At 40.9% G+C, this 56,194-nt stretch carries 65 protein-coding genes (2 of these 65 only partly in view); 11 read left to right on the top strand and 54 right to left on the bottom strand.

All coding sequences use genetic code 11. The annotated features are described in order from the left end of the window. The 37 genes from rpmJ to QM469_RS04430 form a co-directional block, all read right to left on the bottom strand. A protein-coding gene (gene rpmJ / locus QM469_RS04610) for a 50S ribosomal protein L36 (protein WP_001808836.1) crosses the window boundary here: on the bottom strand, positions 1-70 show its 5' portion. Its footprint begins 47 nt before the window's first position; 70 of the gene's 117 nt are visible here — the first part of the coding sequence; its start codon is at positions 68-70; its stop codon lies off the left edge, out of view. A 24-nt stretch (positions 71-94) separates the two neighbouring features. Continuing rightward, entirely contained in the window at positions 95-313 is a 219-nt protein-coding gene (gene infA / locus QM469_RS04605) for a translation initiation factor IF-1 (RefSeq protein ID WP_001029883.1), read from the bottom strand. A 117-nt stretch (positions 314-430) separates the two neighbouring features. Continuing rightward, positions 431-1,069, bottom strand: coding sequence for an adenylate kinase (locus tag QM469_RS04600; RefSeq protein WP_153224690.1), 639 nt, complete (start codon positions 1,067-1,069; stop codon positions 431-433). A 155-nt stretch (positions 1,070-1,224) separates the two neighbouring features. Continuing rightward, complete coding sequence (secY, locus tag QM469_RS04595; protein ID WP_075230994.1) at positions 1,225-2,535, bottom strand: preprotein translocase subunit SecY; 1,311 nt, start codon at positions 2,533-2,535, stop codon at positions 1,225-1,227. A gap of 12 nt (positions 2,536-2,547) precedes the next feature. Beyond that, complete coding sequence (gene rplO, locus QM469_RS04590; RefSeq protein WP_000766079.1) at positions 2,548-2,988, bottom strand: 50S ribosomal protein L15; 441 nt, start codon at positions 2,986-2,988, stop codon at positions 2,548-2,550. 146 nt (positions 2,989-3,134) lie between these two features. Further along, positions 3,135-3,317 (bottom strand): 50S ribosomal protein L30, encoded by a 183-nt coding sequence (rpmD, locus tag QM469_RS04585; RefSeq protein WP_000057243.1) that lies wholly within the window; start codon positions 3,315-3,317, stop codon positions 3,135-3,137. A 13-nt stretch (positions 3,318-3,330) separates the two neighbouring features. Continuing rightward, on the bottom strand, positions 3,331-3,825 hold the full coding sequence (gene rpsE / locus QM469_RS04580; protein ID WP_000874203.1) for a 30S ribosomal protein S5: 495 nt from the start codon (positions 3,823-3,825) through the stop codon (positions 3,331-3,333). A gap of 17 nt (positions 3,826-3,842) precedes the next feature. Next, positions 3,843-4,199 (bottom strand): 50S ribosomal protein L18, encoded by a 357-nt coding sequence (rplR, locus tag QM469_RS04575; protein ID WP_000624044.1) that lies wholly within the window; start codon positions 4,197-4,199, stop codon positions 3,843-3,845. A gap of 83 nt (positions 4,200-4,282) precedes the next feature. Then, positions 4,283-4,819 (bottom strand): 50S ribosomal protein L6, encoded by a 537-nt coding sequence (rplF, locus tag QM469_RS04570; RefSeq protein WP_000086625.1) that lies wholly within the window; start codon positions 4,817-4,819, stop codon positions 4,283-4,285. Between the two features lie 186 nt (positions 4,820-5,005). After that, entirely contained in the window at positions 5,006-5,404 is a 399-nt protein-coding gene (gene rpsH / locus QM469_RS04565; RefSeq protein ID WP_000245504.1) for a 30S ribosomal protein S8, read from the bottom strand. Positions 5,405-5,688: 284 nt separating this feature from the next. Next, complete coding sequence (locus QM469_RS04560) at positions 5,689-5,874, bottom strand: type Z 30S ribosomal protein S14 (protein WP_001085699.1); 186 nt, start codon at positions 5,872-5,874, stop codon at positions 5,689-5,691. Between the two features lie 17 nt (positions 5,875-5,891). After that, on the bottom strand, positions 5,892-6,434 hold the full coding sequence (gene rplE / locus QM469_RS04555; protein ID WP_000013542.1) for a 50S ribosomal protein L5: 543 nt from the start codon (positions 6,432-6,434) through the stop codon (positions 5,892-5,894). 23 nt (positions 6,435-6,457) lie between these two features. After that, positions 6,458-6,763, bottom strand: coding sequence for a 50S ribosomal protein L24 (rplX, locus tag QM469_RS04550; protein WP_000497691.1), 306 nt, complete (start codon positions 6,761-6,763; stop codon positions 6,458-6,460). An 83-nt stretch (positions 6,764-6,846) separates the two neighbouring features. Then, positions 6,847-7,215: a 50S ribosomal protein L14 gene (rplN, locus tag QM469_RS04545; RefSeq protein ID WP_000616548.1), complete on the bottom strand. Its 369-nt coding sequence runs from the start codon at positions 7,213-7,215 to the stop codon at positions 6,847-6,849. A 25-nt stretch (positions 7,216-7,240) separates the two neighbouring features. After that, positions 7,241-7,501 (bottom strand): 30S ribosomal protein S17, encoded by a 261-nt coding sequence (rpsQ, locus tag QM469_RS04540; RefSeq protein WP_000440801.1) that lies wholly within the window; start codon positions 7,499-7,501, stop codon positions 7,241-7,243. Positions 7,502-7,525: 24 nt separating this feature from the next. Further along, positions 7,526-7,732: a 50S ribosomal protein L29 gene (gene rpmC / locus QM469_RS04535; RefSeq protein WP_000772918.1), complete on the bottom strand. Its 207-nt coding sequence runs from the start codon at positions 7,730-7,732 to the stop codon at positions 7,526-7,528. A 9-nt stretch (positions 7,733-7,741) separates the two neighbouring features. Then, positions 7,742-8,155, bottom strand: a complete 414-nt coding sequence (rplP, locus tag QM469_RS04530) for a 50S ribosomal protein L16 (protein WP_000960948.1) — start codon at positions 8,153-8,155, stop codon at positions 7,742-7,744. 3 nt (positions 8,156-8,158) lie between these two features. After that, positions 8,159-8,812, bottom strand: a complete 654-nt coding sequence (gene rpsC, locus QM469_RS04525; protein ID WP_000529936.1) for a 30S ribosomal protein S3 — start codon at positions 8,810-8,812, stop codon at positions 8,159-8,161. A 12-nt stretch (positions 8,813-8,824) separates the two neighbouring features. Further along, positions 8,825-9,169 carry a 50S ribosomal protein L22 gene (rplV, locus tag QM469_RS04520; protein ID WP_000818137.1) on the bottom strand — a complete coding sequence of 115 codons (345 nt, stop codon included), beginning with the start codon at positions 9,167-9,169 and terminating at the stop codon, positions 8,825-8,827. Between the two features lie 11 nt (positions 9,170-9,180). Beyond that, the gene (gene rpsS / locus QM469_RS04515; RefSeq protein ID WP_000533766.1) at positions 9,181-9,462 is read right to left on the bottom strand and encodes a 30S ribosomal protein S19; all 282 of its coding nucleotides are present in this window, start codon (positions 9,460-9,462) and stop codon (positions 9,181-9,183) included. A gap of 104 nt (positions 9,463-9,566) precedes the next feature. After that, the gene (gene rplB, locus QM469_RS04510) at positions 9,567-10,400 is read right to left on the bottom strand and encodes a 50S ribosomal protein L2 (RefSeq protein WP_000512914.1); all 834 of its coding nucleotides are present in this window, start codon (positions 10,398-10,400) and stop codon (positions 9,567-9,569) included. Positions 10,401-10,417: 17 nt separating this feature from the next. Further along, on the bottom strand, positions 10,418-10,714 hold the full coding sequence (locus tag QM469_RS04505; protein WP_001055347.1) for a 50S ribosomal protein L23: 297 nt from the start codon (positions 10,712-10,714) through the stop codon (positions 10,418-10,420). After that, complete coding sequence (gene rplD / locus QM469_RS04500) at positions 10,714-11,337, bottom strand: 50S ribosomal protein L4 (protein WP_000024549.1); 624 nt, start codon at positions 11,335-11,337, stop codon at positions 10,714-10,716. Before rplD ends, QM469_RS04505 begins: the two co-directional genes overlap by 1 nt. A 24-nt stretch (positions 11,338-11,361) precedes the next feature. Next, positions 11,362-11,988: a 50S ribosomal protein L3 gene (rplC, locus tag QM469_RS04495; RefSeq protein ID WP_000160197.1), complete on the bottom strand. Its 627-nt coding sequence runs from the start codon at positions 11,986-11,988 to the stop codon at positions 11,362-11,364. An 82-nt stretch (positions 11,989-12,070) separates the two neighbouring features. Further along, the gene (rpsJ, locus tag QM469_RS04490; protein WP_001284513.1) at positions 12,071-12,379 is read right to left on the bottom strand and encodes a 30S ribosomal protein S10; all 309 of its coding nucleotides are present in this window, start codon (positions 12,377-12,379) and stop codon (positions 12,071-12,073) included. 264 nt (positions 12,380-12,643) lie between these two features. Beyond that, complete coding sequence (locus QM469_RS04485; protein ID WP_414276131.1) at positions 12,644-13,267, bottom strand: uridine kinase family protein; 624 nt, start codon at positions 13,265-13,267, stop codon at positions 12,644-12,646. Continuing rightward, complete coding sequence (gene nrdG / locus QM469_RS04480; RefSeq protein WP_075230997.1) at positions 13,264-13,860, bottom strand: anaerobic ribonucleoside-triphosphate reductase activating protein; 597 nt, start codon at positions 13,858-13,860, stop codon at positions 13,264-13,266. Before nrdG ends, QM469_RS04485 begins: the two co-directional genes overlap by 4 nt. A gap of 5 nt (positions 13,861-13,865) precedes the next feature. After that, positions 13,866-14,366, bottom strand: coding sequence for a GNAT family N-acetyltransferase (locus QM469_RS04475; RefSeq protein WP_075230998.1), 501 nt, complete (start codon positions 14,364-14,366; stop codon positions 13,866-13,868). A 37-nt stretch (positions 14,367-14,403) separates the two neighbouring features. After that, on the bottom strand, positions 14,404-14,544 hold the full coding sequence (locus tag QM469_RS04470) for a hypothetical protein (RefSeq protein WP_000521609.1): 141 nt from the start codon (positions 14,542-14,544) through the stop codon (positions 14,404-14,406). Between the two features lie 11 nt (positions 14,545-14,555). Continuing rightward, complete coding sequence (gene nrdD, locus QM469_RS04465; protein ID WP_248035747.1) at positions 14,556-16,763, bottom strand: anaerobic ribonucleoside-triphosphate reductase; 2,208 nt, start codon at positions 16,761-16,763, stop codon at positions 14,556-14,558. 118 nt (positions 16,764-16,881) lie between these two features. Continuing rightward, positions 16,882-18,435, bottom strand: a complete 1,554-nt coding sequence (locus tag QM469_RS04460) for a damage-inducible protein CinA (protein WP_414276130.1) — start codon at positions 18,433-18,435, stop codon at positions 16,882-16,884. 44 nt (positions 18,436-18,479) lie between these two features. After that, positions 18,480-18,614, bottom strand: coding sequence for a hypothetical protein (locus QM469_RS04455; protein WP_265586415.1), 135 nt, complete (start codon positions 18,612-18,614; stop codon positions 18,480-18,482). Positions 18,615-18,703: 89 nt separating this feature from the next. After that, entirely contained in the window at positions 18,704-20,620 is a 1,917-nt protein-coding gene (gene mnmG, locus QM469_RS04450; protein ID WP_414276129.1) for a tRNA uridine-5-carboxymethylaminomethyl(34) synthesis enzyme MnmG, read from the bottom strand. Continuing rightward, positions 20,610-21,041 carry an NUDIX hydrolase gene (locus QM469_RS04445; protein ID WP_049504858.1) on the bottom strand — a complete coding sequence of 144 codons (432 nt, stop codon included), beginning with the start codon at positions 21,039-21,041 and terminating at the stop codon, positions 20,610-20,612. Before QM469_RS04445 ends, mnmG begins: the two co-directional genes overlap by 11 nt. 8 nt (positions 21,042-21,049) lie before the next feature. Further along, positions 21,050-21,505 (bottom strand): NUDIX hydrolase, encoded by a 456-nt coding sequence (locus QM469_RS04440; protein ID WP_414276128.1) that lies wholly within the window; start codon positions 21,503-21,505, stop codon positions 21,050-21,052. Positions 21,506-21,644: 139 nt separating this feature from the next. Next, entirely contained in the window at positions 21,645-22,766 is a 1,122-nt protein-coding gene (gene mnmA, locus QM469_RS04435; protein ID WP_414275566.1) for a tRNA 2-thiouridine(34) synthase MnmA, read from the bottom strand. 164 nt (positions 22,767-22,930) lie between these two features. Beyond that, complete coding sequence (locus tag QM469_RS04430; RefSeq protein ID WP_153224706.1) at positions 22,931-23,137, bottom strand: hypothetical protein; 207 nt, start codon at positions 23,135-23,137, stop codon at positions 22,931-22,933. 888 nt (positions 23,138-24,025) lie between these two features. Here QM469_RS04430 and QM469_RS04425 point away from each other — a divergent pair. Continuing rightward, complete coding sequence (locus QM469_RS04425; RefSeq protein WP_414276127.1) at positions 24,026-24,889, top strand: helix-turn-helix domain-containing protein; 864 nt, start codon at positions 24,026-24,028, stop codon at positions 24,887-24,889. Positions 24,890-24,941: 52 nt separating this feature from the next. Here the strand turns inward: QM469_RS04425 and QM469_RS04420 are convergent, their stop codons facing one another. Beyond that, complete coding sequence (locus tag QM469_RS04420) at positions 24,942-25,568, bottom strand: LysM peptidoglycan-binding domain-containing protein (protein WP_371608066.1); 627 nt, start codon at positions 25,566-25,568, stop codon at positions 24,942-24,944. A 241-nt stretch (positions 25,569-25,809) separates the two neighbouring features. Here QM469_RS04420 and sdaAB point away from each other — a divergent pair, with 241 nt between their 5' ends. Genes sdaAB through QM469_RS04405 form a run of 3 tightly spaced genes read left to right on the top strand, consistent with a single transcriptional unit; the run spans position 25,810 to position 28,027 of the window. Further along, positions 25,810-26,481, top strand: coding sequence for an L-serine ammonia-lyase, iron-sulfur-dependent subunit beta (gene sdaAB, locus QM469_RS04415; RefSeq protein ID WP_001191178.1), 672 nt, complete (start codon positions 25,810-25,812; stop codon positions 26,479-26,481). 8 nt (positions 26,482-26,489) lie between these two features. Next, a complete protein-coding gene (sdaAA, locus tag QM469_RS04410) occupies positions 26,490-27,362 on the top strand; it encodes an L-serine ammonia-lyase, iron-sulfur-dependent, subunit alpha (RefSeq protein ID WP_414276126.1) in 873 nt (290 codons plus the stop codon). Positions 27,363-27,385: 23 nt separating this feature from the next. Next, entirely contained in the window at positions 27,386-28,027 is a 642-nt protein-coding gene (locus QM469_RS04405) for an HAD hydrolase-like protein (RefSeq protein WP_371608067.1), read from the top strand. 86 nt (positions 28,028-28,113) lie between these two features. Here the strand turns inward: QM469_RS04405 and QM469_RS04400 are convergent, their stop codons facing one another. The 4 genes from QM469_RS04400 to QM469_RS04385 form a co-directional block, all read right to left on the bottom strand. Continuing rightward, positions 28,114-28,527 carry a DUF805 domain-containing protein gene (locus tag QM469_RS04400; protein ID WP_371608068.1) on the bottom strand — a complete coding sequence of 138 codons (414 nt, stop codon included), beginning with the start codon at positions 28,525-28,527 and terminating at the stop codon, positions 28,114-28,116. 175 nt (positions 28,528-28,702) lie between these two features. After that, entirely contained in the window at positions 28,703-29,137 is a 435-nt protein-coding gene (locus QM469_RS04395) for a DUF805 domain-containing protein (protein ID WP_371608069.1), read from the bottom strand. A gap of 163 nt (positions 29,138-29,300) precedes the next feature. Then, complete coding sequence (locus QM469_RS04390; protein WP_371608070.1) at positions 29,301-31,151, bottom strand: polysaccharide biosynthesis protein; 1,851 nt, start codon at positions 31,149-31,151, stop codon at positions 29,301-29,303. 70 nt (positions 31,152-31,221) lie between these two features. Further along, on the bottom strand, positions 31,222-32,052 hold the full coding sequence (locus QM469_RS04385) for a glycosyltransferase (protein ID WP_414308235.1): 831 nt from the start codon (positions 32,050-32,052) through the stop codon (positions 31,222-31,224). A gap of 218 nt (positions 32,053-32,270) precedes the next feature. Here QM469_RS04385 and QM469_RS04380 point away from each other — a divergent pair, with 218 nt between their 5' ends. The 5 genes from QM469_RS04380 to QM469_RS04360 all read left to right on the top strand — a co-directional run bounded on the left by QM469_RS04380 (position 32,271) and on the right by QM469_RS04360 (position 36,433). After that, on the top strand, positions 32,271-33,437 hold the full coding sequence (locus QM469_RS04380; protein WP_414276125.1) for a CynX/NimT family MFS transporter: 1,167 nt from the start codon (positions 32,271-32,273) through the stop codon (positions 33,435-33,437). A 138-nt stretch (positions 33,438-33,575) separates the two neighbouring features. Continuing rightward, positions 33,576-33,902: a PadR family transcriptional regulator gene (locus tag QM469_RS04375; protein WP_000273853.1), complete on the top strand. Its 327-nt coding sequence runs from the start codon at positions 33,576-33,578 to the stop codon at positions 33,900-33,902. Then, positions 33,889-34,482, top strand: coding sequence for a DUF1700 domain-containing protein (locus QM469_RS04370; protein WP_269797844.1), 594 nt, complete (start codon positions 33,889-33,891; stop codon positions 34,480-34,482). The genes QM469_RS04375 and QM469_RS04370 overlap by 14 nt, the downstream gene beginning before the upstream one ends. Continuing rightward, on the top strand, positions 34,475-35,422 hold the full coding sequence (locus QM469_RS04365; RefSeq protein WP_414276124.1) for a DUF4097 family beta strand repeat-containing protein: 948 nt from the start codon (positions 34,475-34,477) through the stop codon (positions 35,420-35,422). The genes QM469_RS04370 and QM469_RS04365 overlap by 8 nt, the downstream gene beginning before the upstream one ends. Positions 35,423-35,452: 30 nt before the next feature. Further along, on the top strand, positions 35,453-36,433 hold the full coding sequence (locus QM469_RS04360; RefSeq protein WP_414276123.1) for a DUF6574 domain-containing protein: 981 nt from the start codon (positions 35,453-35,455) through the stop codon (positions 36,431-36,433). Between the two features lie 156 nt (positions 36,434-36,589). Here the strand turns inward: QM469_RS04360 and QM469_RS04355 are convergent, their stop codons facing one another. The 11 genes from QM469_RS04355 to QM469_RS04305 all read right to left on the bottom strand — a co-directional run bounded on the left by QM469_RS04355 (position 36,590) and on the right by QM469_RS04305 (position 51,266). Further along, positions 36,590-37,447 carry a DUF4299 family protein gene (locus QM469_RS04355; RefSeq protein WP_414276122.1) on the bottom strand — a complete coding sequence of 286 codons (858 nt, stop codon included), beginning with the start codon at positions 37,445-37,447 and terminating at the stop codon, positions 36,590-36,592. A gap of 124 nt (positions 37,448-37,571) precedes the next feature. Further along, on the bottom strand, positions 37,572-38,558 hold the full coding sequence (locus tag QM469_RS04350; protein ID WP_414276121.1) for a rhodanese-related sulfurtransferase: 987 nt from the start codon (positions 38,556-38,558) through the stop codon (positions 37,572-37,574). Positions 38,559-38,690: 132 nt separating this feature from the next. After that, positions 38,691-39,380 carry a lysostaphin resistance A-like protein gene (locus QM469_RS04345; RefSeq protein WP_414276120.1) on the bottom strand — a complete coding sequence of 230 codons (690 nt, stop codon included), beginning with the start codon at positions 39,378-39,380 and terminating at the stop codon, positions 38,691-38,693. Between the two features lie 162 nt (positions 39,381-39,542). Then, positions 39,543-41,021 (bottom strand): ABC transporter substrate-binding protein, encoded by a 1,479-nt coding sequence (locus QM469_RS04340; RefSeq protein ID WP_371560760.1) that lies wholly within the window; start codon positions 41,019-41,021, stop codon positions 39,543-39,545. Between the two features lie 109 nt (positions 41,022-41,130). Beyond that, complete coding sequence (locus QM469_RS04335; protein WP_006149055.1) at positions 41,131-42,051, bottom strand: carbohydrate ABC transporter permease; 921 nt, start codon at positions 42,049-42,051, stop codon at positions 41,131-41,133. A 13-nt stretch (positions 42,052-42,064) separates the two neighbouring features. Continuing rightward, the gene (locus QM469_RS04330; RefSeq protein WP_371560758.1) at positions 42,065-42,994 is read right to left on the bottom strand and encodes an ABC transporter permease; all 930 of its coding nucleotides are present in this window, start codon (positions 42,992-42,994) and stop codon (positions 42,065-42,067) included. Positions 42,995-43,207: 213 nt separating this feature from the next. Beyond that, on the bottom strand, positions 43,208-44,323 hold the full coding sequence (locus QM469_RS04325) for a DUF4767 domain-containing protein (RefSeq protein WP_414276118.1): 1,116 nt from the start codon (positions 44,321-44,323) through the stop codon (positions 43,208-43,210). Positions 44,324-44,435: 112 nt separating this feature from the next. Continuing rightward, positions 44,436-46,316 carry a beta-N-acetylhexosaminidase gene (locus QM469_RS04320; protein ID WP_311522889.1) on the bottom strand — a complete coding sequence of 627 codons (1,881 nt, stop codon included), beginning with the start codon at positions 46,314-46,316 and terminating at the stop codon, positions 44,436-44,438. Then, a complete protein-coding gene (locus tag QM469_RS04315; RefSeq protein ID WP_311522891.1) occupies positions 46,310-47,179 on the bottom strand; it encodes an ROK family protein in 870 nt (289 codons plus the stop codon). Before QM469_RS04315 ends, QM469_RS04320 begins: the two co-directional genes overlap by 7 nt. 84 nt (positions 47,180-47,263) lie before the next feature. Continuing rightward, positions 47,264-49,909 carry an alpha-mannosidase gene (locus QM469_RS04310; RefSeq protein ID WP_311522892.1) on the bottom strand — a complete coding sequence of 882 codons (2,646 nt, stop codon included), beginning with the start codon at positions 49,907-49,909 and terminating at the stop codon, positions 47,264-47,266. Positions 49,910-49,985: 76 nt separating this feature from the next. Further along, positions 49,986-51,266, bottom strand: a complete 1,281-nt coding sequence (locus tag QM469_RS04305; RefSeq protein ID WP_311522894.1) for a glycoside hydrolase family 125 protein — start codon at positions 51,264-51,266, stop codon at positions 49,986-49,988. Between the two features lie 171 nt (positions 51,267-51,437). On the opposite strand from QM469_RS04305, the gene QM469_RS04300 reads away from it, so the two are divergent. Continuing rightward, positions 51,438-53,522 carry a GH92 family glycosyl hydrolase gene (locus tag QM469_RS04300; RefSeq protein ID WP_414276117.1) on the top strand — a complete coding sequence of 695 codons (2,085 nt, stop codon included), beginning with the start codon at positions 51,438-51,440 and terminating at the stop codon, positions 53,520-53,522. 423 nt (positions 53,523-53,945) lie between these two features. Then, complete coding sequence (locus QM469_RS04295) at positions 53,946-55,394, top strand: APC family permease (protein ID WP_301559903.1); 1,449 nt, start codon at positions 53,946-53,948, stop codon at positions 55,392-55,394. Positions 55,395-55,512: 118 nt separating this feature from the next. Here the strand turns inward: QM469_RS04295 and polA are convergent, their stop codons facing one another. Continuing rightward, positions 55,513-56,194 carry the end of a DNA polymerase I gene (polA, locus tag QM469_RS04290; protein ID WP_414276116.1) on the bottom strand. The gene runs 1,952 nt beyond the window's last position, so 682 of the gene's 2,634 nt are visible here — the last part of the coding sequence; its start codon lies beyond the right edge, outside the window; it ends in the stop codon at positions 55,513-55,515.

The following is a 56,194-nucleotide window of genomic DNA, read 5'->3' as shown; positions in this document are numbered from 1 at the left end:
TAACACGACCATTACGACGAATTACTTTACAGTATTCGCAAATTGGTTTGACCGATGGTCTTACTTTCATTTCTTATCCCTCCAAGTTTTTCGATTATTTAAAGCGGTAAGTGATACGTCCACGTGTCAAGTCATATGGACTCATTTCGACAGTAACACGATCTCCCGCTAAAATACGAATATAGTTTTTACGAATTTTACCAGAAACTGTTGCTAAAATCTGATGTCCATTTTCAAGTTCAACCGTAAACATTGCATTCGGCATAGTATCAACTACTTTACCTTCAACTTCAATCACATCGTCTTTTGCCACGCAAAAGTACCTCCATAAATTTCGATTTGATGCCTCTAGACACAGAGACAACAATTATAAGTCAGACTAACTCAGTATAACATTTGTAGAGACATTTTGCAAGCATGAAAAACGCTTTTATTTCAATTTTGTCAATACTTTTTCGATATCTGCAAAGACATCATTGATATCTTTGTTACCTTCGATATCATGTACCAAACCTTTTGCACGATAGTGGGCAATAATTGGTTCACCTTGAGCAATATTAACATCCAAACGACGTTTTACTGTTTCAGGTTTGTCATCTTCACGTTGGTAATAGTCTTCTTCTTTGTAGTCAACTGGTGGGTTGAAAACTTTATGGAAAGTTTCGCCAGTTTCACGGTGAATGATACGACCACTCAAACGCTCCAAAAGACAATCTGGATTTACTTCGATGTTAATAACACCTTCAAGCTCAATTCCTAATTCAGCTAAAGTTTTATCCAAGGCATGAGCTTGTTCAATTGTACGTGGGTACCCGTCCAACAAGAAACCAGTTTCTTTAATGTCATCTTGTGAAAGACGCTCTTTCACGATACCATTTGTAACTTCATCTGGAACCAACTCGCCTTTGTCGATATAAGACTTAGCTAAGACACCCATTTCAGTTTGGTTAGCCATTGCCGCACGGAACATATCACCTGTTGAGATATGAGCAACATGGAATTGTTCAACAATTTTTGCTGCTTGTGTACCCTTACCTGCACCAGGTAAGCCCATAATCAAAAGATTCATGATTCAAACTCCTTTTTTGTTTTTAAATAGAAGCAAAAATTCATTTCAACTCCTATTTAAAAACAAAATAGAAGAGAGGAGATAAAAATCTGACAAGGTCTTTGATTTTTAAACTCCACTCTCTGAGCAATAGTGAATTTTCTTTTCTATTACAATTATTCTGTTGTATTCATGAAACCAACATACTTACGTTTCAATAAATAACCTTCCAATTGTTTAATTCCTTCAATACCTGTTGAGATAATGATCAAAAGACTTGTTCCCCCAAAAGCAACGACTTCTGAAAGACCGAATAAATCCTTAGCTACAATAGGTAAAATAGAAATGACACCTAGGAAGAGGGAACCGACTGTTGCGAGACGACGAAGAAGTTTTGACATATACTCTTCTGTCCCTTTACCAGGACGGACACCGTGGATATAAGCACCGCTCTTTTGCAAATTTTCTGCTGCCTTCTCTGGATTAATCTGTACAAATGTATAGAAGAATGTAAAGAGGATAATCAACAGAGCGTACAAAGCGATACCTGTAGGGGCTGTTGTAGATAGCAACTCCTGAGCACTACGTACCCAGGCCCAATCAAGACCAGATGCACTTACAAATTGTAAAATTGCCGCTGGTGCTGCAGTAATCGAGCTAGCAAAGATAACTGGAATAACTCCTGCAGGGTTAATCTTCAATGGAAGATAGGAACTTGACGGTGCTCCTTGTGCTACCTTAGTATACTGAATTGGTATCTTATATTCAGCTTGTTGAACATAAGTTGTAAAGTAAACAATCAATAAGACTGCTACAATTAAGATAGCAACAAAAATGAGGGATGAAGTCAAGCGACTGCTTGGTACATTGACAAAGTAGTCAACATAGATACCCTTGATCATATCAGGAATTGAAGCAACAATCCCCGCAAAGATAATCATAGAAACACCATTTCCATAACCCTTATCAGTAATTTGCTCTCCCAACCAAGTTACAATCATACTACCCGCTGTTAGGATTGCTCCAATCACAAGGAAAACTTGTGGTGTTAGAGGAACAGTCAAAAGTTTGGCTCCAGATAAAGCATTAAAACCAGCAGTAATTCCGACAGATTGCACGAATGCAAGAACAAGGGCAATATATCGAGTTGCCTGGTTCAACTTTCTACGACCAACTTCCCCTTGTTTGCCCCACTCTACAAACTTCGGTAATAAATCCATTTGTAAGAGTTGGACAACGATAGAAGCAGTAATGTATGGACTAACACCAAGTGCAAAAACTGAAAAGTTTTTCATGGCATTACCAGACACCAAACTTAACATATTTAGAAAAGATAGACCACTCAAAGCATTCAAGCTATTGGCATTCACCCATGGAACCGTAATGCTAGTCCCGATACGGAAGACAAAGACGATAAAAATTGTAAAAAGAATTTTTGATCGAACTTGCTTGACTTTGAAGGCTTCTCTCAATAATTTAAAAAACATAGGTCACCTCTCTTAGATGACTTCTACTGAACCACCTTTAGCAGTGATAGCTTCTTCAGCTGATTTAGAGAATTTAGCTGCTTTTACAGACAATTTCTTAGTCAACTCACCGTTACCAAGAATTTTGATACCTGATTTTTCAGCTTTAACAATTCCTGATTCGATAAGAACAACTGGAGTTACTTCTGCACCATCTTCAAAGACGTTCAATTGGTCAAGGTTAACAATTGCGTATTCTTTAGCGTTGATGTTAGTGAATCCACGTTTTGGAAGACGACGGAACAATGGAGTTTGTCCACCTTCAAAACCAAGGCGTACTCCACCACCGCTACGAGCTTTTTGACCTTTTTGACCACGACCAGATGTTTTACCGTTACCTGATGAAGTACCACGACCAACACGGTTACGAGTTTTACGAGAACCTTCTGCAGGTTTCAATTCATGAAGTTTCATTATATATTTTCTCCTCTTTTGTAAAATGCTAGCGCCGATAAGAGAGAAAAGGTTGTCTCTCCTATCAACTCGCCTATACGTTTGTCATCAAAGATGACTATATCTAGTTTTAGGGGATGGTATACTGCACATCCCCTAAAATTTAATTAGTTTACTTCTTCAACTGTTACCAAGTGAGATACTGCAGTGATCATACCACGTACTGCTGGGTTATCTTCTTTAATAACAGAGCTGTTCAATTTGCCAAGTCCAAGTGCTACAACAGTTTTACGTTGTGATGGAATGCGTCCGATTGGAGACTTAGTCAAAGTAATTTTAATTTGAGCCATTTTATCCCCTTTCTTATGCCAAATCAGAAACTGAAATACCACGAAGGGCAGCAACTTCTTCAGCGCGTTTCAATTGTTTCAAACCTTCAACAGTTGCACGAACAATGTTGATTGGAGTATTTGAGCCAAGAGATTTAGATGTAACATCAGCTACACCTGCCAACTCGATAACGGCACGAACAGCACCACCAGCGGCAACTCCAGAACCTTCTACAGCTGGTTTCAACAATACTTTAGCTCCACCGAATTCTGAAATAACTTCGTGTGGGATTGTTGTTCCAACCATAGGAACTTCGATCAAGTTTTTCTTAGCATCTTCTACTGCTTTGCGGATTGCTTCTGGAACTTCTTGAGCTTTACCAGTACCAAATCCTACGCGACCGTTGTGGTCACCAACGACTACAAGAGCTGCAAAACGAAGACGACGTCCACCTTTAACAACTTTAGTAACACGGTTAACAGCAACTACGCGTTCTTCTAATTCAACTGCATTGTCTTTAAATGCCATTTTCTAGTGTCCTCCTATTAGAATTTCAATCCGTTTTCACGAGCTGCATCAGCCAAAGCTTTCACACGTCCGTGATATAGATATCCACCGCGGTCGAACACCACTTCTGAAATACCTTTAGCGTTTGCACGTTCTGCAACGAGTTTACCGACAGCAACGGCTTGTTCAGTTTTTGTTCCTTTTGAAACTTCTTTGTCAAGAGTTGAAGCACTTGCGAGCGTTACACCCGCTACGTCATCAATAACTTGAGCGTAGATGCCTGTATTAGAACGGAATACGTTCAAACGTGGGCGATCAGCAGTTCCAGAGAGTTTTCCGCGAACGCGACGGTGGCGTTTTTGGCGGAGTTTGTTTTTATCTGGTTTAGAAATCACAGTTTTCACCTCTTTAGTTTTAAATCGTGTGCTATGCACAAAGTTGGAAATGATATTGGTGGCTGAAAATCAACCACTCAATATTATTTACCTGTTTTACCTTCTTTAAGACGAACATATTCGCCAACGTAACGGATACCTTTACCTTTGTAAGGTTCTGGTGAACGAAGGCTACGTACGTAAGCAGCTGTTTGACCAACTACTTCTTTTGAAATTCCGCTAACAACGATTGTTGTTGGGTTTGGAAGTTCAAAAGTAATTCCTTCTGGAGCTTCAACTTCGTCTGGATGTGATTTACCAACAGCCAAAACAAGTTTTGATCCTTGAAGTTGTGCACGGTAACCAACCCCACGCATTTCAAGTTGTTTCTTGAATCCTTCTGATACACCAATAACCATGTTGTTCAAAAGAGCACGAGTAGTTCCGTGGATAGTTTTCATTTCTTTTGAATCGTTTGGACGGTGAAGAGTTACTTCAGTACCTTCCACACGAATTTCAATATCTTTTGAGAACTCACGAGTAAGTTCTCCTTTAGGTCCTTTTACAGTTACAACGTTGTCATTGTTAGTGATTTCAACACCAGCAGGCAACACGATAACTTTATTACCAATACGTGACATGTTTTTATTCTCCTGTTAAATTGTCAGGCCTTGTTGGCCAGTTTTCACGGGGTTAAATCGATTTCTCGATTTGAAGGAACATTTAGGTTCCTATTTCAAGGTGAATCTAGGCATCGTCTCGCAGTCATAACTTTGGGTTAGCAAGAGACGATAACGAAGAGTCACAAAGAAATTGGGGACTAAATATTACCAAACGTAAGCGATAACTTCTCCACCAACATTCTTTTGGCGTGCTTCTTTATCAGTAAGCAAACCTTCAGAAGTTGAAAGGATAGCAATTCCAAGACCGTTAAGTACTTTTGGAAGGTCTTCACGTTTTTTGTAGACACGAAGTCCTGGTTTAGAAACACGTTTCAAGTTTGTGATAACTTTTTCACCGTTTGGTCCGTATTTAAGGAATACACGGATGATGCCTTGTTTGTCATCTTCGATGATTTCTACGTTCTTAACAAAACCTTCGCGTTTAAGGATTTCAGCAATCCCTTTTTTGATGTTTGATGCAGGTACTTCAAGTACTTCGTGTTTTGCTTGGTTAGCGTTACGAATACGAGTTAGGAAGTCTGCGATTGGGTCAGTCATAACCATTTTATTTTTCTCCTCTTACTAGTAGTTTGCAAGTTGCACTTGCTAGTTAATACATGATACAAAGAGCGTAACAGCAAGAGCAAAAATAGACAATTTGATGCAGGAGCGATGCTCCAAAGCAAATTGATCTTTTTTGCCAAAGCTGTAGCTCGTGTTCAAATTGGCAAGCCCAACTGAACCCGGGCTAAACTCTGTGTGAAAAAGATAAACTTTTCTAGAAACTAAAGTTTCTTCGTCAAGTTTCCTATTTTCACTTGGAGTTTTGACGCCCTTGATATCTTAAATTACCAAGATGCTTTTGTTACACCAGGGATTTGACCTTTATATGCCAATTCACGGAAGCAAACACGGCAAAGTTTAAACTTGCGGTAAACTGAGTGTGGACGTCCACAACGTTCACAGCGAGTGTATGCTTGAGTAGAGAACTTCGCTGGGCGTTTGTTCTTAGCAATCATAGATTTTTTAGCCATTAGTTATACCTCCTATATTATTTTGCAAAAGGCATTCCAAGGCCTGTAAGCAATGCACGTGACTCTTCGTCAGTGTTAGCAGTAGTTACGATAACGATGTCAAGACCACGAGTTTTGTCAACGTCATCAAAGTTGATTTCTGGGAAGATCAATTGTTCTTTCACACCAAGAGTGTAGTTTCCGCGTCCATCAAATGATTTTGTAGGAACACCGTGGAAGTCACGTACACGTGGAAGTGAAACTGAAACCAATTTGTCCAAGAATTCGTACATACGTTCACCACGAAGGGTAACTTTTGCACCGATCGCAACACCTTCACGAAGACGGAAGCCGGCGATTGATTTTTTAGCTTTAGTGATAAGTGGTTTTTGACCTGAGATAAGCGCCAATTCTTCAGCAGCTTTTTCAAGGCTTTTAGCGTTTGATACAGCTTCACCAACACCCATGTTCAAAACGATCTTATCTACTTTAGGCACAGCCATCACTGATGAGTAGTTGAATTGTTCTGTCAAAGCAGGAACTACTTCATTAAGATATTTTTCTTTTAAACGATTTGCCATTATACTTCTCCTTTCCTTCGTGATTAATCAAGCACTTCGCCTGATTTTTTGTTGTAGCGAACTTTTTTACCGTCTACAAATTTGTAACCAACACGACCAGCTACACCGTTTTTGTCCAAAACTTGAACGTTTGATACGTGGATAGCTGCTTCCTTCTCGATGATACCACCTTGAGGAAGTTCGTTAGTTGGACGTTGGTGTTTCTTAACGATATTAACACCTTCAACGATAACTTTGTTTACTTTTGGAAGGGCAGTAAGGACAACAGCTTCTGTTCCCTTATCTTTACCAGCGATTACGCGAACTTTGTCGCCTTTTTTTACAAACATTTTTTTCTCCTTTTATTCTTACGCCCAATGGGCACCCTGGCTAAGCCAGGGGACTGTGTTTGTTTGTTTTTGCTCTGTGAAAATTAAAGTACTTCTGGAGCAAGTGACACGATCTTCATGAAGCCACCTTCACGCAATTCACGTGCAACTGGGCCAAAGATACGTGTTCCGCGAGGAGTTTTGTCTTCACGGATGATAACTGCTGCGTTTTCGTCAAATTTGATGTATGAACCATCAGCACGACGAGCACCTGATTTAGTACGAACGATAACTGCTTTAACAACGTCACCTTTTTTAACCGCACCACCAGGAGTAGCTTGTTTTACAGATGCCACAATAACATCACCGATGTTCGCAAATTTACGTTTAGAACCACCAAGAACTTTGATAGTCAAGATTTCGCGTGCACCGCTGTTGTCTGCGACTTTCAAACGAGTTTCTGTTTGAATCATTTCAGTTTTCTCCTTTCAGGTTTGATTAGATGATAACCGCTTCTTCAACGACTTCTACAAGACGGAAACGTTTTGTAGCTGAAAGCGGACGAGTTTCCATGATACGTACGATATCGCCTTCTTTGGCAACATTGTTTTCATCATGTGCTTTGTATTTTTTAGAGTAGTTAATACGTTTACCATAGACTGGGTGGTTACGTTTTGTTTCAACTACAACTGTGATTGTCTTGTCCATTTTGTCAGATACAACACGTCCAACAAGAACTTTACGATTATTGCGTTCCATTGAAATTTCTCCTTCCCTAGTCTATTATTTCGCTTCAGATTGAACTGTTTTGATACGAGCGATTTGTTTTTTAACTTCTTTCAAGCGAGCTGTTTGTTCTAATTGACCAGTAGCAGCTTGGAAACGAAGTTCAAACAATTCTTTTTTCAATTCGTTTTCGCGCTTCGCGAGTTCTTCTTGAGAAAGACCACGAAGTTCTTTAACAAATTCTTTTACTTCATTAAGTTTCATGCCTTCTCCTTATTCTGCTTCACGTTTTACGAATTTACATTTAACTGGCAATTTGTGGCTTGCAAGACGAAGCGCTTCGCGAGCGATCTCTTCAGAAACACCAGCAACTTCAAACATTACTTTACCACGTTTAACTGGTGCTACCCAACCTTCAGGTGCCCCTTTACCAGATCCCATACGAACCCCGATAGCTTTAGCTGTGTATGATTTGTGTGGGAAGATTTTAATCCAAACTTTACCACCACGTTTCATGTAACGAGTCATGGCGATACGAGCAGCTTCGATTTGGCGGTTAGTGATCCAGTGGCTAGTTGTAGCTTGAAGACCGTATTCACCGAATGCTACTTCTTTTCCACCTTTAGCTTCACCACGCATTTTACCACGGAATTCACGACGGTGTTTAACACGTTTAGGTACTAACATTGGTTATTTACCTCCTTTAGTGTTTTTACGAGCTGGAAGAACTTCACCACGGTAGATCCATACTTTAACACCAAGTTTACCGTATGTAGTGTCTGCTTCTTCCCAAGCGTAATCGATATCTGCACGAAGTGTGTGAAGTGGAACAGTTCCTTCAGAGTATCCTTCAGCACGGGCGATATCTGCACCGTTCAAACGACCTGATACTTGAGTTTTGATTCCTTTAGCTCCAGCACGCATAGCACGTTGGATTGCTTGTTTTTGTGCACGACGGAAAGCAACACGTTGCTCCAATTGACGAGCAATTCCTTCACCAACAAGGTGAGCATCCAAATCAGGTTGTTTGATTTCGATGATGTTGATGTGTACTTGTTTTCCAGTCAATTTGTTAAGTTTAGCACGGAGTGCATCAACGTTAGCACCACCTTTACCGATAACCATACCTGGTTTAGCAGTGTGAAGTGAAACGTTAACTTTGTTTACTGCGCGTTCAATTTCAATAGTTGAAACAGCTGCGTCAGCAAGTTCTTTTTGAACGAATTTACGGATTGCAAGATCTTCATGAAGGTAATCCGCGTATTCTTTTTCAGCATACCATTTGGCATCCCAATCACGGATGATGCCGACACGCATACCAATTGGATGTACTTTTTGACCCACGATTTTACCTCCTTATTTTTCTGCAACAGCTACAGTGATGTGAGCTGTACGTTTGTTGATTGGTGAAGCTGAACCTTTCGCACGTGGACGGAAACGTTTCATAGTTGGTCCTTCGTTTGCGAATGCTTCAGATACTACCAAGTTAGCTTTATCCAAACCAAAGTTGTTTTCAGCGTTAGCTACAGCTGAGTTCAAAACTTTCAAGATGATTTCAGCAGCTTTGTTTGGAGTGAATGTCAAAATTGCGATTGCATCGGCTACGCTTTTACCACGGATGTTGTCAAGAACAAGACGTGATTTACGAGGTGAAACACGTACTGTGCGAGCCATTGCTTTAGCTGAAGTAATTTCTGCCATTTATGTTCTCCTTATTTTCTACGTGTCTTCTTGTCGTCTGCGGCGTGACCTTTGTAAGTACGAGTTGGTGCAAATTCACCAAGTTTGTGACCTACCATGTCTTCTTGGATGTAAACAGGTACGTGTTTACGTCCATCATAAACTGCGATTGTGTAACCAATGAAACTTGGGAAGATCGTTGAACGACGTGACCAAGTTTTGATAACTTTTTTCTTTTCGTCGTTAGCTTGAGCTTCAACTTTTTTCATCAAATGCTCATCGACGAAAGGTCCTTTTTTAAGACTGCGTCCCATTTTTATATTTTCTCCTTTAAATTTTGTACCACAGCGGCTTGCGCTCACAAGGAGCGCTACCGAGCTGGCGGAATTTCCTAGTTGCTTAAGCGACTAGTTTTAAATTATTTCTCGTTGCGACGACGAACGATAAGTTTGTCAGATTTCGCTTTCTTGTTACGAGTTTTAAGACCAAGAGCAGGTTTGCCCCATGGAGTAGATGGTGCTTTACGACCAACTGGTGCTTTACCTTCACCACCACCGTGTGGGTGATCGTTAGGGTTCATTACAGAACCACGAACTGTTGGGCGGATACCTTTCCAGCGGCTACGTCCTGCTTTACCAAGGTTTACAAGTCCATGTTGTTCGTTTCCGACAACACCAACTGTAGCACGACAAGTTCCAAGAATCATACGAACTTCGCCTGATTGAAGACGAACAAGAACGTATTTACCTTCTTGTCCCAATACTTGAGCAGAAGCTCCAGCAGCACGAACCAATTCACCACCACGACCTGGTTTCAACTCAATGTTGTGGACCAAAGTACCAACTGGGATATTAGCAAGTGGAAGAGCGTTACCTACTTTGATATCTGCTTCAGGACCTGAAACGATACGTTGACCAACTTCAAGACCTTTTGGAGCGATGATGTATGCTTTCACACCGTCAGTGTAGTGTACAAGAGCGATGTTTGCAGAACGGTTTGGATCGTACTCGATAGTTTTAACAACTGCTTCAACGTTATCTTTGTTACGTTTAAAGTCAACCAAACGGTAGAAACGTTTGTGTCCACCACCTTGGTGACGAACTGTGATACGACCGTTGTTGTTACGACCAGCCTTGTTCTTCAAAGCAACAAGCAAAGTTTTTTCAGGTGTGCTTGTTGTGATTTCAGCGAAATCCAAAGAAGTCATATTACGGCGACCGTTTGTTGTTGGTTTATAAACACGAATTCCCACGATATTTCCTCCTTAGATTATTCAGCTTCAGCAGCAAACAACTCGATTGCTTTTGAATCAGCTGTAAGAGTGATGATAGCTTTTTTAGTTTTGTTAGTAAAACCAGTGTAACGTCCAACACGTTTAGCTTTAGGTTTTACGTTAATTGTGTTAACATTTGCAACTTTAACACCTTCGAAAGCAGCTTCAACAGCTTGCTTGATCAAAAGTTTGTGCGCACGAGTGTCAACTTCAAATACATATTTGCCTGCTTCAAGTTGAGCCATTGAGCTTTCAGTGATAACAGGTTTTTTGATAACATCATACAAATTCATTATGCAAGAACCTCCTCGATTTTAGAGATAGCTGCTTGAGTAACAAGAAGTTTGTCACTATTTGCGATGTCAAGAACACTTGCAGTTGTAGCAGTCGCAACTTTCACGTTTGGAAGGTTACGAGCTGAAAGAGCTGCGAATTCGTTTCCTTCTTCAAGAATAACAAGGACTTTAGAATCGATGCTCAAAGCTGCAAGAACTTTTGCAAATTCAGCAGTTTTTGGAGCTGTAAATTCAAGAGAATCAACGGCTACAAATTTGTTTTCAGCAACTTTTTCTGAGTAAACAGATTTTAGTGCAAGGCGACGAACTTTTTGAGGAAGTTTGTACGCATAGCTACGTGGAGTTGGTCCGAAGACAATTCCACCACCACGCCATTGTGGAGAGCGGATAGAACCTTGACGAGCACGTCCAGTTCCTTTTTGACGCCATGGTTTGCGTCCGCCACCTGAAACGGCTGAACGGTTTTTAACAGCGTGAGTTCCTTGACGAAGGCTAGCACGTTGGCTGATGATGACATCAAACACAACAGATTGGTTTGGTTCGATACCAAAGATTGCATCGTTAAGAACAACTTCGCCCGCTTGTTTACCAGTTTGGTCGAATAATGTTACATTTGCCATTTTGACTGTATTCCCCTTTCCTTATTATTTACCAGCTTTAACTGCTGATTTGATAGTGATAAGAGATTTCTTAGCACCTGGTACGTTACCTTTGATAAGGATAACGTTCTTTTCTGGAACAACTTGTACAACTTCAAGGTTTTGAATTGTTACACGGTCGCCACCCATACGTCCTGCAAGGTTTTTACCTTTGAATACGCGGTTAGGTGCAACAGGTCCCATAGAACCTGGACGACGGTGGTAACGAGAACCGTGAGCCATAGGTCCACGTGATTGTCCGTGGCGTTTGATAACACCTTGGAAACCTTTACCTTTAGAAGTACCAGTTACGTCAACAACATCTCCAGCTGCGAAAGTTTCAACTGTGATTTCAGCACCAACTTCCAAGCCTTCAACGTTTTTGAATTCACGAATGAAGCGCTTAGGAGCCGTGTTAGCTTTTGCTACATGTCCTTTAGCAGGTTTGTTGCTCAATACTTCGCGTTTGTCATCGAAACCAACTTGGATAGCGTTGTATCCGTCTGTTTCAACAGTTTTAACTTGAAGAACAACGTTTGGAGTTGCTTCAATAACTGTTACAGGGATCAATTCGCCAGCTTCAGTGAAGATTTGAGTCATTCCCACTTTTTTCCCTAAGATTCCTTTTGTCATGAGAAAATAGTTCCTTTTCTATATTTTTTATTCAAAAAGTTTTTAACGAGCGTTTTTTATGCTCAAGTTATCAAGCTTTAAATTAAAGTTTGATTTCTACGTTTACACCACTTGGAAGATCCAATTTCATCAAAGCGTCAACTGTTTTTTGAGTTGGGTTAACGATATCGATCAAACGTTTGTGTGTACGCATTTCAAATTGTTCGCGAGAGTCTTTGTATTTGTGAGTCGCACGAATGATTGTGTAGAGGCTACGCTCAGTTGGAAGTGGGATTGGACCCGCAACTTGTGCACCTGTACGAGTAGCTGATTCTACGATTTTTGCAGCCGCTGTGTCAAGCGTACGGTGTTCGTAAGCTTTCAAACGGATACGGATTTTTTTGTTTGCCATCTTTTTCTCCTTTTCGTCTATTTAAGATAATAGGCTAGCTCCACAAGAAAACCGACGCGCGTTGCGTGGCAATGCAACCGAGCGTGTCGCAACCTCTTGCATCAAAGCTAAAGCTGTAATTTACAGCACCATAATAGAATAACACAAAGCCCCTGCGATTGCAAGGGATTTGACAGGTTTTTTTAAATTTTTTAGATGAAACTGTTTTCTTATTCCATTTTAATAAATTTTCATATTTAATTGCTAGATTATCTGTCTTTTCTTCTATATAATGTTAGTTTTAATTTGAAATTTATCATCTGATTGATCTACCAAGATATCAGCTCTTGACTCGGTTTCTTTATAGTATTGTAGATACTGCTCTCGTCTCATCTGCTGACTAGCCAATATAATGGATGCATCGCCATTTCTCACAGTCGTATCTCGAGCTAGACGTCTCTTTAATTCGGTCTCCTCATCTGTGTAGAAACAAATGGTTTTGTCAAAGAGTTCCTTGGGTAGAAAACCCACAGACATCCCTTCGACTATCAGAATTGGTTTTGCTCCAGATAAGATCTCGCTAGCCTTCCAAGGTTCCTCAATTGTCAAGATGTCCATACCCGCTTGCAGAGCAAGAATATCTCTTTGTAAACTTGCCAGCTCATGCGCTACCGGTAAACATGCTGTCACCTTTTGGTCTGGTATCTCTTTAGGTACTACTAAATGTCGTCCCGAAGTAATATAGGGATCTGTCTCTAGTAAATTTACCTTTTCAGCATCCAATATTTGGTACAATTCTTGAGCAAAAGTTGATTTTCCTGAAGCGCCGTGACCGTAGATACCCAGCGTTTTTACTTTTCCCGACTCTATTTCTGATACTAGTCTTTCTATTAATTCTTTTTTCTTCATTCTCTCTTCACCTGTTCATAGCTTTCTTTTCCATCGTTAAGCTTGTCCCAAATGACTACCTTTCCACTTTGGAGAGACTTTTGTACATCGATAATTCGTTGATTGGAAGAGCCGCGGAATTGAAGCATAAGATTTCTCTTGCTCCGATCATAGCGACCATCGACCAGGATATCAATCATAGATAAAAGCTCTAGCTTATCTGGAGTTTCCAGCATCATTTCTTCCCAAGTGTAGCCTGTCCAAGACCAGATGTCTTTTTCTGGCAATTCCTTTCGAATGCGTTTTACAAGGGGCAAAAGAATACCTGTATTGAGGAATGGCTCTCCTCCTAGCAAAGTCAATCCTTGAACATAGGGCTGGGCTAAGTCTGCCATGATTTGTTCTTCCAATTCTGGCGTATAAGGAATTCCTGCATTGAAAGACCAGGTCGCTACATTGTAACAGCCCTCACAGTGAAACATGCAGCCGGCTACATAGAGAGAATTGCGCACCCCTTCTCCATCCACAAAGTTAAAAGCCTTATAGTCAATGATACGCCCTTGACTAAGCTCCTCACTCTTCCACTCGCCTGGTTTTGGTGTATTCCATGTCATGCTTTCTACTCCAACTCTATCCAATAGCGCTCCGTTCCATTTCGAACATCCTCCAACTCTCCACCATTAGCTAAGATAACAGCTCGGCTTGCTGGATTTTCCGCGCTACAATTCACCAGAGCACGATGGATGTTCTTTTCTTTAGCCACTTGTAGACCTTGACGGAGAGCTTCCTTGGCATATCCTTTGCCTCTTTCGGAAGGGCGGATAGAATAGCCAATATGGCCAGCATAATTCAGTAAACCCTCATTCAGTCTCAACCGTAAATTTAAAAAACCTAAAGCATGGCCTGATTCATCAAACAATACGAACTGAATTGATGGAACGCGATTTTCCAGCAATCCTATTCCCATTTCTTTATTATGGCTAGTTTCCAACCACTTTTCATAGTCAAAGTTCTCAGTATCCCAAAATCCTCCATTGTGGGCTGATTGAGTCTGCTCAAACTCTGACATCATCTCTAAAATTGTTTCTTTATCTGCCAATCTTGGTCTGCGTAATATCATCTTTACCTCCAACTAAGAGAAAAGCGAGAGCGGACTCTCACTTTTTCTTATTCTTATTTAAAAATTGCTCTCTTAGGCTAGCCACTCGGTCTTTTTTATTGCCTCCACCTTTTGAATGTTTCTCGTGGAACCGTTGAACCAAGGCCTTGCCCTTATCATCTAATTGATATTTTCCCATGCTATCTCTTTCTAACTTCTTACTTCATGTCCTGCTGTTTTGATAGTAGAACCGTTCATGTGTTTGACACGCGCAGCAATTTCCTTGTGACGACCATTAACCATCGGACGAGCTTGTGGATTCCCAAGATAACCACAGGTTCGTTTAACCACGTCTACTGTTTTAGGATCGTTGTTCCCACAGTTAGGACAAGCAAATCCTCTCTCTGTCGGCTCAAAATCTCCTTCAAAATCACACTTGTAACAGCGGTCAATTGGAGTATTGGTTCCGAGATAACCTACACGGTCATAAGCATAATCCCAAACAGCTTCCAAGGCCTTTGGATTTTGTTGAAGAACTGGATACTCGCAGTAGTGGATAAAGCCGCCTGATGCACCCGCTTCTGGGTAGACTTTCTCAAAGTCCAATTTTTCAAATGGTGTTGGATTTTTGCGAACATCATAATGGAAGGAATTTGTGTAGTATTCTTTATCTGTAATATCTGGAATAGAACCAAATTTCTCAGCATCTAAACGGCAGAATCGGTCCGTCAGACTTTCAGACGGTGTTGAATAAATAGAGAAGTGATAGCCATATTGGTCTGACCACTCTTCTACTCGATGTTTCATGTCTCGAATGATATCAAGGGTGAATTCTTTAGCTTCTGGATTGGTTTCCCAATTGTTACCAAAGAATACTGTCGCTACTTCATAAAGTCCAATGTAGCCAAGCGAAACTGTGGCACGTCTATTCTTAAAGAGCTCGTCGACACTTTCTTCTTTACCAAGACGACGGCCAAAAGCTCCGTATTGATAAAGGATAGGCGCATTAGCTGGAGTGGCTTCCTTGGTTCGCTCCACACGGTAAACCAGTGCATCTTCAGCGATATTCATACGCTCATTGAAGATTTCCCAGAACTTGTTCAGGTCGCCTTCAGACTCGAGGGCGATACGAGGAAGATTGACTGTTACCACACCTAGGTTCATACGACCAGAATTGACTTCTACTCCATTTTCATCCTTCCATCCTTGAAGGAATGAACGACACCCCATCGGAACCTTGAAAGAACCTGTCAACTCAATAATCTTATCATAAGACAAGACATCTGGATACATGCGCTTAGTTGCACACTCAAGGGCCAACTGCTTGATATCGTAGTTAGGAGAACCTTCCTCCAGATTAAGTCCTCTTTTAAGAGTGAAGATCAATTTAGGGAAGATAGCTGTACGGTGTTCTGAACCAAGCCCCTTGATACGAATGTTTAAAATTGCCTTTTGAATTTCGCGTTCAAAACGATTGGTTCCTAGACCGAAACCAAGGGAAGTAAAGGGTGTTTGTCCATTTGATGTAAAGAGGGTATTAATCTCGTACTCTAGAGATTGCATGGCATCATAGATGTCTTTTTGGGTTTTCTTCCAAGCATATTCTTCGCGCTTATCAGGTAGCACCCATTCTTCCGCATCCTTGAGGTGTTTTTGGTAATTTTTTTCTGCATAAGGAGCCAAGACTTCATCAATACGGTCTGCTGAACAGCCTCCATACTGACTTGATGCAACGTTGGCGATGATTTGCGATATCTGAGCAGTCGCAGTCTGAATAGACTTAGGACTCTCTACCTCAGCATTCCCAATCTTAAAACCATTTTCCAACATACCCTTAAAATCAATCAGACAGCAGTTGGTCATCGGAGTGTAAGGGCTATAGTCCAAATCGTGATAGTGGATATCCCCTTTTTGGTGGGCATTAGCCACATGCTTAGGAAGCATTTGAAGACCGATTGATTTCCCAACAATTCCTGCCGTCAAATCACGCTGGGTATTAAAAACATCACTATCTTTATTAGCATTCTCATTGACAACTGCCTGGTCTTTGTTGAGAAGTTTATGGATACTGAAGTTGATATCTGTTGCTTTTGAGCGCTCAAAATCCCTTTGAGTTCGATAAGTGATATATTCCTCTGCCAAGGCATATTCTTTAGCTTCCAATAACTCATGTTCTACGATATTTTGGATTTCATAGATTTTTACACCTTGAGGAAAGCGACTATGAATCTCTTCTACAATACGTTCAACTAGAGTATTAAGACGCTTTTCGACCAAGGGGGTTATATCCATGACTTTTTCCGCAGCCTTATGCAAGGCTTTGTCAATCTTATCTACATCAAAAATGACGCGTCTACCGTCACGCTTTTCGACGAATAAGGTTAGATCAGGGTTTGTTTTCTCTTCCAATACAATCATATCCAGGCTCTTTTCTAAAAGTAGTATCTAAAAAATATTATATCACTAAAAAAATAAAAATCAATATCTAGTATTAAAATTCCTATTTTCATAAAAATTATACTAGATATTGATTATTTTATTTTAATTTGTAAAGTTTAAAGTCTTTGAATTCACTTTGAACTGGTTGATAACTTTCTGCTAGAAGCTGTTCTACTTCCGTCCAGAGAGCTATTTTAGTATTGACCACAATCACTTTAGGCTGATTATCACGTAAATCATTGACAAGCTTGCTTCGATTTGCATCAAGGCCAGTATATAATTTTGGTGATAGGAACTGACTGGCTGCTAAACGTTCACTAGTCTTATAACCATTAGTAAAATCATCCCATATATAAATACGATCTGTTGCCTGCGTTTGCCCTTTAACCGTAGTTTCTATGCGAGTTCGTTCTTGATATTGTTCTGGGTGAAGGACATAGCGCGCTACTAAAGGGGCCAAGAATAGGTAAGCAAGGGCCAGGATAGGCAAGTAGGCATTTCCTTTGAGGAAGATTGCCCATATTGAAGGAACTTCTCGATGTCTTCTACGGCGATTGGCTCCTTCTAATTCCCCAGTTCGAATGTGAGTCAATAGAAAAATGGACAAGAAAGGAAGAAAAGTAGCTAGACGACTACCGTGAATCGGTTCTGTAGAGAAAATTTCCAATCCTAGTAACGATAAGATAGCTACTGAAGCAAAAATAGATAAGACGTATTGCTTGCTTGGTTTAGACTGGAAAAGCCCTGTAAATACGAATCTTAATCCTCCAAGACCAATTGTTAACAATCCATAAAAAAGGAGGTTGTCTAGCAAGGCTGGATTGGACATAAACTTCAAACTATCTACTGGATAGAGAATTTGACTAATAGCATTCCCGAAACTCCCATTATAAGCCGTATAGTAACCAATTGGATAAAAGAAAAGTGAGAACCCAAGACCAGCTGCAAAAAATTGATAGAGCCCATGAACTAAGCGACCACGCCCAATATTAAAGGCTAACAATGCAAAGAATAAGACTAGAGCATATAGAGCTGTAACTAGAGGGGCAAAAAAGAATGCTAGAGCCAAGCTAATCCCAACACGCACGAAACCTTTGTCATGATTATACTCTACCAAATACCTTGTTACTAAACTAAGAGCGTAAAACAGGAATGGAAGGGCCAAAATGGTGGCATAACCACCGCCAAAGCTAAGTCCTCCAACAAGAAGATAAAAGATGGTCAACACTTGTTGCGACTGCTTGTTCTCCTCCGTCAAGGTATAAGTTGAACGGAAAAGAAAAATCCCAGCACCCACTAGAGCAAGCCAAGTAAAGGCTGCAAACAAAATACTACCCTTGCTTAGATACTGTAAAAAGTAATAGAGAAGACCACTCGTTCCAAAATAGTCTGTGTAGATATCTCCCCCCTGGTGCATCGCCCATCCCATATAAAAATCTTGTGCCTGTTCTGGGCTAGTTAGTCCTAGCAAGAAAGGAAGAACTACAGATACAAGTACAACTAAAGTGCTCCAGATTAGGATCTTAAATAATGGTAAGGGAGCAAATGAACTTGGTTCATCCTCGAAGCGCTCCTCTCTCCCAACTAAATCATCCTGAATTCCCGTCCAAGATGGAGTTGGTTCCTCTTCTAATCTGCCATATACGTTCATTCATTCTCTCCTATGTTTTAATTTGTTCTAGTATATCAAAAAGTCTAAAGCTTGTCAGCCTGTGGTGGCCATTTGTCTAACTTTTGACAGAGACTAGTGAAGCGCTCAATCTCATAAAAACGATGATAGGAAGCATTTTTATAGTGATCTAAAAAATTTTTTTCTTCTACCGTCAGCATAATCATTCCTCCTTTTCTCTTTATTCGAAAATAGAGGACGATTCTATCAAAAAAGCTGAATTCCTAAAAGAGAATTCAGCACTTTGTCTTTAGTCAGCCTTTTTTTCTAGATTTTTTGAAATACTTCGATTTTTACCTTCTAGATACACCATGAGAATGGAAATATCTGCTGGGTTAACTCCAGAAATACGGCTGGCTTGACCGATGGTTTCTGGATTAATGAGTTTGAACTTCTGGCGAGCCTCAGTCGCGATAGAGTCAATGTCATCCCAGTCGATGTTGGCTGGAATGCGTTTTTCTTCCATGCGTTTCATCTTGGCAACCTGATCCATGGCTTTTGAGATGTATCCTTCGTACTTGATTTCCGTTTCAATCAATTCGATAATTTTGTCATCCAATTCTTCAGCAGCAGGTCCGATGAAGGCAACCACATCTTGGTAAGAGACTTCTGGACGACGGAGGAACTCCTTGGCAGTGACTGCATCAGTCAATGGTTTGAATCCCATCGCTTCGACCTTGGCATTGGTTTCCTTGACTGGCTTGAGTTTGATACTGTCTAGGCGTTTCATCTCATTGTCAAATTGATTTTTCTTGATCTCAAAGCGTGCCCAACGTTCATCATCCACAAGACCAATCTCGCGTCCCATCTCTGTCAATCGCATATCGGCATTGTCATGACGGAGGATGAGACGGTACTCAGCACGACTGGTCAAGAGACGGTAGGGTTCAATGGTTCCTTTTGTCACCAAGTCATCAATCATCACCCCGATATAACCGTCACTTCGTTTCAAAATCAACTCAGGCTTACCTTGGATTTTCAGAGCCGCATTGATACCAGCGATAATCCCTTGGCCAGCTGCTTCTTCGTAACCTGACGTTCCATTTGTCTGACCAGCTGTGAAAAGTCCTGAGATTTTCTTGGTTTCAAGCGTTGCACGCAATTGATGCGGCAAGACCATATCATACTCGATGGCATAACCAGTACGCATCATCTCTGCATTTTCCAACCCTTTGATGGAATGAACTAGCTCACGTTGGACATCCTCAGGCAGGCTGGTTGAAAGCCCTTGAACATAAACTTCCTCTGTATTGCGCCCTTCTGGCTCAAGGAAGAGTTGGTGGCGTTCCTTGTCCGCAAAGCGTACAATCTTATCCTCAATCGACGGACAGTAACGAGGTCCCACTCCCTTGACCACACCTGTAAACATAGGCGCACGGTGGAGGTTGTTTTGGATAATCTCATGACTAGTACCATTGGTATAAGTCAACCAGCACGGTACTTGGTCTTTAACATAGTCCTCATCACGTGAAGTGTATGAGAAGTGATTAGGCGCTTCGTCTCCTGGCTGGATTTCTGTCACATCGTAGTTGATAGAGGAAGCCTTGACACGTGGAGGCGTCCCTGTCTTGAAACGACCGATTTCGAGACCAAGTTCCTTGAGATTGTCAGCAAGGTTAATCGAAGCTAGGCTGTGGTTTGGACCTGATGAGTACTTGAGGTCTCCGATGATGATTTCCCCACGGAGGGCAGTCCCTGTGGTCACAATAACAGCCTTGGCAGCATATTCTTGATGGGTCGCTGTACGCACACCGACAACCTTGCCATCTTCCACCAAAATCTCATCAATCATAGTTTGACGTAGGGTTAGATTTTCTTGGTTTTCAACTGTCTTGCGCATTTCCTTAGAGTAAAGCTCCTTGTCAGCTTGCGCACGAAGGGCACGAACAGCTGGCCCCTTCCCTGTGTTGAGCATCTTCATCTGGATGTAAGTCTTGTCAATGGTCTTGGCCATTTCACCACCGAGAGCGTCGACTTCACGCACGACAATCCCCTTGGCAGAACCACCGATAGAGGGATTACATGGCATGAAAGCCAACATTTCAATGTTAATAGTCGCAAGCAAAACCTTGCAACCCATGCGGCTTGCAGCTAGGGATGCTTCCACCCCTGCATGCCCCGCTCCGATTACAATAATATCGTATTCTTCTATAAAATTATAAGTCATTTCTTAACCTTTCAAAAATTTCTCGCAAATAAGGAACTAACTTCTCCTCCTCTAGAGCTTGATCCATAGTAACCCATTTAAAGTGCGTATGCTCTTCAGGATCTAATCTGATAATTGGCTTCTCCCCAACCCACTCTGCTTTATAAACTAAGCGAGTAAAGACAGTATCCTTAGAGGTATCCAGTTGACTATCTTCGTGAAGAAGTTTGAGCGAACTGCTATCTAGCCTAACTCCCGCTTCTTCAATACATTCTCTAAGAGCTCCATCTCGCGGAAGTTCACCCTTTTCAACCCCACCACCAGGAATATCCCAGTAAGTTGGATAAACGTTGGGTTGTCCTCTTTTAATTTCCGAACGCTGAATGAGCAAATAATCACCACCACTATGAACAAGCACATGGGCAATAAGCTTAACCATCATTTTCTCTCCTATTCGTTAAGATGGATGTGTCGTAATTGTCCGTCCCAATTTGGCAGGGCTGTTTTCAAAAAGGCTGGAACTAGCTGGAAATCCTCAAGCTTATCCAAGTCAATCCATTCACAGGCCTGTGTTTTCTCATCTTCCTGCATGGTCAATGGGGCATCCTCAAGCAAGTCTACCAGATAATGAAACTCGATGTTGTGATAGGAAACACCGTCTTGTTCAAAACGATTTTCAACCACAAAAGCTAGCTGCCCAGCTTGAGCTTTGACACCCAGTTCTTCTCTCACTTCACGGACTACCGCGTCTTCCGTTCTTTCATTGACTTGAATAGCACCGCCAATAGTGTAATACTTGCCCTTGTCTTTGGTAACTAGGAGCTTACCATTTTGAAGAATCAAAGCTGTCGCCCGAACGCCAAAAACTGTGTTCCCCACCTTTGTCCGAAAGTCTTGTTGAGTCATTTTTACCCTTTCCCTTAAACGACACAAAAACAGTCAAAACTCCAAAGAAGTGCAGGACAAAAAGCCTGCAACATCCATGAGCTTTGACCATCATTTCTATTGCTTTTATTATTGTAGCAAATTGAGAAAATTTGTCAATCTAAATGTACTGACAAACCTTGCCATCACGGTAGGCATTGTCAATCAAACCACCACCGAGACATTCTTCACCATCGTAAAAGACAACTGCCTGTCCTGGTGTAATGGCGCGTTGCGGCTCCGCAAAGATGACCTCTGCCTTGTCTCCTTTGACATGTACAGTCACCTTAGAGTCAGGCTGACGGTAGCGGAATTTAGCCGTACATTCGAGCGTAAATTCCTCTGGCATGTCACGAGTAAAGTGGACTTGACTGGCTTCTAGGCTGGTTGACATGAGCGAATCATGGTAGAAACCTTGGCCTACATAGAGAATATTCTTGCTTAAGTCTTTTCCAACAACGAACCAAGGTGCATTGTCACCACCGTGTTGACCACCGATACCGAGTCCCCCACGCTGACCAATCGTATAGTACATAAGGCCTGCATGTTCGCCCATATCGCGACCATCCACTGTCATCATGCGACCAGGTTGAGCTGGCAGGTAGTTGCTGAGAAATTCTTTAAAGTTCTTTTCTCCGATAAAGCAAATCCCTGTCGAATCTTTTTTCTTAGCAGTCGCAAGTCCTGCTTCTTCTGCTATTTTTCGTACTTCAGGTTTTTCCAAATGTCCCAGTGGGAACATGGTTTTTTGAAGTTGTTCTTGCGAAAGTTGGCTGAGGAAATAGGTCTGATCCTTGCCATTGTCCACGCCACGAAGCATGTGAACGATGCCATCCTCATCACGCGCCACACGGGCATAGTGCCCAGTCGCTACATAGTCTGCTCCCAAGGTCATAGCATAGTCCAAAAAGGCCTTAAACTTGATTTCCTTGTTACACATCACATCTGGATTTGGCGTGCGCCCTGCACGGTATTCCGCTAGGAAATACTCAAAAACGCGGTCCCAGTACTCTTTTTCAAAGTTGACAGAGTAGTAAGGAATACCGATTTGATCTGCCACTGCAGCCACATCCTTGTAATCTTCGGTCGCCGTACAGACGCCGTTTTCATCTGTGTCATCCCAGTTCTTCATGAAGATACCGATCACATCGTAGCCCTGCTCTTTGAGCAAGAGAGCCGTCACCGACGAATCGACACCACCACTCATCCCCACGACAACACGTGTTTTAGAGTTATCACTCATGGTAGTTCTCCCATCTATTCGTTTATTCACGATTGAAGGTCGTGTTTGCTACTACGATTGAAGGTCGTTTGAGCAGTTTTCATTATAACATGCTTGCTTAGAGAAGACAAGAAAGAGGCTGATAATCTACCAAGCTCTGGTTTTAAATACATTTCAAGTCCAAACTATTCTTTATAGAAAAAAGTCCTATAAATTCGAGCAATAGTTAAAATACAAACAAATATAATTCCCAAAATAGATAATACTATTTTCACAAAACTCATTTCAGAACCTATAACATATATATGAAAAAGAGGGGCTAGTCCTACACATAGAGACAATAGATAACTAATAAATCTTATCTCACCAATTCCTGCAAAAAAATGTTTCATTTTAAATATCCCAATTTTACCTTTCATCTTTATAATCCACTAACAAATCTATTGACTTCTCTTTTTTTGAAAAATCTTGATAGCAAATTTACTCCACTTAAAGACATTAAAATTTCAATGGACAGAATTTCTCCAAGAAAAAATGCAAACTGACAAAGTTCCTGCTAAAACACTATACTCCCAGCAAATAAAGAGTCAGCAAAAATAAAACAACCGAAATTGGCAGAAAAGCAGCTCGATTTGTTTTACAAAAAATGGAATAACAAAGACTACCTATCGAAAATGACAGAATAACTTCAATAGTTATCTTTAGAGCAGGGTAATATATATTTTTAATAAAAAGAATTAAAAGGATAAACAATACCAATGAACAAAGAACGGATTTGATATAAAATTTTAAATGAGTCATAATTTATTTTTTAGATTCTACCTACTATAGATAAAATCACCTTTCTTATTTTCTTCTCATGATATCCACTTTAATGTCTTGATTAGAACTTCTGTGAATATAAATATGGTAAATGAAAAATCAGGATTCTAACTAAAAGCAATTGATGAAATAAGCAAATCTTACAGCAAATTAAATTTATCCAGAAGCTCTCATGTAATGATTTTAAATCCTAATGAATCTAATCAATGCAGATTTTATTTTGACAGTAGTTCTATAACAACTCTAAATAACACTGGTGTTGCTAGAATCAAAATAACCCCTGCCACAAAGACAATGATTACCCGAAATAGATCTTTATTTTTACGCATTGAAACAACCTCCAATCTATTATTTTCTAGCTACATGATACCTCTTATTTACTTTCTATATTCTTATGATACAATATGTTTAATAAAATTCAATTTATTGTTAACTTTTTTCACGAAAAGGAGAACATCATGCGCTATGATTTCGGGAAAGTATATAAAGACATACGTGAGTCAAAAGGATTGACCCAAGAAGAGGTCTGTGGAAATGGCCTTTCAAGAACCAATCTTTCCAAGTTTGAAAGTGGCAAGGCAACTCCAAAATATGAAAACATGGAGTTTCTTCTCCATCAAGTCAATATGAGTTTTGAAGAGTTTGAATACATCTGCCATCTCTATCAGCCAAGCCAGCGAACAGAAATCATGCAAACCTATCTCAATACGAGTTCCATCTTTGGTACCAGTAGTCTAGTCAACTTATTTGAAACATGCCAAGACTATCTCAAGGTCCATCACGATCTCCCTATAGAGGAAATCAGAGATATGCTGGAAGTTGTTATTTATATCCGTCAACATGGAACAGGACAGCTTTCAATCCAAGTGGAACAAACGGTCAAAAAGCTTTGGGAAAAAATTGAAAAACAAGATACATGGTATGAAAGCGACCTAAAAATCCTCAACACCATACTTTTTAGCTTTCCCATCGAACACCTCCACCTCATCACTGAACAAATCTTGCAGCGCTTGGAAGAATATAAAAACTATCGACATTTATATGAATTACGAATGGCAATCCTACTCAATCTGTCCACCATTTACTTGTACAACCAAGATAAAAATACCTGTCAACAAATCTGCTACACCTTACTAGAGGACGCTAAGAAAAAGAAAAGATACGATATTTTAGCAATCACTTATGCTCGAATAGGTATTTGTACTAGTAATGAACATCTTATTCAAAAGGGCTTCTCCCTTCTGGAGTTAACTGATGAAACAACCATGCTATCTCACCTCAAAAATGAAGTAGAGACCTGTTATCAAGCAAAGGAAATATAAAAAAAGTCGAGGAAATCCCTCGACTTTTGCATCTTATTTTGTTCGTCAGTTCTTAGTACCAACCGTTGTTAAGCCAGAAGTTCTTAGCAGCTGTCCATGAACCGTAACGTCCTGCTACATAAGCATCTGCTACACGTTCTTGGTTTTCTGCTGAGTAGTCACCGTTCAAGTATGAATCTGTCAATTGGTAACGTCCGATGTAACGTCCGTTTGTAGCTGTGTAGCTACCGCCTGATTCTTTTTGAGCGATCCATTCTTTAGCTTCTGCTTCAGATCCGCTTACAGTTGAAGTTGATGCTGAAGTTTCTGTTGTAGCAACAGTTTCTTCTGCTACAATTACGCTTGCTGCTGGCGCTTCATAAGTTGTTGTTTCAGTAGCTGCAGGTGCTGTTACTGGAGCTTCTGCTGTCGCAGTTGAAGTAGTTGAAGTTGCTGGTGCTTCACCATCAATAACCAATACTTGGTCTACATAGATCAAATGAATATCTTTAATCTTATTTTTTTCTGCCAATTTTTCAACAGTTGTATTGTATTTTTCAGCGATTCCTGATAGAGTGTCACCTGATTTTACTGTGTAAGTTGTTGTTTCTTGTGCAAAAGTAAGTGATGGTGCAAGGAAAGCAAGCGCTGCTGCTACTCCTACAAGTCCTGTTTTAATTTTGTTAGTTGTTGATTTCATATTAAAAGATTCTCCTTCTTTGTTATATTTCCATCATACCCTACTATTATTACTGTTTCTTGACGGTTTTATGTAGAAATGTTACAAGACTATGTTTTATTTCGCTTAAACAGCCTCTTTTTGTTACAAAAGGCCTGATTTTATAGGCTTTATGGGGATTTTAGATATTTTACCATGGAATTGAGCGCTTGCATCTAATCTTTGATATAATAGAGTTAAGAATCTTTTTAAGGGGAAACAGATGCAATCACTTCGTTTTCAATCTGTCTTTGATATCATTGGGCCAGTCATGATTGGCCCATCTAGTAGTCACACGGCAGGAGCTGTTCGTATCGGTAAAATCGTCTCTTCTATCTTTGACGATACTCCAACCGAGGTCGAGTTCCAGCTTTTTAATTCTTTTGCAAAAACCTATCGCGGGCACGGAACTGACCTAGCCCTTGTCGCTGGAATCCTGGGAATGGACACAGATGATCCAGAAATTCCAAATAGTTTAGAAATTGCCCACAAGCGTGGCATCAAAATTGTCTGGACTATCCAGAAAGATAGTAACGCCCCTCACCCAAATACTACGAAAATCACTGTTAAGAATGAGCACAAGACCATCAGTGTGACAGGAATTTCAATCGGCGGTGGTAACATCCAGGTGACAGAGCTCAATGGCTTTGCCGTATCCCTCAACATGAACACCCCTACCATTATCATCGTTCATCAGGATGTTCCTGGTATGATCGCTCACGTAACAGAGGCCCTCTCTCGCTTTGACATTAACATCGCCCAAATGAATGTAACCCGAGAAAAAGCTGGTGAGAAAGCCATTATGATTATCGAAGTTGATAGTCGCAACTGTGATGAATCTATCGAAGAGATTCGTAAAATTCCTCATTTGCATAATGTCAATTTCTTTCAATAGGAGAAAATATGTTTTACTCTATCAAAGAATTAGTCGAACAAGCCGAACTTGATTTTAAAGGTAATGTTGCTGAGCTCATGATTACGACCGAGTTTGAGCTAACAGGTCGTGAACGTGAAGAAGTTCTCCTTCTCATGGAGCGCAACCTTGAAGTCATGAAAGCTTCAGTTGAGCTTGGTCTTAGTGAAAAGAAATCTCGTAGCGGTTTGACAGGTGGAGATGCTGCCAAGCTTGACCACTACATCAAAAAAGGAAAGACCCTATCAGACTTCACTGTCTTGTCTGCAGCTCGTAATGCTATCGCCGTTAATGAACACAATGCCAAGATGGGACTGGTCTGTGCAACACCTACTGCTGGTAGTGCAGGCTGCCTTCCAGCCGTTCTCACTGCTGCTATCCAAAAGTTGGATTTAACTCATGAACAACAACTAGACTTCTTATTCGCTGCAGGTGCTTTTGGACTCGTGATTGCTAACAACGCTTCTATCTCGGGAGCCGAAGGTGGCTGCCAGGCCGAAGTCGGTTCAGCTTCAGCCATGAGTGCCGCTGCCCTAACTCTAGCTGCAGGCGGAACGCCTTATCAAGCGAGCCAGGCTATCGCCTTCGTTATCAAAAACATGCTCGGTCTCATTTGCGACCCCGTTGCAGGTTTGGTTGAAGTTCCTTGCGTCAAGCGTAACGCTATGGGAGCAAGTTTTGCCTTCATCGCAGCCGATATGGCTCTGGCTGGTATCGAATCAAAAATTCCAGTTGATGAGGTCATTGACGCCATGTATCAAGTAGGATCTAGCTTACCAACTGCCTTTCGTGAAACTGCTGAAGGGGGGCTCGCTGCCACACCTACAGGTCGTCGCCTTCAAAAAGAAATCTTCGGCGAATAATTTCATCATTTTGAGGAGAATCAATGTCATCTATATCTGCTATCTTTTTTGACTTAGATGGAACGCTAGTTGATAGTTCTATCGGTATCCATAATGGTTTCACCTATACCTTTGACCAACTTGGAGTTTCTAGTCCTGGTGCCAAAACCATTCGAGGTTTTATGGGACCTCCACTAGAAACCAGCTTTGCTAGTTGTTTACCAGCTGAGCAGATAGAGGAAGCCATCCAGCTCTATCGTTCTTATTATAAGGAAAAGGGTGTTTACGAAGCCCAACTCTTTCCACATATCAAAGATTTACTTGTAGAACTAGCTGAGCATTATCCTCTTTATATCACTACTACGAAGAATACACCAACCGCAGTTGATATGACTAGCAATTTTGGGATTGACCACTTCTTTGATGGCATTTATGGTTCAAGCCCTCAAGCCCTACACAAGGCTGATGTCATTCGTCAGGCTCTGGAAACTCATCATCTAGCGCCCGAAACAGTCATTATTATCGGAGATACCAAGTTTGATATGATTGGTGCCCAAGAAACTGGCATTAAAAAACTAGCGGTAACCTGGGGATTCGGTGAGGAGAAAGACCTCATGGGCTATAATCCTGACTGGATTGCTCACCACCCGGCAGACATTTTACAGCATCTACAATTAAAACGTTAAACAAAAGACTCCCAGCCTAAAAGTTAGGTTTGGGAGCTTTTTGTCTGATCATAATGAGGAGAATGACATTCCCCGTACTCGTCCAATTATTCAAAAGGGGAAACTTCTTCGCTTTCAACTTCTTTAGATCTATTGATTGTTACTATTTCTACTTCCTTACTTGGCATGGCTAGCAGAACTAAAAGAGCAATACCACCCATTGGAACGAAGTAAAGGAAGATGAAAGCCCAGTGAAGGCCTGCATCTCTTAGCCGACGAACTTTTACAGCAAGACTTGGTGTAAAGAACACTATACCTAAAATCATATAAATACTTATGATTGCTACTCCTAAAATAGGATCTGTTTCTCCAGCATCATTCCAGGCCATTTGAAAATAGAATATATACAGGGGTAGGAACAAAATATTATTCATCAGCCAAACCCACCAATATTCTGGACGTGTTGAACGGCCTGTAAAATCTACATAACCTTTAAAGAAATTTTTATATGCTTGAATCATAAGTTACTCCTAATTGTTTAGTTGTATATTTTAGTCTATCAGATACTGCTAGAAATCACAAATATTTACAAAATAAAACACTCCTCAATCCACAAATGGATATGGGAGTGTTAGTGATTTACCTACTAGTAGGAAGAAGGCTAGTCAGCTAAATAGATGGTAAAGTTTGACTATCCTATTTGTTGTCTGGTTCTTCGAAAGGTGAAACTTCCACAACTTCTTCAACTTCTTCAGCTTTATTAAGGATTACTACCTCTACTTCCTTGCTTGGCATAGCTAACAAGACTAGTAAAGCAATTCCTCCAACCACGGGAATAAAATGTACAAAAATCAGAGCCCAGTGAAAACCAGCATCACGGAGACGGCGAACTGTCAAAGCTAACATAGGTAAGATTAGGGCAAGACCGAAAATCATATAGACAATAGCGAGTCCACCCAAGGCAAGAAAAGCACCCTCTTCTCCTTCGCTAAATATAGCATTAAAGTATGCTGAATAAAGAGGGATAAGAAGTAGTATGTTTGTTAGCCAAATCCACCAATACTCTGAACGTGTTGAACGGCCTGTGAAATCTACATAACCTTTAAAAAAACTTTTATATGCGTTAATCATAAGTTACTCCCTAATTTTTTTATTTACTATAGTTTATCATATCTGTTCACTAATAACAAGTTTGTTCAAAAAACTCTGAAAATCTCTCCAAATCTAGAAAAAAAGATACTATCCCTTCCCTCCTGTCAAAAAGAGTTCCAGGGATAATACCTTAGTTTTGTTTTTAATCAGTGTGAGTTGTTTCGTTAGCAAAACCGATAATAGCTTGCTTCAACTCTGAACCTTGCAAAGCACGGAATTCTTCAATTTTTTGATTGATGACTTCAAGTGGCATGACATTAACCTTACCAACAAAAATCTTATCCATGACTTGATTATCAACTAATTCAGTAGATACCAACAACTCCTCATAGAGTTTCTCACCTGGACGAATCCCCACTTCTACAATCGGAATTTCATTTTCAGTACGTCCGCTGAGAAGAACCATTTTCTTGGCCAAATCATAAATCTTAACTGGTTTGCCCATATCAAGGATAAAGACTTCTCCATCTTTGGCATAAGCTCCTGCATGGATCACCAAACGACTAGCTTCTGGAATGGTCATAAAGTAACGAGTCATACGGAAGTCCGTCACAGTCACTGGACCACCCTCTGCAATCTGACGCTCAAAGACTGGAATCACACTACCACGGCTACCAAGAACATTCCCAAAACGAACCGCACAATAGGTAGACTGACTACGTTGATTGAATCCTGTAACAATCAACTCTGCCACACGTTTAGTAGCTCCCATTACGTTTGGTGGATTAACGGCCTTATCGGTCGAAATCATAACCATCTTCGGTACCTTAGCAGCATCAACTGCCTTGGCAACATTATAAGTTCCGAGGATATTATTTTTAAAGGCTTCTTTTGGATTACGTTCCATCATTGGCACGTGCTTATGGGCAGCAGCGTGGTAAACAATGGCTGGTTGGTACTGCTCAAATACTTGAAGCAAGCGATCGTAGTCTTGGATGTCTGCAATCACAGGAACATAGTCAATTCCTTGGAAGCTACGAATCAATTCATGATAGATCAGATAAATGGAGTTTTCCCCATGACCCAAGAGAACCACGCGCTCTGGATTAAAGCGACTAACCTGACGGCAAATCTCAGACCCGATAGAACCTCCTGCACCTGTCACTAAGATAGTTTTTCCAGTAATTTCTGAGCCTAGGCGTGACTCATCTAGTTGAATTTCTTTACGTCCCAAAAGGTCCGTAATATCGATTTTTTGGAAACCACCTACCTGAGGATGCAATCCTTGTACAACTGACTCAATCTTGGGCATCTTATAACACTTCAAGCCAAGTTGGTTACACATTTTTAGGATACGCTCATACTCTGATGGATCGAGAGAAGGAATCGCAACGATAACTTTTTCAATCTGATGACGTTTTGAGAGTTCTGGTAACTGTTCATAAGATCCTAAGACTGGGATTCCACCTAGTTTTTGGCCTTTTTTCTTTTCATCATTGTCCAAAATACCCACTAACTCAAGATCACTCGTAGGATGTTGGTAGCTGTTCATAAAGAGAGCTCCACCGTCTCCTGCACCAATCAAGAAGGTACGACGGTGTTCCCCTTCTCCATCACTCTTTTTACGTCTTGAATAGATCAACTGCCAAGTAATACGTGGGAGCAAGATCAAGAAGGTGCTGAGCAAGATAAAGAGAACGATGAAACGCACTGAGAAAAGTGGCAAGAAGGCATAGCAAAGAAGATAAGACAAGACACTGCTGACAGTTACTCCGATGAATATCTTCATAAAGTCTGTGATTTTGCTATAGCGACTAATGCTAGCATTGAGCCCCCAGAATCCAATCATGATTTGATAGAAAAGGAAGGTCAAGCTTGTATAGATGACATAGTCCACAGGAGCTGGATTGATCAATCCATAAAACAAGATATAAGAAACAATGATTGAGGAAATCATGCTGGCAGCATCAAAAATCCCCCAAAAGACTTGTTTCTGTTGTTTATTTAATACTTCAACCAGATCAATTACATAATCTGTCATTTTTTTATTCATGTGAATGGTATCCTCCTACACAAAATCACATTTTCTAGTAATTACAAGACGTTTTTTTCAAACTGATTAGCTATTTACTTTTTCTCAATAGTTTTAAAAATATAAACTGTCGGACAAATCCTGGGCAGAGGGCAACAACAACTTGGATTAAGACACTTTTCAGATATTCACCGTAAGAAATCTGTCCACGCTCGTGCATTCTCTTTCGTGCCTGGCGATAGAGTTTGAGATAGCGAAGGCCACCACGGCGTTCAAACATCCCCGCTCCCACGCGCACCTTACAAAGAATCTGATCCACATTCCCAGTTCGAGCTCCAGCGCTAATCATATTAAGCCAGAGCAAATCGTCTTCCATATAGAGCCCATCTTCGTAGTTACCTGCCTTGAGAACCATCTCTTTTTTAAACATAACCGTCATATGATTAAAGGCACTTCTCATACGTTGGTAGGCGATAATCTCTTCGTGCTTAGTCGGCACACGACGGTAAGAAACAATTTCATCAGGTTGATCGATGAATTCTGCGATATGGCCGCCTAGTAGAGCCAAGTTTTCCTTTTCCATCAAGTCAAACTGCTGTTCAAAACGATCTTCAACAGCAATATCATCCGTATCCATACGGGCAATGATGTCATACTGGCACTGCAAAACACCATACTGTAGTGCCAGGCCTAGGCCACGGTTTTGCTCCAGTGGACAACGTTTGATTGGAATACTTGACTGTGCTGCCAATTTTTCCAACACTTGATATAGTTCAGGTGTCAGTGGACCGTCTTCAACGATAACCACTTCACTAGGTTTGAGCGTTTGATGTAAGATACTTTTTACAGCCTCTTCTAAAAAGACAGGATTTTCTTTGATGTAGACTGACATCAAGACGCTAAATTTCCTATTTTCAGACACAGTTTTTCTCCAATGTATATATTTTCTTTCACTATTTTATCACAAATTTCCTGACTTTCCTATTTTTATTTGAATCCCAGAAAAAAACTAGTAAATCTCTCCTTCTTTTTACCCATGATTTCGCTCAACTAAGGAGCGGAGTTTCTCACACCATCTTGACATCTATGGGAAAAAGCCTTAAAATAAGCTGTTATCAAAATCAGTTTATTGAGGTGCACATGAACAAACGATCACTCTTTTTTATTCTAGGAATTATCTTAATCGGAGCGGTCTTAAGAGCTCCTTTTACGGCCTTACCGACTATTTTAGGAGATATTGCTCAAGGTTTAGGAGTTGAGGTCAGCTCACTTGGAGTTTTGACCAGCCTTCCTCTCTTGATGTTTGCTCTTTTCTCCTCTTTTGCGACGCGTTTGGCTCAAAAGATTGGACTTGAGCATCTTTTTACCTACAGCCTCCTCGTCTTAACCATCGGTTCAGTGATTCGTATCTTCAATCTTCCCCTTCTCTATCTGGGAACCTTACTCATCGGAGCAAGTGTCGCTATTTTTAACGTACTTCTTCCTAGCATGATTCAGGCAAACTACCCACAAAAGATTAGCTTCCTGACAACGGTTTATGTTACGACTATGGGAATCGCGACAGCACTAGCTTCCTACCTCTCTGTACCCATTACTCAGGCAACATCTTGGAAGGGGCTGATTCTCTGCCTGTCCATGGTCTGCCTGCTAACCTTATTGGTCTGGTTTCCTAACCATGGCCACAATCATTTCCTAGAAGGGCATGAAGAGAAAAAAGAAAAAGAGAATATCCTAAAAAGCAAGCAAGTTTGGGCTATTATTGTCTTCGGTGGACTTCAGTCCTTACTCTTCTATACCAGTATGACCTGGCTACCAACCATGGCCATCAGTGCAGGGCTAGCTCATACGGATGCCGGACTTCTGGCTTCTATCTTTTCACTGATTAGTATCCCCTTCTCGATGACCATTCCAAGTCTCACAACTCGTTTGTCCAATCGTCACCGTCAAATCATGTTAACAGTCATCTCTCTGGCTGGTATGGTAGGAATTGCCATGCTTTTATACCCAAGCAATAGTTTCCTTTACTGGTTAGTAGCGCATCTCTTGATTGGTACTGCTTGTAGCGCTCTTTTCCCTTACCTCATGGTTTGTTTCTCTATTAAAACAAGCTCGCCTGAAAAAACGGCTCAATTATCTGGACTTGCCCAGACCGGTGGTTACATTCTAGCTGCCTTTGGACCAACTCTCTTTGGTTACAGTTTTAACATGTTCCAGTCTTGGGTTCCAGCGGTACTGATTCTTCTAGTAATTGATATCATCATGACAATCGCCCTCTTTATGGTGGATCGAGCAGAGAAAATCCTCTAATCTTCTAGTTTTTACTAGGAGATTTTTTATATATAAAAATTTTACACATATTGCTTGACAAGGCTTACATTTAGATGTATGATGTATGTGTAGAATAATTATATATAAAATTTTTACATACTAAAAAGGAGGTGCCCCATGTATTTTCCAACATCATCGGCCTTGATTGAATTTCTCATCTTGGCCATCCTAGAACAAGGGGATTCCTATGGTTATGAGATTAGCCAAACCATTAAACTCATTGCCAAAATAAAGGAATCCACCCTCTACCCCATCTTGAAAAAACTGGATACCAACCGCTATCTGACTACATACTCTCGCGAATACCAAGGTCGGATGCGGAAGTACTACTCCTTGACAGAAATCGGAGAGGAGCAACTCTTTGTCCTTCGAGAAGAATGGACACTCTATACTGACACTATCAACGGCATCATAGAAGGGAGCATTCGCCATGACAAGAACTGAATATTTGAATCAGCTTGAAGCCTATCTGATGAAGCTTCCTCAATCTGATCGCATTGAAGCCATGGATTACTTCAAAGAACTCTTTGATGATGCGGGTCCAGAAGGTGAGGAGGAGCTTATCGCTAGCCTGGGAAGTCCAAAAGAAGCTGCCCATGATGTCCTGACTACACTTCTTGATAAGAAAATCAACGAAGAAAATTCCAGCAAGAACGACCGCCATATTTTACGCATCGCTCTACTAGCCCTTCTTGCAGCTCCTATCGGAATTCCAGTCGGAATTGCTCTTCTCATGGCTATCATCGGGATTTTTATCGCTGCTGTCAGCGTACTTATAGCCTTCTTTGCTGTATCAGTAGCTGGACTAATCCTAGGAGGCGTTCTCCTATTTGAAAGCTTCTACGTTCTAGCTGAATCGACATCTGCTTTTATACTGATTTTTGGTGGAGGTTTACTAGCGATCGGAGCTTCGTCTCTAGTCTTACTAGCGACTTCCTATGTAGCACGTTTCTTTGGATTACTAGTCCTTCGACTTATCCAATGGATTCTTAATAGAGGAAAGAGAGGTGAAAGACATGCGTAAATGGACAAAAGGATTTCTTATCTTTGGTGTTGTTACCAGTATCATCGGTTTTTCAATGATTATCATCGGCATCCAAACAGATGGTGTCAGAAGCCTCCTTGCAATGTCTCAAAATCCAGTATTTGAAAGTCGAACGGAAGAACTCGTTTTTAATCAAGATATTGAAAATCTAAACATCTCACTAACAGAACATTCACTCGTCATTACGGAGTCAAACGATGATAAGATTCACCTTCAGTATCATCCAACCATCTCTGAAAAAGAAAATCTTCAACACTCTATCAAAGAGAAAAGCCTTGAAATAACTGACACCAAGTCAACTACACGTCGCTCTATAGGTTCTAGTATCGAGGGTATTCTCTTTATCGCAAGCGGAATTTCTAGCCGCAATGATGAAGTTGTTCTCTCATTACCAAGAGGAAAAGACTTAAAAAATCTAACTGCCCAGGTAAACCATCGTATCCTTTCAATTGCTAATGCAAAACTCAGCAATGCCAAGATTCTGTCAAATGGATATCTCCTTCGTATCACTGATAGCGAGATTAAAAATAGCCAACTGATCACAACTGGAATTGTCAATGTATTTGAAACCAGTCTAACAGATAGCCGCATCCAAGCAGACCATGAACATATCTCTGCAGACGATATTCAAGTGCACGGTAAGGTAGAGCTAGAGTCAAAAAAAGATATGGTCATCAAGCTAGCTAAAAAAGAACTTGAGAGAATTAATGTAGAACTTTCTTCTGACCATGGTTCCATCTATCATCGTAGTCGGGAAGGATATAATCCAAACGAGGAAAACAAGGAAGATGAAGAGTTCTCTAATCCTTACAAATCAGAGAAAAAAGATACACAAGATTTACTTGTCGCAAAAGCTGGTCAAGACATCAATCTACCAAAAGAGGATGTTCGCTCGCCTTCTTATAGACATCATGAATAAAAAGTTACTAATCAAAAAGGAGGTCTCATCATGACTCAAGAATGGTTCGAAAGTGCTGATTTCGAGAAAACAGCCAACAATGAAAAAAAAGAAAGTCCATCTGACCCAGTCATTCCCCAAGAAGAGTTAAAAGAAAAAGAAGAGTTGCCAGTAGTTGAGGAAAACCCTCAAGTTATTAAAGAAGATAAGGATGCTGATCTAGAAAAAATAGAGACTGGAGAACAAGAAGCTGAAGAAGAACTGGCAACAAAAACAGACAAGTCAGAAGAACCTGTTAAAGAAGTTTCTCAGACAAGCAAACCTTTAACCAGCAAATCTTTGGAAAGCCCGTTTTTACCAGATTCTGTATCTGCCAAAACAGCACTATTCGCAGTATTCAAAGAAGAACTGGCTGATCTTTGGTTTTGGCTACAAGGTGCCCTTAAAGAACCGACAGCAAGCATTGATACAGATAAAAAACATAGTTATAATGCCTTTGCCCTGCTGACTATCTTTTCTTCTCTTAGTTTCTTCTGTGCGATTTATCATATCAAGCATAACTACTACGGCCATATGGCGGCTATCAACTCTCATGCCTTCGAGCAGTTCCCTTCACTGAATCTCTTTTCTATCTTCTCCATCTTGGTAGCGACAAGTTTATTCTTCTTTTCTATCCTTATGGGTGGATTTGTAGTTAAACGTTTTGTCAATCAGGACAATGACTGGACACTGGAAAAATCCTTGCAAGAGTACAGCAGACTCTTCGCCCTTCCTCTCCTGCTCACAGGTATTGCCAGTTTCTTTGCCTTCTTTAATAGTCTACGCTTTGCGGCTCTTCTCTGCCTCATTAGCACTGGTCTGGTACTTCTTGCCAACCTCTATACAATCTCAAGACCTAGCAAGGATAGCTCAACTGATCCCTTCTATCGCCTGCTCTTGGCTGTCCTCGTCAACGGAAGCGTCCTATTTCTCTTCTTCCTAGCAGAAATGGCACTGGTTTTTGATTATCTCCGAATCCTAGCTTTTATGTAAGATAAAGGTAGCGAGATAGAAAGATATTAGCTTTAGAGGATCATTACTATAAAATTTTAGAAACAAAAAAAGCGAACAAGACAGAATTCTGATAATCAGAAAACTAATCTTGTTCGCTTTTTAACTCTATAGAAACTTTTGTCACAGATTCCTTATTTATCTATTTGCTAAGACTTCAAAATCCTCTCCTAAAACAGGTCCTACCTCTACTTGGTTGGCGTCCAAATCCTGACAAAGGTCCTTTGGAAGAGCTTCTAAAAAGGCTTGGTAATCCAATCTTGCTACGGCTTCATAGTCTTCTGGTTTTGAGCCATCTCCAGATATTTTCACCAAGTCAATCTCCCAGACAAGGTCCTTACCAGCCAACTGCTCAACATAAGGCACAGGAACAACAGGACCTTTCGGCAAAATTGTCTTAACCCCTTGAGCCAGGTGATAGATGCCGTGGATCTTACCTTCACTATCTGGGTAGAATTTTGCACTTGCAGGGTAGGCATCTGATTCTTGAACCTTTTTGACTAATGCTTCAAAACGTGCCACTCCATCTTCTTCCAAGAAGCTTTCTAAGTCCTTCTTATCAAAGTAAATAGTTGATAGAATTCCTTGGCAGAAGGCCAAATGAGCATCCTTATCCGCTAGATAGTTTTTAACAGTTTCTTGGAAATAGTTTTCCAAGTCAAAGTCTGCCAAGCCTTCAACTGCTTCACCAACCTTGCTAGACAAGGCTTGTAAGAGAGCTTCGACAATCTCCCAGTCAGCTCTTGTAATCAAGTCAGGAATGATTACTTGGTAGCCTTTTTGAGCATCTGCATAACGAACTTTAAAGAGAAATTGAGACTTGCCTACGATTCCACATTCGATATACTCGAGGCGATTGAGGGGTTGACGGAGATAGACTGCGTCATAACTATGTGACTCTAAGCCATCTACTAGGGCCAAGACTGACTTAGCTGTAAGAATCTCCTGTTGTCCTAAAATACTTTGTTTATTTGGAATAAAAAATGTTTTCACCATAAATGGTCTCCTTTGAAATCGTTTACATATAGTATACACCATTTTCCTGAAAGATACAGAAACAAATTTAAGATTTTTTGGTCAAAAGCATAGAAAAAAACAGCCCCTCAGGACTGTCCTACTTTTATACAACTTCAGAATGATCCAAGTTCTCACCAATCGCTGCTAAACGCTCGATGACTTGATCTTGTGTTAATTCATGTTCCAAAACATATCGATTACGTGGGTGAACACGGCACTCGTGCGAGCAGCCACGGAGATATTTATCTTCGTTGTCTTCTGATGTCAAGATACGACGGTTACAGAAAGGATTACCACAGTTGACATAACGTTCACACGGTGTTCCATCAAACCAATCTTTCCCTACAATGGTCGGATTGACATGGTTGACATCGACTGCAATACGTTCATCAAATACGTACATTTTCCCATCCCAAAGTTCTCCTTGAATCTCTGGATCTTTCCCATAAGTCGCGATTCCTCCGTGTAATTGACCCACGTCTTTGTAGCCTTCACGGACCATCCAGCCTGAGAATTTCTCACAACGGACTCCACCAGTACAGTAAACTACGACACGTTTGTCCATGAATTTTTCCTTGTTATCACGAACCCATTGTGGCAACTCGCGGAAATTGCGGATGTCTGGGCGGATAGCACCACGGAAATGACCTAGGTCATACTCGTAGTCGTTACGAGTATCAAGGACAACTGTATCTTCGTCTAGAAGAGCTTCTTTGAATTCTTTTGGAGACAAGTAAGCACCTGTTGTTTCAAGTGGGTCGATGTCGTTGTCAAAGTTATCATCCTCTAAGCCAAGGTGGACAATCTCTTTCTTGTAGCGAACAAACATCTTCTTGAAGGCTTGCTCACTTTCCTCGTCAATCTTGAACCAGAGGTCTTCCATACCTGGAAGGCTATGAACATAGTCCATGTATTTTTGGGTTGTTTCGTAGTCACCAGAAACAGTTCCGTTAATCCCTTCGTCAGCGACTAGGATACGACCTTTGAGGCCGATTGACTTACAGAAAGCCAAGTGGTCTGCAGCAAATTGTTCCGCGTTTTCGATTGGAACATATTTATAGTAAAGTAAAACTCGAATATCTTTTGACATAAGATTGATTCTCTTTTCTAAGATTAAATTATCAGAATTTTTCATTCAACTACACCAGTATACTCCCTCAAGAAAGCGAATGCAATTTATTTGACTGAAAATTGAAAACAAGACCCATTTTCAGATCTTGTTTCAGCTAAATATTCGATGAAGAAAGGTTACCAAAAACGGCAATGTAGCTACGATATTATTGATAACATGAACGATATAACCGGGATAGATACTCTTGGTATAGCGAGTTAGACCCGCATAAAAGATTCCAAATGTCGCAAAAACAAGAATATCTAGTACACTGGGAAAACTTGTAAAGTGAGGAAGAGCAAATAAAACCGAAGGAAGAATCAGGTCAAGCCCAAATTTCGAATCTTTAAAGAAGGCATGTTGGAACAAGCCCCTATATATCAACTCTTCCATCAGAGGACCTAGAAAAAATAAGGATAGGTAGAGACCCAACTCAGCAAAATTTGTCTCACTGTAGCCGATCAACACAGCCCACCCTTCAGAAGTTGATTGTACATGTCTAGCTGTTTGGAAATTAAAAGATATGGAAAGTACAGTTACGAGAATCGTCAAAACTGTATACCACAACCATTTTTTCTTAGGAATGACAAAAAGATAACCATGGCCTGTCTTGATTAAAATCCCTATCATGATGCCAATAAAGACAAGACTGATAAGGTTTCGGATCCAGAAAAAATTGCCAATCTGAGAAGAAAATTGCCAGTAATTTTGGATCATAAGCGTCAACTGAGAAAGGTCATATACGAAAAATAGGTAGGATAAGATTGCACTTATTTTAAAGAATGGATGATATTTTTTCATATGACTATAACCTATGTTAAATGTAAGAGCAAAACTCTGAACAAAATGCAGATAATTATATGCAAATGCTAAAAAAAGAATCACCACCTCATCTGGAAAAACCAGACAAGGCAGTGATTGCAATTTTTAGGAATGAATACACGAAATCAATTGTTCTTGCGATTATTTGCTTTTCAAGAATTCGTCGTATTGTTTTTGCATTTCATCCAATACTTTTTGGTAAGCACCTTCAGATTTCAATTTTTCCATCAATTCTGGAATAGCTTTTTCTGGGTCTACAGTACCAGTGTTGATAGCTGTATCGAATTGTTGCATAGTGTTAGTGATAGCTGAAATTTCAGATTTCACGCTGTCAGTGTTAAAGATGAATCCAAGAGCTGGAGATTCTTTTGCAGTTTCCAAGTCTTTCTTAGATTGTGCGATTTGCTCATCTGTAACGTTTTCGTTGATGTAAAGGATCCAGTTGTTACCAGTGTTCCATCCTGACATGTGAGTGTTTCCTTTGTATCCATCAAGGACACGAACACGGTTTTCTTTACCTTCAACTTTTTCCCAGTTCTTGCCTTCTGGTCCATAAACAAGTCCGTTCAAGAGTTCTGGGTTAGTGTTCAAGAGGTTCAACACTTCCATTGCTTTTTCTTTGTTCTTAGAGTTGTTTGAGATTACAAAGTTTGCAACTTGAGTTGTTTGGTTTTTCTTGATGAAGTTAGTAAATGGTTTGATTTGGATGTCTCTGTTAGCAACACGAGAAAGCAAGCTGCTACCGTAGTCAGCTGGTCCTACTGTCTCTTCGCGAACAAACCAAGTATCTTGAGTAAGGTCATATGAAGTATCGCTAGTTGCTACGTCTTTTGGAATGTATCCTGCTTCATAGAATTTGTGAAGAGTCTTCAAGTGTTCTACGAAACGAGGAACTTCGTAACGGTTTACGATCTTAGTAGTGTCGCCTTCAAGGTCGATGACGAATGGAAGTCCGTTTGCAACTGGGTAGTCAAAGTTTTCTGATGGGATAAAGTTTTTACCAACAGCAAATGGCATTACATCTGGAGCTTTTTCTTTGATTTGTTTCAATACTGGTTCAAGTGTTTCGTATGAAGTTACACCTGAGATATCGATTCCATATTTTTCAAGAAGTGGGCCGTTGAAGGCAAAGTTTTGTGAAGATGCAACGTTGGCTGCAACTGGAACAGAATAAATCTTACCGTTTACAGTGTTACCTTTGATGTAAGCTGGGTCAAGCGCTTTGTAAAGATCAGCTCCTTCTTTCTTGTACAATTCTGTCAAGTCAGCATAAGCACCCTTTTGAGCGTTTACTACGTAGTTATCTGCAAATGCGATATCATAGTTTTCACCTGATGAAGTGATAACTGACATTTTCTTACCGTAGTCACCCCAACCAAGGTATTGGATATCCAATTTAGCACCAACTTTTTCTCCGATGATTTTGTTTGCATTTTCTAGCAATTCATCCAAGTTATCTGGTTTGTCACCGATTTGGTACATTTTGATAACAGTTTTATCACCTGAAGCTGAGTCAGCAGCTTTTTGGTTGTTTCCTTTAAGGTTTCCACAAGCTGCAAGGCTAGCAGCTAAAGCGACAAGGCTAGCAGATGCAAAAGCATATTTTTTCCAGTTTTTCATTATAAAAACTCCTTTTTTTATTTTTAAAGTTATTAACAAATTGAGATTGTTGATTTTCCTTTGCCAGAAAAATCAGCGTTAGGGAAGAAACATTATTTCTTAGACTTCCTTATTCTTTAACACCACCGATAGTCAAACCTTTTACAAAGTAGCGTTGGAAGAATGGGTAGAGGATCGCAATCGGAACAGTCGCAACTACAACCATGGCCATACGACCTGTTTCTTTTGGTAGGGCAACTGCAAGTTGTCCTGACATACCAACTGACTTAGCAATGTAATCCATGTTGTTTTGGATTTGCATGAGCAAATATTGCAATGGATACAAGTTATCACTCTTGATGTAAAGAAGGGCGTTAAACCAGTCATTCCAGAATCCAAGCGCTGTCAATAGTGTAATCGTTGCGATACCTGGTAGTGAGAGCGGTAAACAGATTTGGAAGAAGATTCGAGCTTCACTAGCTCCATCGATACGAGCTGATTCGAGGATTGCTTCTGGGATAGTCTTCTTGAAGAAGGAACGCATCAACATGATGTTGAATGGTGATAGAAGCATTGGAACAATCAAGGCCCAAATGGTATCACCAAGGTGAAGCAACTGAGTTACCACGATATAACCTGGTACCAAACCAGCATTGAACAACATACTAAGCAAAGCGAAGATTGTAAAGAATTTACGATACTTAAATGTTGAACGTGAGATGGCATAAGCGTAAGTTGTAGTGATAAAGACGTTTGTCAATGTACCGACAACTGTCACAAACACTGAGATAAAGAGCGCTTGTAAAATCTTATCTTTGAACTGAGCCAAAAACTCAAAACCATCTAATCCAAATTGTGATGGGAAGAAGCTATATCCATATTGAACAATACTCTTCTCATCTGTAACTGAGATAATGATGACAAAGATAAAAGGCAAGATACAAGAGAAGGCCAGCAAACCAGATATGATACTAAAGAAGATATCTGCTTTCTTGCTGAAGGAGTGTATGCCAACATTATCAATTTTTTCTTTTTGAATTTTTTTTGCCATATGCTCCTACTTTCTAGAATAGGGCTGAGTTAGGATCTACACGTCGTGCTAGTAAGTTTGATAGGATAACCAAAATCAAACCAACGACTGACTGGTAGAGACCTGCCGCTGAAGCCATACCGATATCTGCTGTCTGAGTCAAACCGTTAAAGACATAGACGTCCAATACGTTTGTTACGCTATAGAGCTGACCAGCGTTGTGAGGGATTTGATAGAAGAGACCGAAGTCTGCACGGAAGATGTTTCCGACTGCAAGGATGGTCAATACTGTCACAAGTGGTGTCAACTGAGGAATCGTTACGTTGCGGATACGTTGCCATTTGCTAGCACCGTCCACTGTCGCTGCTTCGTAGTAAGTTGGATCAATCCCCATGATGGTTGCGTAATACATAACACTACTATATCCAAACCCTTTCCAGATACCTAGGAAGAGGAGAAGATAAGGCCAGATACTGATGTCAGCGTAGAAGTTAATCCCCTTTATGCCAAGAGCTTCCAAGGTGTGGTTAATAAGCCCTTTATCGATATTTAGGAAAGCATCTGTAAAGAAACTGATGATAACCCAAGATAAGAAGTAAGGGAATAACATAGATGTTTGGTAGATTTTAACCATTTGCTTAGAGCGAAGTTCACTAAGGATTATGGCGATACCAACTGACACAACCAAACCGATAAAAATAAATCCAAGGTTGTAAAGCACAGTGTTTCGAGTGATGACAAAGGCATCTTTCGAACTAAACAAGAATTTAAAGTTATCTAGTCCAACCCATTTACTATTTATAATACTGTGGATGAATCCTTCACCAGTCATATGGTAGTCTTTGAAGGCAACCACATTTCCAAATACTGGGATGTAGAAGAATAGAATCAACCAAAGTGTCCCTGGTAAAACCATTAAGAGAAAAATCCAGTTATCTCTCAAGGTTTTTGAAAACTTGTTCATAATTTCCTCCCTTTTTATTTTTCTAAAACTTAATAATCTCACAATTTTTAGTTTTGATAACGTTTACAAAAATAGTATACTCTTATTTTTAGGATAGTTTAAACTACTAATTATAGAAAAAACTCCACAAATTATTTTATGTGGAGAATTTTTTATATAAGAAGGATGTTTCACGAGAAACGTCTTGCTTGCAAGAGGTGTTGCCCATATTTATTACTTGAAAACTTGTTCTAAAATCGGTTGGTGAAATTCAACAAAATGAACCTGAGCATCTATAATAGCACCTGCTTCACTTTTATCAATCTCCGGTTGCCCCTCAGTATGTAAAATAGTAGGGCGACCATCCATGTAGCCAAAAAGAATCACTTCTGTCCCCGCTTCATTCACATAACAGGCCAAGATTTCAAAGCGTTTTTCTCCAACACCAGCAGTATAACCATGCCATTTAAAAGTATATTTGACTCCATCGACTTGTCCAAATTGCATCATCTGATCCGGAACTGCAAGCCCATAATAACGACCGTATGTTGCTAGGCTAGTCGACTTAAATCTTTCACCTCTACTATCCGAGTAGGATTCCATGGCTATTTTTATATTGTCTGTTAGAGAACTATTGTCTATATCGGGCTCATTCTCTGTAGTGACACTCGTTTTTAATAGAAACTCCTTAAAGCCTTGTGCTAAATCTGTGTTTTCAGTCTCTTCAAAGTTTGCAGTATTGATAGTTTCTAGCGTCTTATCGGTATGCAAGACCTGTGCTTGCCCATCTTTCAGTGTAAATAAGTAGAAATGTTTGTCCTGATTGTCATAGTAGGCATCCAAAACCAAGTAATCATAGGCGTTGTCACTGGATATCCCGAAAATATTCCATCTGACTCTTTTCTGAGAAACCGTTGTTGTTTCTAGTTTTTTGATGAGTTCATTTTTTTCGTCAAAGTTTCTATGCTCTAGTCTATAATAGGACTTCCCCATAGAAGAAGCCCAACTTGCAAACTCTTCCTGCCACTTTTCGATCTTGTATTGGATTAGCTTTTGAAAATCCGAGTAGTTCTTCATAATCAAGGCCGGATCAGTCGGATTAGATAGCTGGAGCTCTTCCATGGCTACAGCCGTAGCAGCCATAGGTGATTGAACAGCTGTATCCTTGGCTTCTTTTTCGTGGGAAAGAGCCTTTTGATAGGAGGCCGCTAGGTAATGAAAATAGTTGGTTACTTCCTTGGTTTCTTGCTCCCTCGGTGTTGATGGATTAGTTACGCTATCTTCAGTCGCCTTGTGGCAAGCAGATAAAACTAGCACACTCACACCTAGGACTAGTAGTAGTTTTCTCATGGTCAAACCTCCACACTATCCTTATACCTTCATTATACTCCTTCCCTATCTCCAAATCAAAAAACATCTCCATGTATTAAAAAGGAGATGTTTAACTATTTGTGATAAATTTCTAGGTTGTATAAATAGTGGATGCTGTCGCAATAGTATGCCATTGGTTGGCTGTTGTGGCTGCGAAGTCCTTATCTGCGTAGAAGTCGTTAAATGGCAGAATCTCTACTTCTAGTTCTTCGATGCGGTCAATTTGACCAGCAAGATAAGCCTCGATACGACTTTCTGCTCGCTTGATCCGCTGCAAGAGTCCTCCCATACGGATGTCTACGGTATCCAAGCCAAAGACCTTGTTTTCTTTCAACCATTGGTGGCTAAAGAGAGCATGGAAATATTCAATCTGGCTTCTGAGTTTTGGCAATTCTTCTCTGGAAATCTGTTGCAAGCTTTCTTTATCACCTGCTTGATAGGCTTGACGAATGCGTCGGCCCACATCCACTTTACTGCTTAAAATCTGGTTCAACTGAGCCTGAGTTTCAAAGAGATAAGCATAGTTTCCAGCTCTTTCTTTGATTTCAGCAAGAGTCTCAGCTGCTTGGGCAAAGTGTGGTTTGTCCTGCTCAGGAGTCATGTGCTTGTCAAGGATTGGGCAGAGAACATCCTGATAAAAGACATAACGGTTAGGATTGATACCACTGAGATTGTCTGGTAGATCAGGCAAGAGGTTGGCAAGATCCAGCTGCATAAAGTCCTCAACAGATAAACCTGTATTGGTCTTGAAGTGATCTGACAAACGCTCTAAATCATTGCGATAGCTGAGTTCTGCCCAGATTTGCAAGCTTGGTAGAATTGATAACTGGGCTGTTTCACCACCATTATCTCCCCAACCAGTCACAATGACTTCTTTGATCTGATTGGCACGGCAGGCTTTGTTTGCTTCAAGAGCAATGAGACGGCTGAAATGGTTATGAGGTGTAAAGCCAATCCACTTCCAAGCACCACCTGCAAAGGCGATATCCTGGCTAATCTTGTGATGGTTACTGAAGTTACGATTGTATTTTTCTTCGCTATCCTGATAATAATCCCAGTAAACCAAGGTCACACGGTCTTTGAGACGGTCTAGATAAACTCGTGTTTCCTCTGGAATTTCCACATCACGGTCGTACTGGCCGTCTGCTGACATGAGTTTGAAGAACATATCGCTCCACATCTGGCAGTGGAAACCATACTTGTCTGCAATATCCAGCACGCGCTCCAAGTGTTGGCACATGAGGAGACTACGATCAACCACACCGTTCAGGATAAGATAACGTCCCAAACCAACCAAGTGGGCTTCGTCCATTCCGATATTGACCTTGCGAGTTTGTAGTTTAGATAACGTCGCAAACATACCGTCAATCAGGTCATAGACTTTTTCCTCACCGATGAGGAGAATGTCCTCTACATCACGAAGTTGCTGCACTTCCTTGACACCCCATTTGACAAAGGCTGATAAGTGGGCCAAGGTCTGGATACATGGAACAAAGGTCATATCAAACTGATGAGCGTAGGCTTCAATTTCCTGTAACTCTTCAGCTGAGTATGCTCCACGGAAATAGCCAAAGTATGGTTGCCCTTCAATCTGATAGGTGTCTTCCATGTAGAGCTCAAAGCTTGAGTAGCCCATGAGAGCCAAGACCTCAATCATCTGCTTTGCAGATGCGACATTGATCACGGCATTGCGCGAACAGTCCGCCATGTAGGCCAAATCTTCGTAAGCAGCTTTTTCCTCAATCTCTACCTTGTCCCCTTCTGCTAAAGCTGTTGCGAGCACAGACAAAGCGCGGTAAAGTTGGTGAGGTTTGCGGTATGTCAATTGATAGTGGCCACCCTCACCCTTGATAGAAATAGAAGCTTGGTCAGACTGAGCGACTGCCACTTCTACATCTGGTAGAGAAATGTGATTTTTTAATACTTCGATAGTTTGGACTTGTTTGGGACTAAGTCCTGTAAATCTTACCATTGGTTTTCCTCCTGTAACCAGTTGACAAGGGCACCGTAGAGATTGGCATCTGCGTGATAGGTGCAAGCTTGAATGACTGGAGCGATTGTATATTCTTCATATCTTTCCACAAAGGCGTCTACTGCTTTTTGCACACCCTTGATAAAATCTGGGTTCTGGCTGATAGAGCCTCCCAGACTAATGACATCTGGATCGATGAGATACTGGATATTGAGTAGCCCTTGAGCTAGATTACGATTCATCCGCTCAATGGCTTCCTGGCAAAGAGCATTGCCGGCTGCCGCTTCTTGGTAAACCTTGCGGCCATCCCAGTCTGACTGATCTGATTTTTCAATCACATAACGAACCATGTTTCCTGTTGATGCTAGTTGCGACCAATTGTTGAGTTTTTCTGCTGGTTCGATGGTTGTCATGTAACCAAACTCACCACCCAAACCATGGCGACCACGGTGAAGCTTGCCATTGATAATCATAGCTCCACCGATTCCTGTACCAATCACGACACAGGCTGCATTTTCAATCTCAGGATGAGCCAACAATTCACTGAGTCCAACGCAGTTGGCATCATTTTCTAGATGGACAGGTAGCTTATAATGAGCAAGGGCCTCATACCATGAAAAACCATGGATGTAAGGAATGGCGCTAATCCCCTCAATCACTCCTGTTTCTTGATTAACTGCACCTGGCACACTCATAGCAATCCCACGATAGTCTTGTTCTGACAAACGTTGGTCCAACCAAGCTAGCAACTCTTCCAGAGTCTCTGGAGTTGGTGTGCTGGTCTTATCTAAAATCTTTCCATCAGGAGTTAGACTGGCAAACTTAATTCCAGTCCCTCCAATATCAATGGTTGCAAGTGTCATTTCTTTCACCTGTAAAAAGGAGCGAATTAGCAATTGGTTCTTACTTTTTCGCTCCTCCTTTCTGTTTATGTTTTCTTTTTGAAATTAAATTTCTTCTTTTTTAATCAATTCTGTACGAATTTCTTGCGGTGCCAATAGTCCTGAGTGAACTGGATATGGGCGTTCTAGCAAGTCAAGAATGGTTTGTTGTTTGTCAGACACACGAACATTTTCTTGGCTCATGTTGTAGTAACGAAGGACATAACCTTCTTCATTTTCAGCTACCTTAAAGGCTGTTGGACAAACTTGTGGCAAGCTAAGTGCTGGATGGTTGAAGAGACTACCTGTTGCAGCAACACTACCTTCTTGTTTTGCAACTTGAAGAGCTGTAAATGGAACCTGGAAGGCTTTGGCACGACGGAAGGCTGAGAAGCGTTCCCCTGCTTGGTGGCATTCTACTGCAAACTCAACTTCGATATCGCGCAAGCACTGGGCTTCTGGTGTTGGGAAATAGCCCCAGTCACCTAGCTCACCTGAAGCACGGAGAAGGGTTACAGCCATGATGTCGTCTCCAAGGATTTCGTATTCGTTCAATCCTTTATTGGCTACAGTCACCCCTTTTACATCATCATACAAGCTAACAAAGGCTTGTTGGTGTTGTGGATTTTCAGGATTTTCCCAAGAAGCTGCTGGTTTATTTGGTCTTGTCACAACTTCATAGATGCTTTCAGAATCGTTACTTGGGCGTGTGTTATGAGTTTTGACCAAGAGACGAATGCGGTGGTCTTTGGCTGTATTAGTAAAGCGAGTCTTGAAGCGAATCTGTGGATTGTCCACAAAGACAGTCATTTCTGTTTCAAGAGGAATGGTTGTCAACTCTTCTGAACGACCTGCGTCTCGTTTCATGAACTCGATGATTCCTCTTTGTTCAGCATCCAATTTTTCATCTGCACTGACTGGAATAGTCAAGTCGTGTTTGAGCAAGACCTTAGCATAGCGAGCATTGTTTTCTAGAACTTCATAACCTTTCAGTTGAGCAAAGATCGGCTCTGTCCCTTTTGGTTGGAAGTAAATGTACTCGTTACCGATATCACCACGATCCTCGAATTGGATGAAATCTTCGTAAGCTTCGTTTGTAGTCTTATCATAGACTGTGATTCCTTGGTCTACACTCACAGTTACGAATGGTGTATCAATGACTCCATTTTGGTAAATACCATCACGGTATTCTACTTGACCTTCGACCAATTGGAAGCTTGCCCAAGAAAGCGGAGCAAGGTGGACTGGGATTGTCACGCGCACTTGACGTGCAATATAAGGTTGGCGGAATTTATCCTTAGGCAAGGTGTAGCCAAAACTTGCTCCCAAGTCTTCAATCTTGGCTTCAAGGACATGACCATCCAAATCTTCAACGTGATAATCTGGCAAGGTCACAGCTGCCATCTTCTTGTAACCTTCAGTTGGATGCAATTCTTTGAAATCACAAGTAACAACATCCACTACAACACTAACTGTATCAACCTTGTCATGTAATCCAGTGTTGATAACCGTAAAGAGGTGGTCACTTTGTGCTTCCTGAGTTGCTATTTTGTGTTTCCATTCATTGAGAAGGTTTGTTTTGACGAAGTTTCCAACTTGGTTGACCTTGGCGAAGCGAGTTTCCATTTCACGGTGAACCTCGTCAATACTACAACCACAGATACTATCATGTGGTGCATTTTGCAAAAGCACTTTCCAAGCATAGGTTAATTGATCCTTGTGGTTGTGTCCACCCGTGATGATGGTCAATGGTTCCACGACCTGCTCTAACAGGTTGCTGTTTTCTTGGAAGGCTTGTTTGAGATAAACGCGTGAAGAAGAGGTGTTAGCAAGGGTGTACCAACCATCCGTTTCCTGGCTAGTCAACTCACCTGTAACTGTTGATAGGTGTTCAGGAAGTGCACTTTCCACTGCTTGAACGTATTCATCAAAGGAGCTGTGAACAAAGGTCACATCAGGGAAAAGTTCGTTTGCCACACGAATGGCTTCACTCAAGTTTCGTTGAACTGGTTGGTGGTCACAACCGTTCATCATCAACCATTGGTTGGTCGATGCATAATCACGGACGTCTGCCAATTTTTGTTTCCAGAAGGTCAAGGCTTCATCTTTATCAACTGGAATTTCATTCCCGTTACTGTACCAGTTAGCAAAGAGAATCCCAAGCACACGGCTACCATCAGCTCCCTGCCAGTACATCTCAGAGAATTGAGAGGTGAATTGCTCGTCTTCGAGGACTTGGTTGTCAAAGCCGATCGGTTTGACACCACGACCAAAGGCTGCTACGTGAATACCTGATTTTTGAAGGATTTGAGGAGCTTGCCCCATATTCCCAAAGGTATCTGGGAAGTAACCAATCTGCGTAGATTTGCCCCATTTTGCACATTCAGCTTGACCAATCAAGGTATTGCGGACATTGGCTTCACTGGAGATCAAGTAATCATCCTGCAAGATGTAGAAAGGTCCAATCTTGAGTTTCCCTTCATCGATATAACGCTGAACCTTGTCACGGTTTTCGGGACGAATTTCTAAATAGTCATCGAGGACGATGGTTTGTCCATCCAGGTGGAAACTCTTGAACTCAGGGTCATTTTCAAAAAGATCAAACAGATTGTCAAAAAGTTCCACCAATTGCATACGGTGACTTTCAAACGGTAAATACCACTCACGATCCCAATGGCTGTGAGAGATGATATGTACAACAACATTTTCCATGAGTAAAACCTCATTCTAACTTAAATTTAAAAATATATTTGTGATTCTTGATAATAATCTGTCGAACGACAGCTCATTAGCGGATATCCAAGTAATCCAAGACCAATTCGCAGAACATCATGTTGGCCCATGAGAACCATTCACGAGAGTAGAGAGTCGGATCGTCTACGTGGAAGCTTTCGTGCATGACACCTGTTCCACCATCGCAGGCAACTAGTTGGTCTAGCAAGTATTTTTTCTCTGCTTTATCTGTAGCAGTTAAGCCTTGGATAGATAGAGCAATCGGCCAGATATAGCGGTAGAAGGTATGAGAACTTCCGAGCCCACTAGCGTATTCTCCTTGGTAGAAGTAAGGATTTTCAGGGCTCAGAATAGTGCGACGAGTTGCTTGATACACTTCGTCATTGACATCACAGTAACCAAGATATGGAGCAGCCAACAAACTTGGCACGTTAGGATCGTCCATGATACTAGCATTTCCTAAACCATCTACCTCAAAGGCATAAATCTTCTCACCCTTGCTGTTAGTGGTGTAGGCGTAGTTTTCGATCCCTTCTTGAATCTCAGTTTGGAGGCGTTTGGCATCAGCAATAATACTTTCACTATAAGCTAGATTCAATGTTGCAAAGATTTCCTGGACATAACCTAAGACAACCACTGCAAACATATTTGATGGAATCAAGTAGCTATACTGACAGCAGTCATCACTTGGACGAAAGGATGACCAGGTCATCCCTGTCACAGCAAAGTCTGGCCCAAAGCCGTCATTTACCAAGGTATCCTCCTTGCGATCAGTATCACGGACAAAGCGATAAGGAGAGTTCTTGTGGTCTTGTTCTACCGTCCACAGATGAAGAATTTCCTTAGTAGCTGTGACAAAGGTTTCATCAAATTGGCTAGTCTCACCAGTTTCTTTCCACAGAAGATATGCTAACTGCAAGGGGTAGCAAAGCGAATCCACTTCATATTTGCGCTCCCAAATCCAGCCATTGAGGTCTGTATGATCTGTCTCGTGGTGACCCTTCCAGTTCTCTTCAATGTTGAAGGAGTTGGCATAGGGATCTTTGAGAATCAAAGTCATCTGACGTTTGACCAACCCAGCAATGGTTTGACGTAAACGAGGATCTCTTTTAGCCACATGGAGGTAAGGTCTCAGCTGAGCAGTTGAGTCACGAAGCCACATGGCTGGAATATCTCCTGTCAGTACAAAAGTTGAGCCGTCTTCTAAGATCTCAACTGTATTGTCTAAAGTGTCTGTGTAGCAACGTTCAAAGACATCTACCCATTCAGGATGATCTTTAGCACGCTCTGCCACCTCATCTAGCCACTCTCTGACAATTTCTTTTGAATATACCATAAACTATTTTGCCTCTTTCAAACAAATTTTCATTTTCAGTATATAGCTTTTAGTCCAGAAAATATATACACAAATGTTAGTCATTATTCTACAAAATTGTTATATTTTGAAGTCGCTTTCTAAAAGTCTCCTTTTTCTGATATAATGTAGAAAACTACTGAAGGAACTGCTATGAAACCTATACTTGAAACTATCGACACCCGATTTGGAACAGCCAGTAAACATGCTTTTTCGCGAGGCAATACACTACCCTACACAGGTATTCCTTTTGGCATGAATTACTTTGTCCCCCAAACTAGTGACCAGGAAGGATCATGGTTTTTTGACCCCCATCTTCCTATCTTTCAGGGTATTCGACTAACCCACCAACCTAGCCCTTGGATTGGCGATTACTCCTGGCTCTTGCTGACACCAATTACAGGAGAAATCAGCGGTGATACTCTCTTTCATCGTCAATCTTCTTATAATCTTGAACGTGCTATTTTTAATCCTCATTTTTTAAAGATTTTTTCTGAGCGTTATCAGATTGAAACGCAGCTAAGTCCTACTTGCTACGGGGCTTCTATTCAACTAAGACAGACACAGGGAAAAGAACTCTCCCTCTATCTTCACGCAGCAGATGAACTGACAGTTGAACAAGTCGATCAGCGAACTCTGGCCCTGAGACAAGAAGGTGAAACCGAAACCAATAAACGTCCCCTCGTCATGTATACTGCTCTCGGATTTTCTGTAGAAATCCTTTCTATTACGCAAGAGGGACAGGACTGGCGAATTGACTTAGACGGATCGGAAACTCAAGTTCAACTAGCAACTTCCTTTATTTCCAAAGAACAGGCCCTCTTTAATCTTCCTAAACAGGATTTTGAAGAAACAAAACAAGACGCCAAGACAAGTTGGGAAAATCTTCTAGGTCGCTTTGATGTCGTAGAAACTGGGTCAGTAGACCAAGCATTTTTTGATCATTGTCTTTATAGACTCTTTCTATTCCCTCAAACCTTCTACGAGGTAACTGAGCAGGGCGAAATCATCCATATGGACCTCGCTTCAGGAACAGTTAAACCAGGTCTTCTCTTTACCAACAATGGTTTTTGGGATACCTTCCGCACTTCTTTCCCACTCTTTGCCTTGATTATTCCGGAATACTATCGCCAGTTTCTCGAAGGCTTCCTCAATAGCTACCGTGACACCGGATACCTCCCTAAGTGGCTGGCTCCTGACGAACGAGGCATGATGCCTGGTACTTTGATCGATGGTCTTATTGCAGATAGCGCCTGCAAAAACATGGCTCCTGAACTTGAGGAGGAATTTCTCAAAGCCATGCTTGAAACTGCGACCAAGGCAGATCCAAAAGCTATCAACGGACGACACGGCCTGGCCCAGTACCAAAAGCTAGGATACCTATCCACAGACTTCCATGAAAGTGTCAGTCACACACTAGACTATGCTTACAGTGATTTTTGTATCTCTACCTGCGCAGCAAAATTGGGTCAAAAAGAGCTGGCACAAACCTATGCCCACTATTCTAAAAACTATCAGAATCTATTTGATCCTGAGACAGGATATATGAGGGCGCGTGATGTAGATGGCAACTTCCGTCCTGACTTTTCTCCTTATAGTTGGGGCCGTGATTATGCTGAGTGTTCAGCCATCCAAGCCAGTCTCGGTGTCTTACACGATATTTCTGGACTTAGTCAACTCATGGGTGGAAAAGAAGCCTTTAGCAACTATCTCTTAAAATCTTGTCAAAGTCTCCCACTCTTTGAAACGACGGGTTATGGATATGAAATTCACGAGATGAGCGAAATGGCAACAGCGCCATTTGGTCAACTAGCCATTTCAAACCAACCAAGTTTCCACATCCCTTATCTGTTCCGCTACAGTAATTATCCCCAATATACCAGTCTCTTAATCAAGACTCTCCGTCAAAAAGCCTTTCGAGCTGGCTGGGATGCTTATCCAGGAGATGAGGATAACGGCAGTTTATCGGCTTGGTATGTCTGGTCCACTCTTGGGCTTTACCCAACCTGCCCAGGAAAAGCTATTTATGACCTTGGGATTCCGCTATTTGATCACCTTCGTGTCTATCTTGCAGAAAAAGATCAGTGGTTGGATGTTCGTACTCAGCAAAATCATGAACACTTCCACTTTGTACAAGACTGTCATCTTGACGGAAAAGAAGTTCAGAGTATTGGTCACCAGGATTTGCTAAACGCCCAAAATCTCAACTTTACCCTCAGTTGGTTACCAAATCACTGATAGTTCAAATCCCTTTGTCATGTACAAGGGGATTTTCTGATTTATACCAAATCCTCCACAAAGTTATCCACAGATTGTGTATAACTTTCAATTAACTTTCAAATCAATTTCATGTACTTCCAAACGATTTCTCTCAACCATTTTTTTACATTCTAAAGTTAAACACCGTAATATCCTGTTCTATCAGTCTTTATAACTGACTAGCTTAGTACTCAACTCACACATTCTATCTCTTTTTTCTAAACTAACATTTAGAAAACAATTTTTTATTTTACAAAGTTATCCACAGATTGTGTATAACTTTTACTCAATTACAAACTCCAGCTGATAAATTCCCCCTACATTTTTTATAGGAAATTTCGGATTTTGTTAGGCGCTTTCAAAAAAACATGATATACTGAAATTAATAGAAAAGGAGACATTATGAAAAAAGATCAACACCAACTTAATTGGCTGATGGTTTCTCTGATTGCCTTCAACATGGTTTGGGGGCTAGGAAACGTCGTCAACAACTATTCTCAACAGGGAATTTCCGTCGTCGTATCTTGGGTTTTAATCCTCGCACTCTACTTCATCCCTTATTCCCTCATTGTCGGACAACTAGGTTCTACCTTTAAGGAAAGCGGAAGTGGTGTGAGTGACTGGGTTGAAAAAACATCAACCAAACGTCTCGCCTACTTTGCTGCTTGGACTTACTGGGTTGTTCACATTCCTTACCTCGCACAAAAACCACAAGGGATCCTGATTCCGCTTGGATGGGCCTTGCAAGGTAACGGACAATTTCTAAAACAAATTGACATCCACTGGATTGTTATTCTCTGCTTACTAATTTTTGGACTTTTCCTCTACCTTTCTACAAAGGGATTGGCAACTCTAAAAGTCATCGGTAGCTTGGCAGGAAGTGCTATGCTGATTATGTCTTTACTCTTCGTGCTTTTGGCAGTCGGTCTGCCTTTCATTAAACCAGACATCCAGTTTGCGACTCCGCACATGGATCAACTGAGCACCTACATTCCAAACTTTGATTTTTCTTATTTTACAACCATCTCACTACTAGTCTTTGCCGTTGGTGGTTGTGAAAAAATTTCCCCTTATGTGAATCAAACTCGCAATCCTGCAAAAGAATTTCCAAAAGGTATGATTGTCATGGCCATCATGGTAGGTCTCTCTGCTATCCTTGGTTCAGTTGCAATGGGAATGCTATTTGATGGCAATAATATCCCTGAAGACCTCATGCGTAATGGTGCTTATCAAGCCTTCCAAATGTTAGGAAATTCTTGGGGAGTTGGAAACCTCTTTGTCGTGATCTATGCTCTTACAAATATGGTCGGACAAATCGCGGCACTTGCCTTCTCTATTGATGCACCATTACAAATCCTTCTCAATAATGCTGATGAAAACTACATCCCAAGCTGGCTTCGTAAACGTACTGAAAAGGGTGTCCTCATTAACGGCTACCTTCTTACAGGTGTCCTCGTTAGCCTTATCATCATTCTTCCAATTTTTGGTATTCAGGAAATTGATGGACTTGTAAAATGGATGACAAACCTCAATTCTATCGTAATGCCAATGCGTTACCTCTGGGTATTCCTTGCCTACATGATGCTCAATCGCGCTTGGAAGACATACAAAAATGCCGAATACAAGTTTGTGAACAATCCTAAGCTTGGTTTTGTTATCGGTACTTGGTGCTTCCTCTTCACAGCCTTTGCTTGTATCCTTGGTATGGTTCCAAAAATTAACTATGCTGAGAATCCAACTGCTTGGCAATTCTCTCTTCTTACAAACATCTTAACCCCAATTATTCTGATTGGATTAGGTGTGATTCTACCAGTACTTGCCAAAAAAGAACAAAAGAAACAAATCAAATAAATTCTACTACTAGCTAGATAAAATCGATTTTATCTTTGCTTGAAAGAATTTTCTCAGCAAAAATCCCCTTTGAACCATGATGTTCAAGGGGATTTCTTTTTGTTTAATAGTCTATTTTTTACTTGGCCTCATACCAAGTTACGCCTTCATTTTCATCAGCAATCAGTGGCACACTGAGTTGAATGGCTTCTTCCATGGTTTGCTTGACGAGTTTTTTGATGGCAGCTAATTCTGACTTAGGCACTTCAAGAACGATTTCATCGTGTACTTGTAACAGCATCTTGGTTTTATAACCACCCTCTACCAAGGCTTTATCTAGCTGAATCATAGCGATTTTGAGAATATCTGCAGCCGATCCTTGGATAGGTGAGTTGATGGCTGTACGTTCCGCAAAACCACGAATGTTGAAGTTACGCGAATTGATATCTGGCAACTCACGACGACGTTTGAAGAGGGTCTCTACATAACCTTTATCACGCGCTTCACGCACCACTTCATCCATGTAGTTTTTGATCCCTGGGAAGCGTTCAAAGTAGGTATCAATGTAAGCCTTAGCCTCTTTACGGCTGATGCCTAGATTATTCGATAAACCAAAGTCTGAAATTCCGTAAACCACTCCAAAGTTGACAGCCTTGGCATTGCGACGATCATTCGGAGTCACATCCTCAGGACGTTCAATTCCAAAGACCCGCATGGCTGTCGAGGTATGGATATCAGCTCCCTCTTGGAAGGCCTTGATTAAGTGCTCATCTTTAGAGATATGCGCCAAAACTCGCAACTCAATCTGTGAATAGTCAGAG

It is taken from the genome of Streptococcus infantis (assembly GCF_047464215.1).
GTDB classification, from domain to species: Bacteria; Bacillota; Bacilli; order Lactobacillales; family Streptococcaceae; genus Streptococcus; species Streptococcus infantis_P.
This window is presented reverse-complemented; position numbering and strand designations above follow the sequence as displayed.

What these genes read in the sequence shown, in the direction of transcription:
- QM469_RS04600 (WP_153224690.1), bottom strand. Translation starts at nt 1,069, where the DNA reads ATGAATCTTTTGATTATGGGCTTACCTGGTGCAGGTAAGGGTACACAA.
- secY (WP_075230994.1), bottom strand. Translation starts at nt 2,535, where the DNA reads ATGTTTTTTAAATTATTGAGAGAAGCCTTCAAAGTCAAGCAAGTTCGA.
- rplO (WP_000766079.1), bottom strand. Translation starts at nt 2,988, where the DNA reads ATGAAACTTCATGAATTGAAACCTGCAGAAGGTTCTCGTAAAACTCGT.
- rpmD (WP_000057243.1), bottom strand. Translation starts at nt 3,317, where the DNA reads ATGGCTCAAATTAAAATTACTTTGACTAAGTCTCCAATCGGACGCATT.
- rpsE (WP_000874203.1), bottom strand. Translation starts at nt 3,825, where the DNA reads ATGGCATTTAAAGACAATGCAGTTGAATTAGAAGAACGCGTAGTTGCT.
- rplF (WP_000086625.1), bottom strand. Translation starts at nt 4,819, where the DNA reads ATGTCACGTATTGGTAATAAAGTTATCGTGTTGCCTGCTGGTGTTGAA.
- rpsH (WP_000245504.1), bottom strand. Translation starts at nt 5,404, where the DNA reads ATGGTTATGACTGACCCAATCGCAGACTTCCTAACTCGTATTCGTAAC.
- QM469_RS04560 (WP_001085699.1), bottom strand. Translation starts at nt 5,874, where the DNA reads ATGGCTAAAAAATCTATGATTGCTAAGAACAAACGCCCAGCGAAGTTC.
- rplE (WP_000013542.1), bottom strand. Translation starts at nt 6,434, where the DNA reads ATGGCAAATCGTTTAAAAGAAAAATATCTTAATGAAGTAGTTCCTGCT.
- rplX (WP_000497691.1), bottom strand. Translation starts at nt 6,763, where the DNA reads ATGTTTGTAAAAAAAGGCGACAAAGTTCGCGTAATCGCTGGTAAAGAT.
- rplN (WP_000616548.1), bottom strand. Translation starts at nt 7,215, where the DNA reads ATGATTCAAACAGAAACTCGTTTGAAAGTCGCAGACAACAGCGGTGCA.
- rpsQ (WP_000440801.1), bottom strand. Translation starts at nt 7,501, where the DNA reads ATGGAACGCAATAATCGTAAAGTTCTTGTTGGACGTGTTGTATCTGAC.
- rpmC (WP_000772918.1), bottom strand. Translation starts at nt 7,732, where the DNA reads ATGAAACTTAATGAAGTAAAAGAATTTGTTAAAGAACTTCGTGGTCTT.
- rplP (WP_000960948.1), bottom strand. Translation starts at nt 8,155, where the DNA reads ATGTTAGTACCTAAACGTGTTAAACACCGTCGTGAATTCCGTGGTAAA.
- rplV (WP_000818137.1), bottom strand. Translation starts at nt 9,169, where the DNA reads ATGGCAGAAATTACTTCAGCTAAAGCAATGGCTCGCACAGTACGTGTT.
- rpsS (WP_000533766.1), bottom strand. Translation starts at nt 9,462, where the DNA reads ATGGGACGCAGTCTTAAAAAAGGACCTTTCGTCGATGAGCATTTGATG.
- QM469_RS04505 (WP_001055347.1), bottom strand. Translation starts at nt 10,714, where the DNA reads ATGAATTTGTATGATGTTATCAAAAAACCTGTTATCACTGAAAGCTCA.
- rplD (WP_000024549.1), bottom strand. Translation starts at nt 11,337, where the DNA reads ATGGCAAATGTAACATTATTCGACCAAACTGGTAAACAAGCGGGCGAA.
- rplC (WP_000160197.1), bottom strand. Translation starts at nt 11,988, where the DNA reads ATGACAAAAGGAATCTTAGGGAAAAAAGTGGGAATGACTCAAATCTTC.
- rpsJ (WP_001284513.1), bottom strand. Translation starts at nt 12,379, where the DNA reads ATGGCAAACAAAAAAATCCGTATCCGTTTGAAAGCTTACGAACACCGT.
- QM469_RS04485 (WP_414276131.1), bottom strand. Translation starts at nt 13,267, where the DNA reads ATGAAGAAAAAAGAATTAATAGAAAGACTAGTATCAGAAATAGAGTCG.
- nrdG (WP_075230997.1), bottom strand. Translation starts at nt 13,860, where the DNA reads ATGACATGGAATACACCAAAACCAGGCGAGTGGAAGAGTGAGGAGCTT.
- QM469_RS04475 (WP_075230998.1), bottom strand. Translation starts at nt 14,366, where the DNA reads ATGATATTACGCAGACCAAGATTGGCAGATAAAGAAACAATTTTAGAG.
- QM469_RS04470 (WP_000521609.1), bottom strand. Translation starts at nt 14,544, where the DNA reads ATGGGAAAATATCAATTAGATGATAAGGGCAAGGCCTTGGTTCAACGG.
- nrdD (WP_248035747.1), bottom strand. Translation starts at nt 16,763, where the DNA reads ATGATTGTATTGGAAGAGAAAACAAACCCTGATCTAACCTTATTCGTC.
- QM469_RS04460 (WP_414276130.1), bottom strand. Translation starts at nt 18,435, where the DNA reads ATGAACGTATATGGCAGATTAGAAGAGGAACCAACTCCATCTTGGACG.
- QM469_RS04455 (WP_265586415.1), bottom strand. Translation starts at nt 18,614, where the DNA reads ATGCTGACGGTAGAAGAAAAAAATTTTTTAGATCACTATAAAAATGCT.
- mnmG (WP_414276129.1), bottom strand. Translation starts at nt 20,620, where the DNA reads ATGACTTATAATTTTATAGAAGAATACGATATTATTGTAATCGGAGCG.
- QM469_RS04445 (WP_049504858.1), bottom strand. Translation starts at nt 21,041, where the DNA reads ATGATGGTTAAGCTTATTGCCCATGTGCTTGTTCATAGTGGTGGTGAT.
- QM469_RS04440 (WP_414276128.1), bottom strand. Translation starts at nt 21,505, where the DNA reads ATGACTCAACAAGACTTTCGGACAAAGGTGGGGAACACAGTTTTTGGC.
- mnmA (WP_414275566.1), bottom strand. Translation starts at nt 22,766, where the DNA reads ATGAGTGATAACTCTAAAACACGTGTTGTCGTGGGGATGAGTGGTGGT.
- QM469_RS04430 (WP_153224706.1), bottom strand. Translation starts at nt 23,137, where the DNA reads ATGAAACATTTTTTTGCAGGAATTGGTGAGATAAGATTTATTAGTTAT.
- QM469_RS04425 (WP_414276127.1), top strand. Translation starts at nt 24,026, where the DNA reads ATGCGCTATGATTTCGGGAAAGTATATAAAGACATACGTGAGTCAAAA.
- QM469_RS04420 (WP_371608066.1), bottom strand. Translation starts at nt 25,568, where the DNA reads ATGAAATCAACAACTAACAAAATTAAAACAGGACTTGTAGGAGTAGCA.
- sdaAB (WP_001191178.1), top strand. Translation starts at nt 25,810, where the DNA reads ATGCAATCACTTCGTTTTCAATCTGTCTTTGATATCATTGGGCCAGTC.
- sdaAA (WP_414276126.1), top strand. Translation starts at nt 26,490, where the DNA reads ATGTTTTACTCTATCAAAGAATTAGTCGAACAAGCCGAACTTGATTTT.
- QM469_RS04405 (WP_371608067.1), top strand. Translation starts at nt 27,386, where the DNA reads ATGTCATCTATATCTGCTATCTTTTTTGACTTAGATGGAACGCTAGTT.
- QM469_RS04400 (WP_371608068.1), bottom strand. Translation starts at nt 28,527, where the DNA reads ATGATTCAAGCATATAAAAATTTCTTTAAAGGTTATGTAGATTTTACA.
- QM469_RS04395 (WP_371608069.1), bottom strand. Translation starts at nt 29,137, where the DNA reads ATGATTAACGCATATAAAAGTTTTTTTAAAGGTTATGTAGATTTCACA.
- QM469_RS04390 (WP_371608070.1), bottom strand. Translation starts at nt 31,151, where the DNA reads ATGAATAAAAAAATGACAGATTATGTAATTGATCTGGTTGAAGTATTA.
- QM469_RS04380 (WP_414276125.1), top strand. Translation starts at nt 32,271, where the DNA reads ATGAACAAACGATCACTCTTTTTTATTCTAGGAATTATCTTAATCGGA.
- QM469_RS04375 (WP_000273853.1), top strand. Translation starts at nt 33,576, where the DNA reads ATGTATTTTCCAACATCATCGGCCTTGATTGAATTTCTCATCTTGGCC.
- QM469_RS04370 (WP_269797844.1), top strand. Translation starts at nt 33,889, where the DNA reads ATGACAAGAACTGAATATTTGAATCAGCTTGAAGCCTATCTGATGAAG.
- QM469_RS04365 (WP_414276124.1), top strand. Translation starts at nt 34,475, where the DNA reads ATGCGTAAATGGACAAAAGGATTTCTTATCTTTGGTGTTGTTACCAGT.
- QM469_RS04360 (WP_414276123.1), top strand. Translation starts at nt 35,453, where the DNA reads ATGACTCAAGAATGGTTCGAAAGTGCTGATTTCGAGAAAACAGCCAAC.
- QM469_RS04355 (WP_414276122.1), bottom strand. Translation starts at nt 37,447, where the DNA reads ATGGTGAAAACATTTTTTATTCCAAATAAACAAAGTATTTTAGGACAA.
- QM469_RS04350 (WP_414276121.1), bottom strand. Translation starts at nt 38,558, where the DNA reads ATGTCAAAAGATATTCGAGTTTTACTTTACTATAAATATGTTCCAATC.
- QM469_RS04345 (WP_414276120.1), bottom strand. Translation starts at nt 39,380, where the DNA reads ATGAAAAAATATCATCCATTCTTTAAAATAAGTGCAATCTTATCCTAC.
- QM469_RS04340 (WP_371560760.1), bottom strand. Translation starts at nt 41,021, where the DNA reads ATGAAAAACTGGAAAAAATATGCTTTTGCATCTGCTAGCCTTGTCGCT.
- QM469_RS04335 (WP_006149055.1), bottom strand. Translation starts at nt 42,051, where the DNA reads ATGGCAAAAAAAATTCAAAAAGAAAAAATTGATAATGTTGGCATACAC.
- QM469_RS04330 (WP_371560758.1), bottom strand. Translation starts at nt 42,994, where the DNA reads ATGAACAAGTTTTCAAAAACCTTGAGAGATAACTGGATTTTTCTCTTA.
- QM469_RS04325 (WP_414276118.1), bottom strand. Translation starts at nt 44,323, where the DNA reads ATGAGAAAACTACTACTAGTCCTAGGTGTGAGTGTGCTAGTTTTATCT.
- QM469_RS04320 (WP_311522889.1), bottom strand. Translation starts at nt 46,316, where the DNA reads ATGGTAAGATTTACAGGACTTAGTCCCAAACAAGTCCAAACTATCGAA.
- QM469_RS04315 (WP_311522891.1), bottom strand. Translation starts at nt 47,179, where the DNA reads ATGACACTTGCAACCATTGATATTGGAGGGACTGGAATTAAGTTTGCC.
- QM469_RS04310 (WP_311522892.1), bottom strand. Translation starts at nt 49,909, where the DNA reads ATGGAAAATGTTGTTGTACATATCATCTCTCACAGCCATTGGGATCGT.
- QM469_RS04305 (WP_311522894.1), bottom strand. Translation starts at nt 51,266, where the DNA reads ATGGTATATTCAAAAGAAATTGTCAGAGAGTGGCTAGATGAGGTGGCA.
- QM469_RS04300 (WP_414276117.1), top strand. Translation starts at nt 51,438, where the DNA reads ATGAAACCTATACTTGAAACTATCGACACCCGATTTGGAACAGCCAGT.
- QM469_RS04295 (WP_301559903.1), top strand. Translation starts at nt 53,946, where the DNA reads ATGAAAAAAGATCAACACCAACTTAATTGGCTGATGGTTTCTCTGATT.